Genomic DNA, 54,869 nt, shown 5'->3' on the forward strand with positions numbered 1-54,869 from the left:
GCACCCGAGGAGCACCCCATGACCACCACCGCACAGCCCACCCCCGGCCGGGCCCACGTCTACGACTACGCCGTGCGAGTGACCGAGATCGCCACGGAGACACTGCGACTGAGCCCCGAAGCGGCCGCCGCCGCGTTCGCTGACCCCGAACACCCCACCCCTGCCGAGATCGAGGTAGCGCGCGGTGCGGCCGCCGATGCCGGGGTCGATCTCAACCGCCGATGGCACGACGTCGAGAGCGAGCGCGTCAGTCCTGAGCTGATCGAAGTCACCACCGGCTGACCCACCCCCCCTAGTGCGCCCCGTGCGGAGACCGGACACCCGGCCACCACACGGGGCGCACTCACGCGCGCGGGCGGGCGGCGAAAACTTTCTTGGGCCACATGTTGCGCGTGTAGCAATGTGTGTGTAATGTAGTTGTTGTTAGCGGGGCACACGGCCCCGGACACCGAACCCCCAGGAGGGACACCATGAGCACCACCTACACGATCGCCTGCGCGGAGCTGCACAACCTGATCGCCAAGATGAAGCCTGCGACTGCCAAGCCCAGCGCATACCTGCCGGTGCTGGAGCGGGTGCGCCTGAGCGTGGACGCGGACACGCTTACCGCCATGGCCACGGACCGCTACCGGCTGTTCATGGACAGCGCGGCGCTGGTCAGCGAGGAGGTGACCGAGGACGGGGAAGACCTGGCGCGGGTGTTCACGCTCCCGGCCACGGCCGCCGATGACTTCAAGCGGCTCGGCTTCGCCAAGGCTGAGCACGAGCACGCCAAGGTGGAGGTCACCGCCGCTGAGGTGACGGTGTCCACGGGCACCGCGCGGCTGACGTACCCGGCCCTGAATGCGGATTACCCGCAGGTGGGCCCCCTGCTGGCCGGAGCGCTGGAGAAGGTGGCCGATGGACAGGGCGTAGACTTCACGACCGCGTATAACGCCGACTACCTGGCCGACTTCGCCAAGGTGCGCCGGGCCGGGGGGATCGATAAGAACGCTCCGCTCCGGGTCCACCAGGTGCCCGCTGGGGCCTCGAACGCGCAGATGGTGGTCACGTTCGAGGGCACCGACTTCTGGGCCCTGCTGATGTCCGTGCGCGTGCCCCAGACGGGCACCCAGACCGCTGAGGAGGCCGTGAGCCGCGCCGCCGAGACGGCCCGGGCCTCCCAGGCACTCGCCACTGCCTGAGTCCACCACCACCGCCCCGGGCCGGCCCCACCGGACCCACCCGGGGCTCAGCTCTCACTGCTCCTACCCAAGGGGCCATGCCGTTAGACAGCCTCTTCGCTTCTGAGGACGACTACTCCTTGACGTAACAATCAGTATCTTTGGTGTTGGATGTTCTCTAAAATTCGTATCTTGATACGATTACATCTGTAATATAACATATTTTTAATTTTGTTACTAGAAATTCCATGATAAGTGAGGACTTTTATGAAGCGTACTTTTTTATCCCTTATTTTTGCGGTTACAATGGTAGTTACTTTGATAAACCCCGCATCCGCAGCGCCCTCAAGCCCTGAGGATGGCCAATTGTACGTATTTTACGGGAACACTGTAACTAAGCCCGACGGAACGATTGACTTGAACGCGAGCCAAATATCCAAAAAGCAAGAGGTCACAGGTCAATCTCTTAACTTAACCAAGGATCCCCAGAACAGCATGATGGCTGCGGCCGTGCCGAAAGACAAGGAAATTCTATATAGATGGGATGAATGGCGAAAGTGGGGTATTGTTGTTCGCCGGACTGCCGGGGAAAAAATTGGGCCGCTTCACAACGTGAGCATAAAATCAGTGAAAGCTACTACTCTATGGCCAGCGACCACGGAACGTGACCCAAACGCCGACAACACCACGTGGATCTATAGGAGCCCAGTAGAGCTTGTCAAGTGTTCGACTATGATCACATGCAAGGTCCTCGAAAAGCGAACTGTCCGCGTAGTACACAATTACCGAAAACTGGATTATTTGGACAAAGAATCTATGGGTCTTATAACAGCTTACTGTGAAGGTTACACTAAATGCCCCGACTGGGTGAATGAGGCCGCAGAAAAAAACATCTCTAAAATTTGAGGGGTAGGCCCCCATGGGCAATCCGGTGATGGATTACGCAGGAGCTATTAAAAGCTACGCATATAATATTGCACATGGTGAAAACATTGTGGCATTTGAATTTATTCACCAAAACCAAGCTAACCTTACCTACGGGCACTTGCCGAATTCATATCGAAACAGCTGGTCCGGTTTTGTTTTGGATCTTGCCATGGGAATATCGGTTCTCTCTGATTTGTACCCCGGAATTCGAGTGGCATCTTCGCATTTTAAAAACAATAAAGGATTTTTTAGTCTTGCCCAAGGCGACTTCCGAAGAAACTACTACTGCATACTGACTGCGATATCCGGAATCGTCTCGCCCGCTGCAGATACACTGGACACAGACGAGGGCAGCTGTTACTGGGGTTATGATTACCCGCGGGGTTTTATGGATGAAATTAGGGGAAATTTTCTTGAAGGAAAACCTTACGGAAAAGATGTCCACCTTTTATAGAATCTCGCACGGTTAAATTCCAAAGAATTACTCTAGATTCAGTTTGGCTATCTAGATAGAACAAGGCGGCGTCGAAATTGACCCGCCTTGTTTTATTTTTTAGATACCCACGTGCCGAAAAATCCGCCCTACGGCAAGTACCCAACAAGCACGTCATCGTCATACGCGGCCATGAAGCAGTTTATCCACACTGCAAAGGCGAGCGGATGCAAGAGGATGCCTATGCCATGAACTCAATAAGTCGGGTCAAGTATTGCTCCATATTGCGCGTTTTATAGTGTGCGTGTAATGTTGTTTTTGTTAGCGGGGCAGATGGCCCCGGACGCCGCACCCAAGGAGATCACCATGGAGACCACCACCTACACGACCAACCAGGAAGCGCAGCTGGCGAAGGTGCTGGCAACCCACCGCGCCCACGCCACGAGCAATGACGGGTGGGTCGGCGCGGGCCACGTAGACGCCCCCGACCGGGAATGGCCGGAGGTCGTGACCCTGCACCACCAGGACACCACAGGCTCCGCCCGGGCTGAGTTCCCGAGAATGACGCGCGAAACCCTCTACGCCGGGCTCACGGCCGCGGGCTACTTCCGGGCAAACCTCGGCGGGGTCGATGTCTACGGCAGAGCAGACCTCCCGTCCTAGCCCCCGACCCCGGGGCGGGCCGGGCCCCCAGGGCCCGGCCCGGCGCTCGCAGTGCGCCGCCCGCGAGCGCCGGTGTTGCGCTTTTATAAATGCGGGTGTAGTGTTGTTCTTGTTAGCGGGGCAGATGGCCCCACCCACCGACTCAGAGGAGGCCACCATGGGCCCCATAGCCACCCACATCACCGGCGCCACCCGCCTCGCCCTGGACACGCGCGAGATCCACGAGACCACCACCAAGGAGGGCGCCCGCCACTTGGAGGCCACCATCCGCCTGCGCCCCAACCTCGACATGGGCGAACTGGGCACCCCGCACGACATGACCCTGGCCATCACCGAGGAAGACGCGTGGCTGGACGTGCAGGTGACCTACTCCAGCGAGAACGGGGTGGAAATGATGCACGAGCACTTCTACGGCGTGCACCCCGCCGACCTCGACACCCGTCTGGAATCGCTCAGCCATGCCCCGCGCTTCAACTGAACCTCCGCCCGCCGGGGCCCCACACGGGGCCCCGGCGCTCGCGGTGAGTCCTTGAAATCACCCGGAGTAGATAGAGGGGGCGGAGCCAGCCGGCTCCGCCCCCTCTGCATTCACGGCCCCGCGCGGGGAGCTGTGTTCGGTGCGGGGTCTAAGACGTTGCGCCTGATGTGGCCGCACGGTAAGCGTCACGGATCTCGTGGGGGATGCGGCCGCGGTCCCCGAGCTCGTAACCGTTTTCCTGGGCCCACGTGCGGATCTTGGCGATCTCCGGGTCACGCTGGGACGCTGCTGCCTGTGCCTTATGCCCGGCGCCCTTGCGCCCGCCCGTGGCCCGGCGCGCCGCGGCGCGGAACGGACTCAGCGCCTCGCGCAGCTGCTCGGCGTGCTCGGCGTTGAGGTCGATTTCGTAGTGGTGTCCATCCACCCCGAAACGCACGGTTTCCGAGGCCTCTCCCCCGTCAAGATCGTCGGTCATAATAATCTGCACCTTTTGCGCCACGGTGGCCCTCCTGGATTTAGTGATCGACGCGCAGTACGTCACGCATTCATGTATTCCACCAACAAACCCCGCCATTAGCCTAAAGTCAAAGACGCGGCACGCCCGCGCTATTACCCCTCCCGCATTACCGGAGTCCCGGCACACCCTGCCCGGCACCCCACCGCGCTCGCGGCGAGCGCGCACACCCCCGTGCTTGCATGGCATATAACTTGCGTGTAGTGTTGTGCGTGTTAGCGGGGCAGCAGGCCCCGGAGATCGAGGCCCGAGGAGGGCACACCATGGCACCTAACGCTCAGATCATCGTCACGGCGGAGAAGACCGCTGCACCGACCACAGGGGGCTCGCCCCGCTACCGGATCGCCCACTCGTTCCCGAACCCTGACCCGGCAGATTTGATCGCGCGCACCGCGCAGCTGATCAACCATCTGCGGCGCGTCCAGGGGTTGACCGGGGACATGGGATTGCTGGCCCGTGAGGCCATGGCCGCGTTCTCCTACCGCGGGGACACCGAGCACTTGATCGGGATGTCCGAGCACGAGGACGTCTCGGTCGTCTTCGCCGGGGACGTGGAGGACTGCGAGCTGGCCGTGCTGGTGGAGATTACATCGCACTGGTTCCGGTTCGGCTTCCTGACTTCCCTGGACACCGGCGAGGAGATCACCGACGTGTGCCGGGTCCACGAGTTCTGGCTGCGTAGCGGCATCCCGGCTTCCCACATGGCCACGGTGGCCGAGGCCTACCGCACGCTGATGGCCGCTGAGTGCGAGGACCACGCGCTGGTGGATGACGACAGCATCGCCGAAGTCCTCACCCCCACCCCCGAGAGCTCGCATCTGGTCACCTACACCCCGGGCCCGGCCTGGGGCCCGACCCACACCCGCCCCTGAGACCGCACCCACCCCGCCCCGGCCACACCCGGGGCGGGGTAACCCTGTGTTGCGCGTGTATTAGTTTGCGTGTAATGTTGTTCTTGTAAGCGGGGCACACAGCCCCCACCGCTGACAAGGAGGACACATGGCACGACTGCCCAAGGAGATCGCCAAGGCCGCGAAAATCGCCGAAGCCGCAGGGTGGCGCGTCGATATCCGCCAAGGCAAGGCACTGTTCTTCCCGGCAGACAAAACCCAGGGCCCCGTCACGGTCCACTTCACCGAATCGGATTGGAGAGCACACCGAAACTTCATCGCCCACCTGCGCCGGGCCGGACTGAAAATCTGACCCCCTCACCTACCGGCCCCCACCGGGGCCGGTAGGCCCCAGGGGGGGGGCGAAGCCGGCCCCCTTCCGCAGCCCCGGCGCTCGCCGACAGCTGCGGGCACACACCCCCAGGAGCAGCACATGCACACCCCCACCGTGGCCGTGCTCGACCACACCGGACACCTCACCCTCACCCGCCTACGCCCCGCCCCACCAGGACGTCCCTGGCACCACGAGCTGAGACTCGCCCGCGCAGGAGCCGGCGCCCAGTTCTGGACCCGACCCACCCCCGGGCCCCTCAACTTCCCCGCCACGACCCTCGCCGACGCCATCGGCGCCGGACGCCTCACCGGACTACTCACCGGCACCGTGCTGATCTGCGGCAGCGCAGGTGACGACACCGCCCCCGAGACCGTCCCGCCCCTAGTACTAGCCATGCACCAAGAAAACCAGCCCTTGAAAGACTTATAACGCCAATGTAGTATTTCTATTGTCAGCGGGGCAGCAGCCCCACCACCCGACACCGAAAGAGACCACCATGCGAGCACTCCTGATCCCCGCCAACCCCACCCGCCGGGTCACCACCATCGCCCTGGACCCCCGCCACCCCGAGACAGCGCTTACCGCCCACCTCGGGGGCTCCCTCACCAGCCTGTGCCAGCGCACCGGCGCCTCCCACCTCCAGATCTGGGCCGGGGCCGACACCACCACTCCCAACGTCCGCGCCAACACCGTTCTCGACGCGCTCGCGGGCGCCGCGAACGCTCCGGCGACGCTGACCGGCGACGCCATCGTGACCGGCTACACCGCCGACTTCGACACCGCCGGCCTCAGCTGCGCCGAGGCCCGGGCGCTGCGCAAGGCCACCGGCGTCCATCCCCACCCGGACGCGGCCGAAGCCCCCGCCACCACGCGCTAAGACACCCCCGAGAGGAAGACCCGCACCCATGGACGCCGCCATCCTCGCCGCCATCACCGCCCGCCTCGGATTCCGCCCGCAGGACGTCGCCGACGAGCTCGACATGGACCCGCGCCGCTTCCGGCGCATCCGCACCGGCAAGTACCCCGTCCCCGAATGGCTCGCGGACACCGTGCGCGGATGGGCCCAGGAGGCCGACACCGACGCCGCGAGCGCCGCCGCCCAACACCGAGCCGACTACCGTCAGAACCCCGCCCCCATCACGCTCACCCGCTACCCGGCCAAGCGGGTCCTGGCCCACCATGAGACCGGGATCAAGGCCCGCTCCGTGGAGACCTGGGACGCCTACCTCGCCCTGGTCATGCTCGACCTCGACGCCCACGACATCCCCTACCACCTCACCACCCGCCCCTGACCCCCTCCGCGCACGGAAGCACCCCGCGAGCCAGCAGCGCTCGCGGGGTGCTTCCGCGCGCACCGGGCGTCACGGCCTTGTGCGCCCCTCCCCCGGCCCACCCGCCTCCGAGTGGCCGTGAGGTCGGGGCGGGAACGCCGGAGCGGCTAGGAGGAACCTCCGGGCCACCTGGCACACGTGGTAGTGCGCCGCGGCCGCCGTGGTGGCGTGCTCCGCCTCCATCCGCGCCACAGTGGCGCTCGCCTCGCGCAGCACGATCCGCAGGTGATCCTCCAGCCCGCTCATGGCTTAGTCCTCGACCGTGGCGATCTCGTAGGGCACGCCGGCCTTCTCCAGCGCTCGGAGGATGAGCCCGAGGTGGTAGTCCCAGGACTGGAGGGAAGACGCCTGTGCGCCGATCTTGTGCGGCAGCTGGTCGTGGTGGGCGTAGCGGGTCAGCTGCGCCGGTTGCCCATGGGCCTCCCACGCCGTGACGGCTTCCTCAACGGTGTTGTCCACCGCGGTGATGGTTTCCTCCCACCACGCACTGACCACCTCCCCGACGTGCTCGGGCACCGGGGCACGGCCATGGAGGACGTCTAGGGCGGCGCCGTCCAGCTCCTCGAAGATGATGTTCAGCGAGGTGGGCGAGAAGCCCAGCAGACCGGTTTTCAGGCGGAACTCGGAGTTGTTCACTTGGCACCGTCCCGTCCGGTGGCCGCGACGTGCCACTGCGCGAGCGTGTCCTTACTCCAGGCGTGGGCGGCAGGTGAAACCACCAGCGCTTCCGGGGGCAGCGGGGAAGAGCGCATGAGCTTGGCGAACTCTGCGCGAGTGACCCCCAGCAGCTTGGGTGCCTCGTCCTCTGAGTAGTACGTCATCGCCTTGGGCTTGCGGCGTTTGATCGGCACGTCCCCGTCGGTTGCCCAGGCATCGAGGTGCTTGCCCGTCCACGCCAGCTCCGGGGCGGTGTCGAGGGTGACCAGATCCGCCTGCATTGGCCGCTCGTTCAGCATCTTCTCGAACGCGGTGCGGGTGATGTTCATGAGCGCGGCGGCGTCGGCGGGCGCGTAGACCGCCAGAGAGCGCGGCTTGCGCGGTTCCGAGACCATCGCCCGCACTTCCTTGTGCCACTCGTCCAGGCTCTCGGCAGTCCAGACCGGCTGGGGCTCCCCCGTGGCTGATCGCATCACGTGAGCGTCAGCGGGGATGTCCTGCTTCGTACGCCGGTGCATGTTGAACGTGGGCGCGGGGATGCCCAGGTACTTGATGGCTGCGTTCGTCGTGTAGTAGACGGTCGGCTCGCCCGGGTCAGCCTTCCCCCAGTGCTCCAGGGTCTCGGCTGTCCACACGGGTTGATCCGGGCGGTTTTTGCTGGTGGCCGCCAGCAGCGCATCGGGTGCCTGCTGGCCATCTGCCACGCGCTGATTGAGCAGCACACGATGCAAACCGAGCTTGGTGGCGGCGGCACCGATGGAGTAGAAGACGGGCTTCTCGGTCATGTCGATCCTTCCAACGATCATCTGTTGCCAACAACATTACACGCGATATATTGTGCTGTCTACGAGCAGAGCGGTTATCGCTTGTGATGTTGTGGCGCTCGGTTCTGCTCACCCGTGAGACGGCCGGCCCCACCGAAGCCCACCGCATGCATGCTTGCAAGCAAGCCTGCTGACATGCAGACGCCTGACACGGAAGGAGTGCAGGATGCACGATCTCGTGACGTCCCTGCTGCCTGACACTTGGACAGCCCCCGCGGAACAGCTCCCTACGGGGGTGTGGTATCCATCTCTGTTCCTGATGTGCGTGATCTCCGCGGTCCCGCTGATCGTGGCTGTATGGATCTGGTGGCGCATACACCGCCGATGGACGCTCTACCTCGGGGCAGCAACCTTCCTTAGCGACTGTGGGGTGTCCTTCTCCATCCGGCCTGTCTTCGCCTCAATCTGGCTGAAACTCTCGTCAGCAGCAGCTACCCTGCCTTCCGCCGAGCAGCTGGGCACCGATGCCATGACCACCATTGCGGGATGGGTCTCAGGAGGAGCCGGCGCCCTGCTCGTCGTGTTCTTCCTGTGGGCAGTCATGGACGACTCGAAGTAGAGGTAGACCCCCTTCATCCTGTGGCACCTGGGTTCGTCCACAGATCCACCGGAACCACCCCGGTTACTACAAGGGATCTATCTAGAGGAAAAAATCTATAGGGGAACCCTCAAAAACACGGTCTGACCTGGGCAAACGTGGTCATCCCCGTCACCTAATGACCGCGCAGAGCGTCACCTAATGACCGTGGATAACTTCGGCCCGGAGACACCTCAACTCCCCCCTATACCCATTCTGACTAGGGCAAACGGGCTCAAAGCGTCACCTAATGACCGCGCGGACGGGGCGTCACCTAATGACCGTGGATAACTTCGGCCGTCCACAGGCGGAGAAGGGGTAGCATGATGTATTAGTGAGTTCATGGGCTGGTAAAGAGTCACCCATACAATGAAGAAACCCCCGGCGAGTTGTCGGACTCGCCGGGGGTCAGAACCTAGAAAGGTGCTTGCATGCCTAGCGTACCGAACGAGGATGACGACCGCACCCCCTCGGCGTCCCCGAAAGAGTCCCCTGCGACCCGCACGCTGCGAAAGGTGCTGCCCCACATGGATCGCGCCAATGAGCTGGTGGAGCAGGGGCGCATCCGAGCCGGCAGCTACATTCCGGTCGAGTTGGCGCAGCTGTGCCTCCCCTACCGCGACCCCAAGGATCTGCACTTCTGGGAGCGGACGAACGGCAACAAGAAGCTGCTGATTGAGCCCGCCTTGCTTCCCAGCAGGGATGGGTCGATCCGCAGAGGTTTCCCGTTCGGGTCTGTGCCCCGGCTGTTCCTGATCTGGCTGACTACGGAGATCAAGATGCAGGGGAGGACAGACGGACAACCCATACGGGTTGAGCTTGGCGAGAGCTTGCAGGACTTCATGCGGCAGATCGGACTCACGACGGGTGGGGGCACACAGCGACGACGCGTGATGGATCAGCTGAACCGCCTCGTGAGGGCGCGCATCACGATCCTCGATCTGTCGGCGGAGGGAGGGGCCGAGGGGTCTTGGCGAGACCAGGGGCGGCAGCTCAGTGTTGCATCGAGTTGGAGCCTCTGGCATGCCGGGGATGACGACGATGGAGAGGCGCCACTGATGGGGAGCTACATCGAAGTCTCCCCGGAGTTCGCCCGTTCGATCGACGGGGCTGTGCCTCTCGCGACTGATGTGCTGCGGGAGCTGCAAACCCACCCCATGCGCTTGGACATCTACTGCTGGCTTGTCCACCGTATGTACAGGATGCGGAAGAGGGAGTCTCGGGTCACGTGGCACCAGCTGGAAGAGCAGTTCGGCGGCAACTACAGCCAGACCAGGCAGTTCAGAGCGGCCTTCAAGACGAACCTTCTTGCGGTGCGTATGTACTACCCTCGCGCGCGAATCTCGGTCACCAAGGATGGGTTACTTCTGCGGCCGTCACCTAAGCACATCCCTCAGCGGGGAGATCTGGAGCAGCGCGGCGACAAGTACGACATCGCTCGCGACATCCGAGAGGCCAACAAGTAGCTTGCTTGTCTGCATGCATGCAGACAAGCCGGAAAGGGGGACTGCTGCACGAATAGGTGACAGTGGTTAGGCAGCCAAATCGACTGCTGTGGTCATGATGGTTTCGAACTCGATGGGCGTCAATCTTCCGAGCCGGTCCTGCCGCCGCCGACGGTGATACGTCCGCTCAATCCAGGTGACGATCGCGATCCTCAGCGCTTCTCGTGTCGACCAGGGCCGACGGTCGAGGACGTTCTTCTGAAGTAACGCGAAGAAGCTTTCCATCGCCGCGTTGTCGCCAGCCGCGCCCACGCGTCCCATCGACCCGGCCAGGCCGTGACGGTTGATCACGTGCACGAACTTCCGGCTCCTGAATTGCGATCCGCGGTCCGTGTGCACGATGCACCCGGCGACATCCACGCCGTCAGCCCGGCGCCTGGCGATGGCCGAATCGAGTGCGGCAACAGCCACACTCGACTTCATCCGGTCACTGATCGAGTAGCCGACGATCCTGCCCGAGTACACGTCCTTGACGGCGCACAGGTAGAGCTTTCCCTCGTTTGTCCAATGCTCAGTTATGTCGCTCGGCCAGACCTGATTCGGGTGATCGGCGGCGAACTCGTGCCGTGTGACGCCGTGCTCGTCAGTCGTGGCGAGGCGGTCGTCGTGCACGGGTGGGCCGGGCTTCTTACCGTTCTTGCCGCGCTTCTTGCCGAAACTCGACCACCACGCGTTCGTCGAGCACAGTTTCCACGCCGTTCTGGCCGACATGCTCACGCCCTTGTCGGCCACCTCTTCGTGCAGGTAGCGGTAACCGAATTCCGGGTCGTCACGGTGCGCGTCGAACAGGGCGTTCGCGCGGTGGGCTTGGTCCCACTCGGCTTGGGTGATCGGTTCGGCGAGCCATCGGTAGTACTGCTGGCGGCACAGCTTCAGGACCCGGCACGTGAGCGCCACCGCGATGCCTTCGGTGGCCAGCTGTGTCACGAGCGGGAAGAGCCTTTTCCCGGCAAGTTCGCCTGACTCAAGTAAGCGGCCGCGCGCCGTAGAACTTCGTTCTCTTGCTCGAGGAGCCGATTTCGGCGGCGTAGTTCACGCAATTCAGCGTTGTCGCCGCGGGAGACGCCGGGGCGGTTGCCATCGTCGATGTCGGCTTGGCGCATCCACTTGTTCAACGTCATCTCGTGGACGCCAAAGTCTTTCGCGATCTGGGCGAGGGTGACGCCCGCTTCGCGGGCGCGTGCGACGCGCACGACGTCGTCGCGGAACTCTTGGGGGTAGGGCTTGGGCACGGTGCTCATCCTTCCAGGCCGACCCGCGTAGGTCAGCCAGGTTCGATGTCACCTGTTCGTGCAGCAGTCCCCCCCGACTCCGAAGTGCATCGTGCTACTGCCTTCGGATCCGGGGGAAGACCTCACCGCGCTCATCCACAGCTGCGGATTCGACCTTGTCTACCAAGAGATGGGCCAGCGTGGATCGAAGTTTGTTCGTAAGCCTGTCTCTTAAGAGATGCGATACGGAACACCTAGTCCCGGTGATCAGGAGCCGTCGCCGTAGACATACTCACGGAAGCGGGACGGCAGGTGCGTTCGCTGCCACTCGAGTTCCCGAGCTAGATTCTCGCCAGCGAGGGCCTTGGACGTGTAGCGCGCTATTTCACGGCTGTGGCCAGCCATGTGAGCAGCAGCCACGGCCTGGCCACAAGCGCGTGCGACGGCCGCCGCGGCTGCACTCGACGCATCGCGGGCTGCGGCGTGACAGCCGAAGGCTAGCTTCCGCATCGGACCAACGTTCAGCCGTCCTGCCGAGAACTGGCGTGCGCCATCAAGAGCGTCGTTGAGCCGGGTGTCTTCAGGACGTTCAGCGGCAAACACAGGCAGCAGTCGCTCGACACATGCGACTGCCCAGTAAACCAGCTCTTGCCGGTCTCCCTCCGCCAGTGTCAGATTGTTCAGGTCCTGTTCCATGACCTAAGCATCGCAGGCGGTCACGGACAATAATCCGCGCCAAGAGCCTCAATCTTCGAGCGTTCGCCTTTCGAGCGCCGTCGACAGGCGGGCAAACATCATATGTCTCGTATCTCAAGGGATGCGAGACGTCTCGTCCGGAAAATTTGCGCCCGCGAGTTGTGAACCGCATCGATAAGTGGCGGTGTTCTGACGGAGCTAAATGGCGGCATCGAGGTCTTGCGTCCCGATCGGAGTCGTCGGGCCGGCCGAGCTCGAGGTGATCGACGTGTTGATCGCTCTCGGGCGACTGTCCCACTTCCTTGGTAGTGGGACGGCCCGCGTGGGGATCCTTGCCCGATGTGCACGATCGGCGATTCCTGTACCAGAACTTGGACCAAAAGTGCTGAACCATTTAGGTCGTACGGAACCGACTTCCGGTACGCTGGGCGCATGGAATTGGGCTACGCGCGGGTCTCGACGGCCAAACAGGACCTCGACCGGCAGATCGATGCCCTCCGGCAGGTCGGGATCGCCGCCGAGCGGATCTATGTGGACAAGAAGTCCGGGGCCACCACGGAGCGTCCCGGGCTGACCGCGGCGCTGGCCTACGCCCGGGAGGGTGATGTGATCGTGGTGCACACCCTGGACCGGCTCGGGCGCACGGTGCGCGACACCTTGAACCTGATCCATGACCTCGCCGAGCGGGGGGTGGGGGTGCGCAACCTGGCGGACCCGATCAAGGTGGACTCCACCAATCCGAGTGATCCGATGGCGCAGTTGGCGGTGGTGCTGCTGGCGTTGTTCGGGCAGATGGAGCGCACCTACACCCTCGAGCGGGCTGCTCATGCCCGGTCGGTGGCCGCGGCGAAGGGCCGGCGGATCGGGCGGCCTACGGTGGTGGATCCGGACAAGCTGGCCTACGCGGCGCATCTGCGCGAGAGCGGGCACACGATGGCGGAGATCGTGGCCAAGACCGGGATCACGCGCACCAGTCTCTACCGTCACCTCCCGCCGCGGTCCCCGGAGCCGGTGACGGCCGGACCGGTCACCGCCGCCGAGCCCGAGCCCGGTCCGGCGGACTGACCCAGGTGGGGTGATGGTGGTGGTGCAGCTGGGTCCGCAGGAGAGAGCGGCATTGTTGCGCCAGCACCTCGACGAGGGGGTGCCGCTGACCCGGCTCGCCGCCCACGCCCAGGTCTCGGTCCGCACCCTGCAGCGCTGGGCCGCCGAATACCGGGCGGACTCCTCCGCGGCCGGCTTGCAGCGCAAGGCCCGCAGCGACCGCGGCCAACGCCGGCTGCCTGCGGAGCTGATCGCGGTGATCGAGGCCCTGGCGCTGCGCCGCCCGGCGCCGACGACCAGGTTCATCCACCGCCGGGTGTGCGATCTGGCCCCGGAGCGCGGCTGGGCACCCCCGAGCTACTCGAGCGTGCGCAGCGTGATCGCCGCGATCGACCCCGGGCTGCGCACCCTGGCCCTGGAGGGAGACACCGCCTACCGGGACCGATACGAGCTGGTGCACCGCCGGTCGGCGGTGAGGCCCAATGAGCAGTGGCAGGCCGACCACACCCTGCTCGACGTGGCGATCCTCGACAACCGGGGGCGCCCGGTGCGGCCGTGGCTGAGCGTGATCCTCGACGACTACTCCCGCGCGGTCGCCGGCTACACCGTCTTCACCGGCGCCCCGAATGCCGAGCAGACCGCCCTGGCCCTGCACCAGGCCGTGCGAGCCAAGCCCGACCCGCGGTGGCCGGTCCAGGGGTTGCCCGAGGTGCTCTACAGCGACCACGGGGCCGACTTCACCAGCACCCGGCTGGACCGGGTCTGCCTGGACACCCACATCCGGCTCATCCACTCCCGCGTCGGGGTCCCGCAGGGGAGGGGCAAGATCGAACGCTTCTACGGCACGATCACCACCGAGGTGCTCCCGCACCTGCCCGGGCACATCCCGCACGGCACCGGCGGCACCCCCACCTCACCACCTGCCCTGAGCCTGGAGCAGCTCGACGCAGTGGTCCAGCGCTACCTGATCGAGGACTACCACGCCCGGGTGCACTCCGAGACCGGACAGGCCCCCGCCGCCCGCTGGATCGGGGCCGGGTGGATCCCGCGCACCCCGGCCCGGGGCGAGGATCTCGACCTGCTGCTGCTCACCGCTGCGACCACCCGCATCGTCCAGCGCGACGGCATCCGCTTTCAAGGCACCCGCTACATCTGCCCGGTGCTGGCCGCCTACGTCAGTGAGACCGTGACCATCCGCTACGACCCCCGCGACGCCGGCGAGGTGCGCGTCTACCACCAGGACACCTACCTGTGCCGGGCGATCGCCCCCGAACTGGCCGCTGAGACCATCACCCTCCAACAGCTGCAGCAGGCCCGGGGCGCCCGACGCGCCGCGCTCAAGCAGCAGCTGCGCGCCCGGCGCAGCCTCGCCGACGCCCTGCCCGCCGACGACCGCTGGGCACCACCACCCGCCCCGGCGCCGGGCCCGACGGCAGACCCGCCGGCGGAGCCGGCGCCCCGACACCGGTTGCGGACCTATGCCACCGACTGAGCCCGACTCCTCCCGGAGCCTGCTGGGCAAGGACGACGACGGCCGGCGCTTCCTCTCCGGCACGTTCGGGGAAATCGCAGCCTTGGGCCCACCCCCGGACCCCGCATCACCCCTGCTCCTTCCCACCCGGGAGCACCGCCGTTTCACCGAGTTCGCCGACACCGTCCGCGCCCACCGCTACATCGGCCTGTGCTGGGGCCCACCCGGGGTCGGCAAGACCCTCTCGGCCCGCCACTACGCCGGGGCCCCGCAATGGGAGCAGTGGCAAAGAGACCTGGGCGAGGACCGCGAGCCCGGCCCCATCCCTGAGCAGGTCCTGCAGGCCCGCACCGCGCTGTGGACCCCGACCGTCACCGCCAGCCCCCGACAGGTCGACCAAGCCCTCCCGCGGGCCTGCCAACAGATCTCCTACGCCATCGACTACCACCACCACGGCCGCGTCGACCCGTTCGTGCACCCCGACTCGCGTTCCTCCGGGCTCACCGAGCTGCTCATCATCGACGAGGCCGACCGGCTCAAGACCACCGGCCTGGAACAGGTCCGCGACTACTACGACCGCCACACCCTCGGGGTGATCCTCATCGGAATGCCCGGCATCGACAAACGCCTGGCCCGTTACCCCCAGCTCTACAGCCGTGTGGGCTTCGCCCACGAATACCGCCCCCTCACCCCCGAAGAGCTCACCGCCGTCCTGAACCGCCGCTGGCACACCGACGGACTCGCCGGCGAGGACGACGAGTTCACCCAGGCGGTCGCGATCGCCACCATCGCCCGGATCACCGGCGGCAACTTCCGTCTCGTCGACCGCCTCCTCACCCAGATCCAACGCATCCTCACGATCAACCAGTTGGCCACCGTCACCCCCGAAGTGGTCGAAGCCGCCCGCGAGTCACTCCTGATCGGTCACTGAGCACACGGGCCGGCCACCAGCTCCTGAGATCCACCGGCCAGGCAATCGCCTCTGGCAGCGACTCCTCGAAAGGGCCCCCGGGTCTGGGGCACATACGGTCGTGCACATGACATTGCCGCGGTGACGTCTTGACCTTCCTCTTCAGGGGAAGGTGCAGGCTGGGCACAGCACAGCACCGCACACAGACGGCCCGTCGGGGCCTTCATCACGGACTTACGGAGGCCGGTCATGCCTGAGACGGGAACGCACGAAGTGGACCTGGCGATCATCGGTTCCGGCGGTGGTGCGTTCGCCGCCGCGATCCGGGCCACCAATCTCGGCAAATCAGTGGTGATGATCGAGCGTGCCACGGTCGGGGGCACCTGCGTGAACACCGGGTGCGTGCCGTCGAAGGCGCTGCTGGCCGCCGCCGAGGCCCGCCACGTGGCGCTGGACGCCACAGGACGGTTCCCCGGTCTGAGCACGTCGGCCGCCGGGGTGGACATGCCCGGGCTAATCGTCGGCAAGGACGCGCTGGTGGAGGGAATGCGCTCGGACAAGTACCTGGATCTGATCGCCGACTACGGCTGGGAACTGGCCACCGGCGAAGCGGTGTTCACCGGCACCGCCGAGGATCCGGCGCTGGAGGTCACCGGAGCCGACGGTTCCTGCCGCCGGGTGCGGGCGGCCCACTATCTGGTGGCCACCGGCTCCACCCCGATCGTCCCGGAGATCGAGGGTCTGGATCAGGTGGAGTATCTGACGTCGACCACGGCCATGGAGTTGGACGAGGTGCCGGAATCGCTGCTGATCATCGGTGGCGGGTACGTGGGCCTGGAGCAGGCTCAACTCTTCGCCCGCCTGGGCTCGATGGTCACCATGGTCGTGCGGTCCCGGCTGGCCTCCCATGAGGAACCCGAGGTCTCCCGGACCCTGAGGGGCGTGTTCGCCGAGGAGGGCATCCGGGTGATCCCCCGGGCCACCGTCTCCTCCGTGACGCCCGACCGGGACACCGGGGAGGTGGTGGCCACCGTCACGGGCCCGGGCGGGCAGGACACCCTGCGGGCGGGCCGGCTCATGGTCGCGGTCGGGCGCCGTCCGGTCACCGAGAACCTGGGCCTCGGCTCGGTCGGGGTGGACACCGGGGCGCGCGGGGAGATCCTCGTCGACGCCCGGATGGCGACCTCGAATCCGAAGGTGTGGGCGGCCGGGGATGTGACCGGGCACCCCCAGTACGTCTACGTGGCCTCGGCCCACGGGGTCACCGCGGTGGAGAACGCCTTCCACCACACCGGCCAGCAGATCGACTACACCCACCTGCCGCGGGTCACTTTCACCTCCCCGGCCATCGCGGCGGTGGGCATGACCGACCAGCAGGCCCGGGAAGCCGGCCTCCGGTGTGAATGCCGGGTGCTGCCCCTGGAGTACGTGCCCAGGGCGCTGGTCAACCGTGACACCCGCGGGTTCGTGAAGATCGTCGCCGAGGCCGAGACTGGGCGGATCGTGGGTATCACCGCGGTGGCCAAGGACGCCGGGGAGCTTGCCGCGGCCGGGGTCTACATCTTGTCCGCGGGCATGACGGCGGATCAGGTCTCCACCCTGTGGTGCCCGTACCTGACGATGGCCGAAGGCCTCAAGATCGCCGCCCAGTCCTTCCGCACCGACGTCTCCAAACTCTCCTGCTGCGCCGCGTGAGGATCGGTCGGCCTCGAGCATCGAGCACAGCCGGGAGCTGACGACTCAGCAGGCACTGTAACGGAAGGGGAAGTCATGGCCCAGAGGTTGATCGTCATCGGTGGGGACGCCGCGGGGATGAGCGCGGCCTCCGCCGCCCGCCGCCAGCTGCCCCAGGACCAGTTGGAGATCGTGGCCTTCGAGCGGGGCCACTACACCTCGTATTCGGCCTGCGGGATCCCGTACTTCATCGGCAAGGACGTCGCCGACACCACGGAGCTGATCGCCCGTACCCCGCAACAGTTCCGCGACCACCACGCCATCGACGCCCGCACCGGTCACGAGGTCCTGGAGATCGACCTGCACCGCCGCGCCGTGCTCGTGCGCGACCTGACCGCCGGCCGGGAGGCCTGGGAGGGTTTCGATCAGCTCATGGTCGCCACCGGGGCCACCCCGGCCCGCCCGCCACTGCCCGGGATCGATGCGGCCGGTATCCACGGGGTGCAGACCCTCGACGACGGCCTGGCCCTGCGGGCGGTGCTGGAGCGGGACCGGCCGGGCCGGGCGGTGGTCGTCGGGGCCGGCTACATCGGCCTGGAACTGGCCGAGGCCCTGTCCGCCTGGGGCGTGGACATCACCGTGATCGGACGCCCCCCGGCCCCACTGCCGGGCCTGGACCCGGACATGGGCGCGCTCATCGCCACCGCGATGGAAGGGTACGGGATGGAGGTGCGGATGGAGGAGACCGTCACCGGCTTCGAGACCCACACCGGGAAGGTCACCGCCGTGGTCACCGATCAGGCCACCATCCCCACCGAGCTGGTGATCCTCGGCCTGGGGGTGACCCCGAACACCACCCTGGCCGCCGACGCCGGGATCCCCCTGGGCGAGACGGGGGCGATCGCCGTGGACCGCCGGCTGCGCACCGGCATCGAGGGGGTGTGGGCCGGCGGGGACTGCGTGGAGAAGTTCCACCGCGTCTCCCGCCGCCACGTGGCCCTGCCGCTGGGTACCCACGCGAACAAGGAGGGCCGCACCGCCGGGATCAACCTCGGCGGCGGCTACGCCACCTTCCCCGGGGTGCTCGGCACCGCCGTGACCAAGATCTGCGACATCGAAGTCGGACGCACCGGCCTCGGCGAGGTCGAAGCGCAGGCGGCCGGCTTCGACCCCGTCACCGCCGTGGTCGACTCCACCACCCGGGCCGGCTACTACCCCGGGGCCAAACCCATCCGCACCAAACTCATCGCCGAACGCGGCACCGGACGGCTGCTCGGCGCCCAGATCGTCGGGGAAGAAGGCGCGGCCAAGCGCATCGACGTGCTCTCCGTGGCGCTGTGGCACGAGACCCCGGTGGAAGAGCTGCTCAACATCGACCTCTCCTACGCCCCGCCGTTCTCCCCGGTGTGGGACCCGGTGCTCATCGCCGCGCGCAAGACCTGGCAGGCCGTCGAGACCGACCGCGCCCGCACCGAACCCGGATGACCACCGGCCCCTCCAGGGGCAGGCAGTGCCCTGCCCCCGGAGCCTTCCTCTACCGTGGAAGGCCACAGACCAGTCCAGGATCGAGGTGCGCACCGTGCGGATCGGTGAAGCGGCCGCAGCCGCCGGCATGACCACCAAAGCCCTACGGTTCTACGAACAGCACGGGCTGCTGCCCCCGGTGCACCGCGGCCCCAACGGGTACCGCGACTACCCACCCGAGGCCCTCGCCCGCCTGCAGTTCATCCGCCGAAGCAAGGCCGCCGGACTCAGCCTGGCCGAGATCCGGAACATCCTGCAGATCCGCGACGCCGGGCAGGCCCCCTGCGCCCACGTAGCCGCACAGCTCGCCCAGCAACTCACCGACCTCGACCAGCACATCGCTGAGCTCACCGCCCTGCGGGCCTCCGCGGCCGAGCACTACCAGGCCGCCTCCCAAGGCGACCCCACCCAGTGCGATCCCGCCCAAATCTGCAGCTACCTCTGAGCCCACAGCCGCACCACGGCCGCCAAATACCTCTGTCAGAACACCGCCATTCACCGTCGACAGTCACACCCGCGAGTTCCTGCGGTTCGGCATGTCTCGCATCCTTGTGCTTTATCCACACCCCTAGAATCGGATACTCAACGTCAGTTGCGAGACAGATGAGGTGGACATGGGGAAGATGATCGGGTACGCCAGGGTGTCGACACGGCAACAGAATGCGAATCGTCAAGTGTCTGACCTGTTGAATGCCGGCGTGCGGCGCGATGACGTCTATGTGGACAGTGGAGTGTCTGGAGGGCGTGCATCGCGTCCGAAATTTGACAAGGCCGTGGCCGCGCTCGAGGAGGGCGACACGCTGGTGATCACCACGTTGGACCGGTTGGGGCGATCGACGCAGAACATGCTGGCCTTCGCCGAAGCACTAAGGGTCAGAGGTACCGGATTGCGCGTGCTGAACCTGGGTGGGGGAGACGTGGACACCGCCACCCCGATGGGCTCGATGGTCTTTACCGTCATGGCCGCTCTGGCGCAGATGGAGCTGGAGATCAAGCGGGAGCGGATCACCGACTCGGTGGCCAAACGCCGGGCTGCGGGCAAAGACCTCGGCGGGCGCCGTCAGACCTTCACCGACTCCCAGATCCGCAATGCCGTGCGCCTGATCGACGGTGGGGAGCCGGCCACCCAGGTGGCTCGGGATCTCGGCATGTCGCGGGCCACCCTCTACCGGCGGATCCGGGAGCTGCCGCAAGCGACGAGCATTTGATCCCGTCGTTGCTTGTGAACGTCGTGATGCACATGCCGTACCTCAGTGGGCTTTTCATCGCGCGGGGTAAACGGGCATGACAACGCCTCGCGATTGCTTACCGAGCGAACGGGCGTGCAACGGCCCGGTTGAGGCCGGCTTGTGCTCAGATCGAGGCGACAGATCAAACACCTCAATCAACATCAGAGGCTCTTACTGCGCTGCCGCTCGCATGGAAGTGCTGGTTGCGCTGAGCGAGGGAAACTTCACGATGCTGACCACGCACGTGCCAGAAAATCCCTTGGCAGGCCCCTTATGCGGCGACGGGACGGTAGGCGCTAGTGCAGTGTTCGCACGTGTGTGACACCTACCATGGCCGAATTCCTGCAATGATAAATTTGTGGTTGTTGCGTAAAAATTGATTGCAGGAAGCTCACTTTGAGCGAAACCGATAATAAGGAGACGTTTTGACACAGGACTGGGCTGAACGATTTGCGGCTGCTTTCCCGAACTATCAACATTTTATGGGTGGCGATGCAAACTCTTTCGACTTTGCAATCGATCGTATTAATCTAATTGGTGGTCAATCGATTCCGCTGGAGCGCGCTGGTGTAACTGCCATTGTTGGCGCGAATAACGCTGGTAAGTCGACAGTGCTCCGTGAAGTTTGGGAAAAACTTTCCCACAGTCCCGGTTATGTCGAACAACCGCGCATCGCTGTGGAGTCGCTCGAGTTATATGGCCCTGGAAGTCAAGCAGATGTGATTTCGTGGCTTGGTCAAAACGCAAGTTTTGTAGTTCAGGGTACGGACGCCGGATTCCAAAGATCCCAAATGGGTGTGCAACACCCAGGCGTACTGCTCCAAAGCTGGCAGAACCCACCCGATGAACTGGGCGCGCTTGCGAATTCACTCGTCTTTTATGGCAATGCCCAAGGAAGATTTGGAATTGGTGGCGCCGCCGAGATGCGTGAATCAGCAGGGGATCCACCACAGCACCCGATTCACTATTTACAGGACTCGAAACGTCTCCTCGACGAAGTGAGTGATGTTTCCCGTGATATATTCGGGCAGCCGTTGACTCTTGACGCACTCGGGCGCACCGTTCGCCTTCGCGTTGGCGAGATGGACATGGAGCCGCCCCGAATTGACAACATTCCAGCCGAGTATCGTGAGCAAATGGCTAATTTGCGCCCGCTCGACGATCAGGGTGACGGCATGCGAAGTTTGATGGGTCAGTTGCTTCCGATCGTGACTGCTGCGTACAAGGTCGTCATTATTGATGAACCCGAGGCATTTTTGCACCCGCCGCAGGCTCACGCACTCGGCGCGGAACTGGGGCGCCTGGCAGTGAAAACGGGTCTTCAGATACTGGTTGCGACACACGATCGAAGCTTCTTGACGGGGCTTCTTAACTCAGGTGTAAACATTTCTGTTGCCCGTCTCACCAGGGGAGACGGGCCGAATAAGGCAAGCCGGCTTGACTCGACACAGCTAAAGGCGCTTTGGACTGACCCCGTGCTCAAATACACCAATGTGTTAGATGGATTATTCCACCGCCTTGTGGTCGTGGCGGAGGCGGAAGGCGACTGTGCCTACCTTTCAGCTGCAATTGACTGTGAGGGGCGAGAGGAAGATCCTCTGCCCAGGAATGAAATTTTATTTGTTCCAACCGGTGGAAAAGATGGCATGGCTAAAGTATCTTCCGCACTTAGTGCCGTTGATGTTCCGGTTGTGGCTGCCCCCGATCTCGACATGCTTTCTGACCAAAGAAAGCTTCAGGATTTGGTCAAATCTGTAGGCGGAGTTTGGACCGATGAGATGGCAAAGCTCTGGAAATTGGCAACAGTGGACCTGAATGCACCACGAGAACCTGCCAAAGTCGGCCATGTGCTGGATGCTATCGTATCCGCTCTTGAGGGTAAAAGAAACAATCAGTTTTCGGCTGGGGATAAAGAACTTGTGCTCGCTCAACTCCGCACTCAGGGCTCACCGTGGGCGTCCGTGAAGGACCATGGTATGTCGGCATTCAAAGGCTCTGCTCGTAGGGCAGCAAGGAAGCTCCTCACCTTGTTGGATGAGGCAGGTGTTGTTCTAGTTGAGGAGGGAGAGCTGGAGCGTCTTGCGCCTGAGATCGGGGTGCGAAAAGGCCCTGGGTGGTTACAGGTTGCACTATCGGAAGGGGAGCAATGCAATCAGATGACTCAATCCCATATCGACCGTATCCTGCGAGCTGGAGGTTCAAAGATCGGTCATTAACTAACTGTGTCGATATAAGCACGGCGTTGAGTAAGCCAATGCAGTGACCCCATGTTTCTGACCCAATCCGCAAGAGTTCGCGTGATTCGTTAACTGCACATTTTACTCGGAACTATCATGTCCATTGAAGGGTCGGTAACTGTGTATGTCGCACAAAGGCCTCTAATTGGGGTCGCTTGAGAACGTACACCACATAGCCAGCGGCTTGTGGGACTGCCCTGAGTTCCCTGACTCCTTGGCCTGCCGCGTTGCAGCAAGGGTTCCTCAATGCTGCGTCATGAGGTGGGTGACGACGCCATGAATCGGCCGAGGTTCTCTGCCGCTACTTTGTGGGTGCGGGCTCTCGGGTGAGGGCCTCGTAGTGGAGCGACTCGAACTCTACCGGGGTGATCAGCCCCAGAGAGCCGTGGAGGCGTCGATTGTTGTACCAGTCGACCCAGCCGGCGGTGGCGAACTCGACGTCCGCGAGCATCCGGAAGGGTCCGGGGTGGAAGACCGTGGTGCGGATGCACTCGGTCTTGAACAGGCCGTTGACCGTCTCCATGAGGGCGTTGTCCAAGGCGTCGCCGACGGTCCCGATCGAGGGGGCGATGCCCTCGAGGTCGAGGTGCTCGGTGTACCGGATCGAGGTGTACTGCGATCCCGCATCGCTGTGATGGATTAAATCCCCTGGTGAGACTGGGTTTCCGTCGCGGTCGCGCTGCCACAGCGCGATCCGTAGCGGCGTCATGACGAGGTTGGTGCGCATGCTCCAGGACGCGTGCCAGCCCACGATCCGCTGGGCGAGAACGTCCAGGACGGACGCGACGTAGACGAACCCCGCCCAGGTGCGGACGTAAGTGAAATCTGTGACCCAGACTCTGTTCGGGGCGGGCGCGGTGAAGTCGCGATTGAGCAGGTCACCGGCGCGTTTCCCGTCCGGATTCGGGATGGTGGTGCGCAGCTTCTTGACCCGGGGGATGCCCTCGAGACCGAGGGTGCGCATCGCGCGGTCCACCGCCCCGCGGGAGGCGCCCGCGAGACCGGCCTGGCGGCGGAGCAGAGCAACCTACTTACGCCGTCCGTAGAGGCCTTCTGGTGTCATCTGGACCAGCCCGGTGACGGGGTTGACGGTCCAGGCGAGGTCCCTGATCTTGTCCTCGACCAGAGCATCTGTGACGGTGCGGGCCGCGATCCGGGCCGGCCTCTTCCAGGCTCGGTAGGTCCGTGCAGCGATCACAAGGCCCTGCTGGCGCAGGACGGCAAGGATCGGCTCGACTGCATAGCCTTCGGCGCGCATCTCGTCGATGAAGGCGAGGATCAGCGGTTGCGGGGGTCGAGCTTCCCCGCGAAGAAAATCGAGGCCCGACGCAGGATCTCATTGTCCTGCCTCAGCCGCTTGACCTCGGACTTCAGGCGCTTGATCTCGGCTGACTCTTCACTGGTGAGGCCGGGGCGGGTCCCGTCGTCGACCTCGGCCTGCGCCAGCCAGCGCCGCACGCACCTCGCGCGAGACGCCCTCCTGACGGGCCACCGCAGTCGTCGCCGCGGTCAAGGTGGGGTACTCCTGGGCGTGCTCGCACACCAGCCACACGCACCTCGCGCGCAGCTGGGCATCGATCTTCTTCGGCATGCTGTCCATCCTCTCGGACTCAAACAGCAGCGGCATCAAACCCGGGCCGATTCATAGCCCTACCAAAGTGAACCTGCTTGGTTGCGTTGAGGGCTCGTTAGGCTCTTGATCATGACCACCTCCAAGCAGAACTGGGTCGATGAACCCATCCATTCCAAAGATAAGGACACTCTTCAGCGAGGACATCTGGCAAAGCAAGCCGCTCTACTGATGGCCAACTCCCACTCCTGGGAGGCCAGTGTGGTGTTCGGGTTGACCGGACCGTGGGGCAGCGGGAAGACGTCGATGGTCGAGCTCATCACCGAAGAACTTAGAGAGACATCCCCGGAGTGGCGGGTGGCCCGCTTTACCCCATGGGCTACGAGTGACGCAGTCTCCCTAATGGCGGAGTTCTTCGCAGCTCTCACGGCCGCACTGCCAGAAGACAAAGGAGACAGTGTTCGTAGGGTGCTGGGGGTCTGCGCTACGGTCGCTGCTCCATGGCTGAGCCTTGTGCCCGTCGTCGGATCAGCCCTCCAAGGAAACGCCGAACATCTCGCCGATGCGGCCAATCGGCAGAAGCCTTGGGACGAGGCGTTCACAGAGGCCTCCACATTGCTAAGGGAGCTCAATACTCCTGTGCTTGTGGTCGCTGATGACATCGACCGGCTCCAGGCCAATGAGCTCGTGGCACTCCTCAAAGTCGTTCGCCTCCTTGGACGCTTTCCCGGAGTGCACTACCTGCTGGCCTACGACGAGCAAACGCTGTTAGAAAACCTCCAAGACGCCGGCGTCGGCGTAGCTGACGCGGACCGGGCCCGGTTGTTCATGGAAAAAATCGTTCAGTATCCGTTGACCGTTCCCCCATTGCTGACTCATCAAATGCGCTGGCGCCTGGAAGATGGACTCAACGCCCTGTTTGAGGATTTGCGGCGTTCGTGGGACGAAAATGATGATCGAATTAGTGATGTGCTACAGGCCTTCGAATCTCAACTTAATACTCCCCGGTCAATCGATCGGCTCCTGGCTCAGCTACGTCACTATTTGCCTCTGCAGAATGAGAAGGAAATCAATGATGTAGATCTCATTCTTTTGACATTCCTGCACCTGCAGTTTCCTGATTTGTACAGTGCCTTGCCCCGGTGGAAGACCGTCCTCACAGGAGTCCAGCAAGAACTGGACAGGATTTCGGGACGGCGAGGGGACATCCAACCGCAATGGGATGAGTTGCTGGGTCTTGTCCCTGATGGAGATAAGCGTCAAGACGCCCGTAAGGTCCTGGAATCACTTTTCCCCGTGTTGCACCCCCATTCCAGGGGCAACAGGTCAGCACCTAGAGTGTGTGCACCAGATTACTTCAACCGATATTTCGCCCACACCATCCCCCAGGCTGATATCGCCGACACCGAAATCCACTCCGCCCTCGAGCAGGCAGCCGCGCCAGGGTCGGATGGGCAACTCTTGGTCGCCTTGCTCACAGAGAACCCTTACCCCGGACGCATCGACCTAGTCCTCAAAAAGCTCCGAACCCTCTATGCGCCAGAGGTCCCGGCTCACGGCGCACCCGCAGTCACTGTGAACTTGATCCGGGTAGTCGCTAGCCAACTCGGCACTATGGATCACAACACGCGGATGTTCAGCAGTCCGCGGGAGCTGGTTCGATACTTGCTGGCTGACCTTCTGGAACGCCTTCCACCTACTAGCCCTGAAGACCTTGAGGAAGCTCTAGCCGCCTGTCCTGACTGGTCAGAGCGGGCGCAGGTCCTCCGCCTCGCTCTGAGCAGCAAGCGTGCCTCCGCGTCACCGCCGTCTCTGGAGACTTTAGAAGCCACCGCCGCATCCCTCGGTGAGGAAATCGGCGGACGACTGTTGGAGCATCTAGGTCAGCATGATGAAGCCGAAGTTGGCTCCTCGCCCTTTACCGGGTTCATGTTCATTTGGCTGTTCGGGAATCCTGGTGCTCTGCGAGAAAGAATTTTGACTCGCCTCAGTCAAGGACGCTTCACTGTCGAGGACCTGGCCGCCCGCTTCGTGACGACCAGGCACCTTATCGGGCCCAGCAATCCTGCCCCTGAGATCGGCGACTTTGACCAAAGCCTCTTCGCCGCCTACGCGCCAGCGCAAGACTTGCTGTACTCACGGTCCCCGGAGGATATAGATATGTCAGATACTTCATGGGCCAATCGCCGCGCTTACACGCGCGGCCGCGCCCACGCGCCCACGAAACCGCCCCAAACAAGCGTGAGCTGAGCCCAAACGGTCTCGGGCAGTTCAAAAAGACCTCCATGCTATGGGTTGGTCCTTTGACGCTGGACCGGGCCGATCATTGTCAATCCCCGGTTTTGGTGGAGGGTTGGTTATCTGGCGTTGAGGGTCTCGGGGGTCGGTTCGGTAGCAGTGGTGACGGAGGGCTGGTGGGCCTCGCGGAAGGCCTGCGGGGTGAGGCCGCCGAGCGAGAGATGGGGCCGGAAGGTGTTGAACCAGTGGACCCATTCCGCGGTCGCGATCTCGACGTCGTCGATGCCCTTCCGGGGGCCGAGGTTCCGGATGACCTCCGCTTTGAACAGCGAGTTCAGAGCCTCGGCCAGTGCATTGTCATAGGAATCGCCGCGCGAGCCGATCGAGGCGACCGCGTCCTGCTCGGCCAGCGCCTGCCCGTAGCGGATCGCTCGATACTGGACTCCTCTATCGGAGTGATGCACGAGCCCGCTGAGGTCGGCTCCCTCGCGTCTGCGCAGGTAGATTGCCATGTTCAGGGCATCGAGAGCGAGATCGGTGTGCAGCGAGCGAGACGCTCGCCAGCCCACGATCTCCCGGTTGAACACGTCGGTGACGAACGCGACGTAGACCCATCCGGAGAACGTGTGGACGTAGGTGATGTCCGCGACCCACAGCTGGTTCGGCGCGAACGCGCTGAAATGCCGGTCCACCAGATCTGACGGGCAGTCCTCCCTCGGCGCGGATCTCGTCGTGTTCGGCGACTTCTTCCGGCGGATCCCGTGGAGACCGAGGTCGCGCATGAGCCGCTCGATCGTGCAGCGCGCGACGTGCCCGCGCCCGAGGCGGTCTTCCTCGCGGTTGAGCACGATGTGCATCTTCCGAGCGCCGAACACGCGGAGGTTGTCGTGGTGGACCTGCGCGATCTCCTCTCGGAGGATCTCGTCCCGGCGTGCCCGGGCGGAGGGCTCGCGCTGCTGGCGGGCGTAGTAGGTGCTCGGAGCGATCTGGATTCCTGCTTCGCGCAGGGTCGTACAGATCGGCTCGACTCCGAACTCGTCCTTGTGCTCGTCGATGAACGAGCAGGTCATCTTGAGGGGCGGTCGAGCTCCGCCGCGAAGAAAGCCGACGCGGATTTCAAGATTGCGTTCGCGCGCCGCAACTCGCGGACTTCCCTCTCGAGCTCGATGATCTTCTGCGCATCGTCGGTGGTGGTCCCCGGGCGGGTGCCGGCATCGATCTGGGTCTGACGGACCCAGCCGCGCAGGGTCTCGGGGTTCACGCCGAGCTGGTCACCGACTCGACGGAACACTCCCCGCTGGGAGCCGGGATCGTCCTCGAGGAGGTCCAGGACCATCCGGGTCGCTCGTTCTCGGAGCTCGTCGGGATACTTGCGGGGTGCGGCCATGAGGGTGAAGTCCTTTCCGTGGCTTCAGTCCCTCCATCATCCCCGGGGCGAATCACATGGCGTCCAAGATTTTTAGCCCAATCCCAGGTCCCTCAATCGACCGGCATCTTGTCCGGTGTTTTTGCGTGCCTTAGGACCTCGTTCGGTGGACCGCACTGCCTCGAGCGGGTTCGTACCCTGGTCCCGGTCGGCGGCCAGGCGGGCTTGGATGCCGTCTCGGCCTTCTTCGGTGTCGCCGAGGGCGGCCATGAGCTTATCTGCCAGCCGTGCTCGGCGGTCTCCGGAGTCCCAGAGCTTTTCGGCATCGGCGGCCGCGTTGCGGGCGTCCGTGTCGTTGTACAGGTCGCCTTGTGCGGCCACAGCGGCATTGCGGGCGGCTTCGGCGTGGTCACGCTGCGCGTCGACAGTCTCGCGGGCGGCCAGTTCGTGTTCCGGCGTCTCGGTGCGCTGCTGTTCCCGTGCGTGGTCGGTCAGGTAGTCCTCCACGGACAGTCCGTGGCGGTCCTTCACCTCCGACTCGATCCGCGCTCGGGCGATCTGGGCGACCTTGTCGTGGTGCTCTCATTGCCGGGCCAGTCCGTAGTGGCCGGCGATGTCCGCAACTTTCGCGGTCTTCCAGAACAGGTCCTGGTCCACCGGCGCCAGCTCGGTGCGCATCACAGCACGTTCGGCCTCGAAGCGGTCCTCGAGCTCGCGCCGCCGGTGCTGCTGTTCCATGACACGTTGGCGGAGTCGCTCGGCGCGTTGCCGGGCCATCATCTCGCCCCAGCGCCCGGCCACGGCCATCGCCGCTTGGAGGTCCCGGGAGAGCAGGTCGTTCACACCGTCGGGTTGGGTGCTCATCTCTATAGCTCCATTCCGTGCTCGTCTCGGGTGTGGTCCATGTAGGGGCGCGCCACGGTCGTGGGGCCCTGGGTCTCGCGCAGCGTCCCGCGGTCCCGGGCGGGGCCGGCGTGGGAGGCCGAGCGCGCCGGCGCGGAGGTCTCCACCTCGGGCAGGGGTGCGGCGACGGCGGCCAGGTGGTGTTCGAAGGCGTCGTTGATCAGCTGGGTCTCGCGCAGGTCCTTGTTGGCCTGGTGCATCTCGTAGAACGCCTGGGTCATCCGCAACATCTGATTCATGATCAAGGCTTGGGCCATCGGGGACGGCGCCCGGGTGGCCGCCAACAAGAAGGCCGTGGTGCCACTGGTGCGCAACGGCGCCTGAAGCGGGGCAGTGATCTTCACCCCGGACCGGTGCGCGGAGCGGGCCAGCACCCGGGCCGTGCGCCCCAGCGGTCCTTGGCCGTCCTCGATGGCGTGTGACCATGCCGCGAACACCCCGGAAGTCTCCCGGGCCGCGTGCGCCCACGACTGGTGATCGTCCGGGGCGATCTTCACCAGCCGCCGGCGCACCTCTTTCAACTCCCCGGCCAGCCGCCGGGCGGTGACCTCGTCCAGCACCGCACCGGGGGCGTCCACGACGCCCGGACAGCACTGCCCCTGTGCAAGCCGGTACGGTCTACGTCCTTGACGCTGGCGCTTTCACACGTCAGCCGCCCTACCTGGCTCCCGAGATCGGTGGCGTCATCACCGAGTGTCAGTGGATCAGTACCGCCCCGGTGGACGTCGTGGACGTGGTACCGGTCACCACGGCCGACCTGCCCAACCCGGTTCCCACCCACGACCCCGTCCGCGTTCGAGCCCGCATGGCTCAGAACCCTGCCGCGTTCCCATGGGGCGCGCCAGACAACCTGACTGGCCTGGGGTGGGAGTGAAAAGTCAACGGGTGGCGGGTCATGTGGACGCGTCCGTGTAAATACGGTCGTTTGAGCTACACCTGTCGGACGGCTTCGATGATGATGACGCAGGCAAGAACGGCGTAGACCGTGGCCGCAAGGTAGTTCAACGCGGCGCTAGCTCGCGGACTGCTAGTGAATCGCTCATGAAAAGTGCCCGCGAGAGCACCGATGGTGCCGTAGAGCACGAACTCGGTGCACACGTTGACTGTGCCGAGCAGGGCCATCTGCGCTGTCGTGTTGGTGGCGTGGCCGGCGAAGCGCGGGAGGACGGCGAGGAAGAACAGGATGATCTTGGGGTTCGTCAGGCTGACCGACAGACCCCGCAGGTACCACCGCCCGGCGGCGACGTCGCCGATCGCGGAGATCTCGCGAGCATGGCGCACGGTAGTCACCGACAGCCAGAGCAGATAGGCAGCCCCAAGCAGCTTCAGGCCGGTCAGCAAATCAGGGTGACTTTTGGCGACTTCACCCAGGCCAACAACGACTGCGGCGGCGTAGACGCTCATTCCGGTAGCGATTCCAAGGATCGCTTTGAGCGCGGCTCTCCGCCCTCCCTCGAGTCCGACCGCGAGCATGTACGCCATGTCTGGGCCGGGTGGGATGAGGAACACCAGAATGACACCGAGGAAGCCCGGTAGTACGGACAGGTCGACCACGAGCGTCCTCTCTCTCCGCCGGCGACGCCCTCGTGGCGCCGCCCTCACGCTACGACACCTTCTACCTAGGACAGGTGCGCTGGTTCCTGCCCCCCGCGAAAACGTTCGTTTGAGCTACTGCTTGTCGGCGCATGAAAGAGAACCTTCCCAGCGCGTCTCTCCGTCGACAACGACACCGGTCGGCGACATCGCGAGGTGTGTAGCGACGCGTTGCGAGGCAACATGCTCGGGGTGAATGTGCGCGACGACGTCTACGACGCCCATGCGTCGAAGTTCGTCCGCCAGGAGTTCCGCAGCGGTACGCGCGTACCCGCGTCCCTGCCACAGTTCACCGATGACCCACGCGATCTCTGTCGGCCCTGAAGATTGCGGGATGGTGGCTTGCACGTACCCAATCGCCTGCCCGCCAGGTTCGAGCGCAACGATGAGGTTGAGCCATCTCTGTGAACCATCGGTGGAGCACCCACGGGTCTGGACGGCATAGCGGCGTCGAAGCTCCGCTTCGTCTGGCGGTTCACCGCCAGTGAAGACGTACAGTCGCGGGCTGCTGAGGACGTTGGCCATCTCTGGGGCATCCGAAACGGCCAGGGGGCGAAGACTGACTACATCGTTCATGGCTGGAGCCAACCCCACGCCTCCGCCAGATGCAATCGAAATAGCGGTCCGAGTCCAGCTGTGCATAAGCAGTCGTTTGAGCTCCAGTCGGCTCAGGGCGTGGTGGGGGTGCGTCCCGGACGCGTAGGTCGTGTGCCCGGCCAGGTGCGACAACGCGGCATGAGCGTAGACGGGGAGAAGGGCCCCAGGTGACGAGTCATCTGAGGCCCTTCTCAAGTCTGCGCGTAAGCGACTAGCTCACAGCCAGAGCGGTAGGGACTGCCGCACGATCAGGTGACAGTTGGGGTGTCAGGCCGCGAGGCTCACGGCCGGGTTCATGATGGTCTCGTATTCGATGGGGGTCAATCGGCCCAGGCGGGCCTGTCGGCGGCGTCGATGATAGGTGCGCTCGATCCAGGTGGTGATCCCGATGCGCAGCTCCGTGGAGTCTTCACGGGTCTCCCCGGGACGGTTGCCGTCGTCGATGTCTGCTGGGCGGATCCATTTGCGCAGCGTCATCTCGTGGACGCCGAAGTCCTTGACGATCTAAGCGAGGGTGACGGCCGCTTCACGGGACCGGGCCACACGCACGACGTCGTCACGGAACTCTTGAGCGTAGGGATTGGGCACGGTGATCATCCTTCCAGGCCGACCCGCGTCGGCCTGCCAGGTTCGGTGTCACCTATCCGTACAGCAGTCCCAGGCCCCTAAGAATCTTGGTGGGTTGACAACTTAGTGAGTTCATAGTTTCCTAGGATTCAAGAAACCTAGGAAACTAGAGGACTAGAGGAAGGGTCACGACATGGCTCCCTGCACCATCGCGTTCGGCAATCTCAAAGGCGGGGTGGGCAAGACGTCCATCGTGTTGGCCTGCGCGGAAAGCCTCGCCCGCAGTGGAAAGCGTGTTCTGGTCTGCGACCTGGACCCGCAGGGCAGCGCGTCCATCGTGCTCGGCGCGGAGATCACCGACGAGCAGATCACGATGTACGACCTCCTCAAAGCCAACACCCCTGGAAGCATCGGCGATGCGATTGCCCCTACCGAGTGGGGGGAGGCCATCGACGTTGTGCCCGCTGACTCCACCCTCGCGGTGTTCGCCGACGAGAGCCTCACCGCGGCCGAGCATCGGTTGAAGGTGGCCATGATGGGATCTGAGGATCTGGACAGCTACGACTACGTGCTGCTGGACATGCCGCCCTCGCTGGGGCGGCTCACCCTGAACGGCCTGGTAGCCGCCGACTCGGCGGTGGCCGTCACCGTCCCCGAGGCCCTGGCCATCAACGGGGTCAACGAGTACCTGACGACCATCGAAGAAGCACGGCACCCCGTGCTCAACCCCCACCTGATGCTCGCGGGTGTCGTGACCAACATGGTCGATTCCCGTCTGGGGGAGCACCGCTACCAGCTCGACCAGATGCGTGAGGCGTGGGGCGATGATCTGCTCGCCCCCGTGATCCCCGCCCGCTCAGCCGTCAAGGACATGGCCTCCACCCGCACGCCGCTGACCAAGACCGGCAACCGGGGCGCGAAGGCCGTCTCCGAGATGTTCGACCAGCTCACCGCCCACATCGTGAAGGAGAAGTAGCCCATGCCCGCCGCCCCGCGCCGTTCGACCGCTCAGCCTGCCCCCAAGATCCAGAAGCAGCGTCCGCAGTCCTACATCGAGAAGACCACCGCTCCGGCAGAGCCCCCGAAGCCTCCGGCCAGCTCCACGGGGCGCCGCAAGCGGAGAGTGCCCCGTGAGCCGCTCTCCACCCGTGTGCCTGTGGCGCTGCGCGAGCGCATGTACGACTACGAGGAGAGCACGGGGGTGGGGGTGCAGGCCATGGTCGAAGAAGCCCTCACGGAGTACCTGAAGAAGCGGGGCTTCGGTGAGACCTCCTAGCACCCCCGCGGGCAGAGAACACAGTGATCCAGTGAAGGCGGCAAGGAGAAGACAACGTGGCTGAACGGCGTGAAGCAGAGAAGCGGTGGGCGCGGGTGGAGGACGAAATCGACCGGGACACCGAAATGGTCGCCCTGAACGTGGAGATTCCCAAGAGTCTCAAGCGTGAAATCGCCATCGAGAAGGCCCGAACGGGGGAGAAGTACAAGGACCTCACCGTGAGGGTCTGGCGCGAGTACCTGCGCCGCCAGTACACCTCCGCCGAGAAGGAGTAACCCCATGCGCCCGATTCCCTGGAAAGTCGAACCGCTGCCGACGCTGTGGATGAACCCCGCCACCGGCTACGCCGTGGACACCAACGGCCGGAAAATCTCCCCCGTGATCCGCGGACGTCGCAAGCGCCCGATCCTCGAAGACATCCTCAACACTGCCCAGGTCACCGGGATCAAGCGCATCGTCCTCGTCGGTAGCATCCCCGGCCGCGAGCGCAACGGGGACCACTGGTTCCAGCAGATTGATAGCCCGGATTGGGTGCAGGGGCGGCACTGGCTGGGGTCTAGCTCGTCCCCGGTGGGCCGGTACTTCCACAAGACGCAGAACCGGGAGAACCCGCGGGAGAAGCCGTTTGAGGTGTCTCTGGCGTCTGCGTGGTTCGGGGATGTGCGGTTGAGTCATGAGCAGGCGCGGGAGGCGTGGGAGCTGACGCAGAACGCGGTGGTGCGGGCTGAGGAGTCGTTGCAGGGGTTGATGAAGTCCCCGGCGACAACCGGGCTCCAGCTGTGGGCGCAGTCGTTGCCGCGGAACTTGGAGCCGGCGATCTTGGAGGACGACATCGCCGAGGAGATCCACGCGACCTCGGGCCAGCACCACATGGAGCATCTGGTGGCCGGTCCTGGGTATGTGGAGCATGAGCTGTGCGTGCCGCTGATGCACCAGGTGCGTGGGGAGGCGATGCCGGAGTTCTCCTACATCGACGGCCGGTTCATGTACGCGGCGTGCGGGTACAACCTGGGTGTGGGCCCGGCGCAGCGGATGCGGGGGAAGGACGCGGAGGATCTGTGGCTGTCCGAAGATCACCGCTTCCGCCGCGTGGGGCAGTTCGTGCCGGCGCGGTACTTGGTACGGGTGCGGGTGCCGGAGGACTGGCGTTCTCTGGGCATCCTGCCGATCAAGCACACCCTGGAGAACGGGGCGTTGACGTGGGTGTACCCCAACCGTCCGGGGGCCGTCTTCGACGCGTGGGCTGGCAACGAGGAGCTGCGGGTGGCGGAGGAGTTCGGGTGGCGCATCGAGCGCTTCCACGAGGCCATCGTGTTCCAGGACAAGCGCCCGGCGCTGCGCGGGGAGGCTCGTGCTGTGGAGGCCCGTCCGCTGGACACCTTCTGCAAGCGCCTGGTCAACGCCCGGGATGCGGTGTCGAGCCTGGGGGAGAACCAGGGCTACGCGCCCGCGGTGGTGGATGCGGCCTCTGGTGCCATCCGGCAGATCATGCTCCAGGCCATCGGCGCATTCAACTCCCGCGGCAACGTCTCCACCATCACCGTGGACTCCGCCTGGGATGTGCCGGAGCAGTACGCGCACAGCATGCGCCAGGTGGGCGACAAATTCGTCTACGAGGAGCCGGCGCCGTTGCGTGATCGTCAGCGGCCTTTCTACCACCCGGAGCTCTCCTCGCAGGTGTGGTCCCGGGCCCGTGCCCGAGTGCTGCACGGCCCGATGGCCCGGGGGCGGAAGCGCGGTGCGCTGCATGTGGACCCGTCCACCCTGATCGGGATCAACGGTGACGCGCTCTACACGACGGCGTTGCCCGCCTGGTGCCTGCCGGTGGAGAAGGGAGGGCTGGACGACGGCGCCGTGGGCCGGCTGCGGTTGAAGGGCTACCTGCCCGCTGGTTCACCCGAGATGGCCTTGCCCACCACCGTGGAGGCGCGGCTGCGCCTGGCGCGTCGCGCTGAGGCTCACGGGGTGGACGTGGCGGCCGCGCCGGAGGCGCTGGAGGTGTCCCATGGCTAGGAACGCGAAAGAGCTGATCGAGCTGCTGGTGGAGCGCGGTATGAGCCAGACCGAGATCGCCGAGGAGTTGCAACGTGACCAGTCGTTGATCTCCCAGGTGCGTCGCGGGAAGAAACCTGGGGCGAACCTCGTCACGACCCTGGAAGAGATCGCCACCACCGGGCGGGCCACTACCAGGCCCCAGCGGCGGCAGACCTCGCACGGGGTTGCGCGCATCCGCGGGAAGAAGGGCCAGGAGGCCGTGATGCCCCCGGATGTGCCGCAGCAGACCGGCACACGCCGGAAGGTCCGCCGGCGCGTGGAGGTGCCCCCGCGGGGCTCGTACCGTAAGGACACCGTCTACGGGCGCGGGGTGCGCACGGTGCGCATCGACTTCCCCCGCACCAAAGGTTCCAAGGGCAAGGAGCGCGCCTGGCAGGAAGCCAGCAAGAGCCTGACCTCGATCGCCCGGAAGAAATGGGGGCGCAAGGAGCTACCCGAGAGGCGGGTCTACATCACCGCCACCTACGAGGACGGATCAAAGGTGGACTTCGGGTCCAAGGGCGGCTACCAGCCCCACACGGTGCTCGGGGGCCTCGGGGAGAACGACGGCGACGTGGAGAAGTGGCTGAAAACCCAGGGACTTCAAGGCCGCTACGCCGACCTTGACCCGGACGCGCGCATGGTCTCGCTAGAGATCAACGGGTACGTGCGCTGAGCGCAGCTCCTCGCGCACCGCGGACATCTCCAGCGCCGGCCCATGCCCAGGAGCCAGCACCTCCGCCTGCACCTCGCACAGCCGCTGCGCCGCCTGCGTCGTGGCCTCGTAGTCGTCCTGGAACGCGGCATCGAGCAACTGGGCTCGCCCTTCCACGGGGGAGGTGGGGTGGGCGGTGACCACGGCATCACCGCCTACCAGCACCGGGCCTACCTGGAAGCTGGTGTGCCCCGGGGTGTGCCCGGTTGAAGGGATCACCACGGGGTGCCCCGGAAGATCCAGGACGTTCCCAGCGCGCGCGGCGAAGGAGCGCAGCTGAGCCGGCCGCAACCGCTGCGATTCGAGGCCCCCGGCCGCCACTGCGTGATGAACCCAGGCCCCCCACAGCGGCGATGCGGCAGCCTTGGCATAGGCCGTCTCCGGGGCGATCTGGCTGGGTGTTTCCCCGGTCGCATTGCCCAGCTCCGCGGCCGCGCACCACACCGGAACCCCGTCAGCGGCCAGCCGGCGGGCAGCGCCCACATGGTCCACGTGGGCGTGGGTGAGCAGCACCGCCTCGGGAAGCCCCCGAACGCCCGCGGCCCGTGCTGAGGCCATGACCCGGTCCATGTCCCCGGGATACCCACCATCCACCAGCAACCAGGAGTCACCGGTACCGACGACGACCCAGTTCGAGGCTGGGCCTGTCACCAGTGCGAGACCGGAGTCAAGTACATGGACGTTGTCGTGCGTATCCCAGGAAGTCATGCATCGACCCTAGTCAAGAGCTTTTTTGAGGTTCTGGAAAGACTCAGCCACAGCGCGTGCATTCAGCAGCCACCGATCCTGGTACGCGGTCACGAACTCCCGGGTCTGCAAGGAGGAAAGAATCTCGGAGACGCGGCTGATCGGAAGGGAAGTCGCCTCCGACAGTTCGGAGGCAGAGGCCCAGCAGCAGTCAGACATCGAGCGCAAGATCGCCAGAGTTTCCGAGCAGGCCAACAAGGACAGGACAGGGGCGGGGTCACGAAAACGGGTCGTAGACACAGTGAGCTACCTCCAGGTCAGTGGGTACAGAAGTACCCACGTTCGGGACAGCAGCTCGGGCATCCGCCCTGCACGGCTTCTAGCGGAAAACGATAACGAGGGCCGCTTTTCCATGCAACCAGCAAGTAACATGAACCCTCCCAAGAGAGAGGACGTGATGACGCATCACTGGGTGATCGTGGACACCGACCCCGAGCACAGCACCATTCGGTTGCTTCAAGTCGGAGATACGCGATACCCGGGAAAATCCGTGCGCAAGAACCTCCCGAAGCACCTCAGGTACGCCCTGCACCAACACCTGGAAAACGCAGCCTTCAAGGGGCAAGGCTTCGATGATGTGGAGGTGATCGAGGGGACGCGGCAACGGGTCTACGTCGAGCCCGTGTGCTCTCCCTACTCAGGGGTGCCGGTCGGGGCCTACGGCACCGTTGTGCCCGTTGAAGAACGACTGCCGGCCAAGCCCCACGTTGGCGCCTTGGAATGGCGCATCAGCGACCACCGCGAGATCTACTGGGACGAATCCCTCGTGGCGCTCTACAGCATGCACGAAGCGCACATGGAGCGCGTGCCGGGTACTAACAGGGCCGTCTACCGGCCCTCCCCAGAGTGGCTGATCGGGTTCGTGGACGCGGCAGACCAGGACAAGCTCCAACGGCTGATCGACGCCGCTGCCCAAGGGCCATTCCGGGGGATTGTCACGGTCAGCTACACCATCCACCCCTCTGGGCTGCCCTCCCGGGTGGTGGAGCTGACCGCGCGCAACACCCGCGGCACTGATGGGACGACCGTCTTCCTCGGGATGGTGCGTGAGGTACCCGAGCAGTTCGCCCCCATCATTCCCGAAGCCCTGCCGACACCAGCCGATCAAGCCACGGCCTTGATCGAGCTGATGCCCGATGTGCCGCTGACGCAGATCCGCGCCGACACGGGCGAGCTCGTGCAGTCCTTCCCCAGCTGGGAGGATGCCGGTCTGCCCAGTCTGCATGAGCACGATGTGCGCGACCTCATAGACCCTTCCCGCCATGGCGAGCTGGACCAGATCCTTGGCAGCGCCGAGACAGAACGCCCGGTCACCGTGATGCACGACGTGCCCCTGCGCTGCGCTGCCGGGGAGCAGATCACCGTTGACCTGTGGCTCAAACGTCTGGGCGGGCAGTACGTGATGATCCGGGTGGCTCGGGTCTAGTCCTCGTTGAAGATGTAGGCCTCTGGGGCAGACATCAGTGAACGCAGCGCCTTCTCGCTGACTGAATACCGAATGGTGCGCCCGCGCCTGCGCTCCACGGGGAGGTCTGCTTCTACGACACCGATGCGCTCCAGCTCGGCCAGATGATTGCCCAGCGTCGGATTGGCGATCCCCGTGGCTTCTGCGATGTCCACCCGCAGTGACGGGCCGTTTTTCTCTAGAAAACGCACCACCGACATCCGCGCCCTGTTGCCGAAGACAGCGATGAAGTGTTCGAGCTGTTCGGGCTGATCCGCGGGGCGCACAAGTTTCGGCATGGGTCCCATTTTGACCACTTTCCTTCCGGTTTGCGAGTGGAGACGACTCCATGAACATCCGTCCGGCTTCCATGGACTCGCTTATTGATGAGATAGTATCTCTATATTAGACTATCGACTGTAAACGAAGCCCCTCCCATCACCAGGGAGCACACGAAGGAGACCCCATGTTTTCTGGACAGAGCGTTGCCGACTGGCTGCGCGAGAACATCATCATCGTGGAGATCATCATCCTGTCGATCTCCCTGTTCTGGGCCGCGAACTCGGGCAAGACCCGCGATTTCATGCTGAAGCTCGGCCTGGGACTCTTCGCCATGGCGTTCCTGGCAATCGCCCTGAACTACGAGGCCGTGGGCGAGTGGATCCGCGGCATCCTGGGCGCCTGAGTCCATGAGGGTCTACACCGACGACGATCTACGCAGGATCGACCGCACCTGGCTGGGGCCACCCAACAAGCGGCTGCCCTGGGTGGCCACCTACCGCCAGTACGTGACCATCATCGTGGTGGGCCTCACCCTGTTCGCGGTGATGCTTTTCCTCGGCTTCCCCATGACCGAGCTGGCCTTCCAGTTCGTGTGGTTCCTGCTGACCTACTTCTCGGTGAAGGCCTTCAACGCGTACTACCGCGACGACGTCGGCATCCTCGTCAACGGCATCACCGCCTACCAAGAGTTGTCCGTGCCCCGCGAGGATGCCGACGCCGGCTACTCCCACGTGCTGACCCTGCACACCACCCGCTACTCGCCCGACCAATGCCGTCAGCTTGATCGCACCGGCCGAGCAATCGTCGCCCAGCGCGTGAGTGCCTCACGCGTTCGCGGCTTCATCGATCGGAGACGCCAACGATGACCCTCACCGACACCCGCGCCACAGAGACGGACGAGAGCACCCCCAGTGCGGAGGAAGGCTCGTCCGCAGCGCCCGAGAAGAAGAGCCCGCGCGAGCGCTTCAAGAACTTCGGCGACCCCAACGCCGTCGCCCGCTTCGCGGGGCGCGCGGTGGCTCTGATCCACGGCGGGGGAAAGAGCGACCCGGACAAGGACGCCGCGCAGCGCAACGCCAAGCGCGCAGCCCGCCGGCGCAAGGACACCCCCGACCGGGACGAGCTGACGCTGGAGCTACGCTCCACCATCGGCAACGTCACCCTCACCGGCAGTGAGGTCACGGTCTGGTACGTGATGGGGCAGCGCTCGAACTCCTTCATGCCCGTCTCCCATGTCAACCGGCTGATCTCCGCCGACGCCCTGGCCTACTCCAAGCTCGTGGGCCGGCGCTGCCAGATCCGCATCAGCACCCGCCCTCACTCGGTCTACGAGTGGGCCGAGCGCACCTGGGACGACGCGCGTCGCAACGGCAACCCCATCGAGAACGGTCAGGACCAGGAAGCCTCCTGCTCCGGGATGCTCATGCGCGACCAGCAGCACCTGCGCCGGGCGAACTTCTCCGACAAGTGGGTGTACTTCGGGGTGCGCGTGGCCACCGCCCGCCGGTTCCCCAAAGACCCCCAGCGGGAGGTGGACGAGCTGGCCAGCGAGATCGCGGAGCTGAACTACGTGCTCGCCGGCTCCTCTCTGGCTGCCACAGCGGCTACCACCGAGGACATGGAGTGGCTGCTGCGCCGCTCCGTGTCCCTGGGCCTGCCGTGCGCGGCCATCGGGATAGCCCAGGACTACGAGCCCAAGACTGTCGAGCTGCTGCAGAACCGCGCTCGCATGACTGGAGAGCCCTACGAGGGGTACGTGAAGGTCACCGGCACCGTGGAAGGCGAGGAGCGCCCGGTCACCCGCTACGTCTCCGTGCTGACCCTGGCCCGGCTGTCGGATCAGAACATCCCGGAGAACATCGACTCCGGGTGGATGCAGCGCACCGATGCGGTCTCCTACCCCGTGGAGTGGTCCGCGATCTTCGATGTCCAAAGCCCGACGAAGACGAACAAGTTCATCATCGACCAGATGAACAAGATCCGGGACCAGATGGAGCACTACGTCTCCGACCACAAGCAAGATCCCCCGGAAATGCTCAAGCGACAGAACACCCTCGGCAAGCAGATCCAGGGCGAGATCCAGGGCGACCACGGCGGCCTGGAGGTCCGCACCGAAGGCTGGTACCGCGTGGCCGTCAGCGCCCCGACCCTCGACGCCCTGGACCGTCGCGTGGCAGAGATCCGCAACCTCTACGGCTCCAAGGCAGACCTGGAGCGCACCGCAGCACAGTGGCACGTCGGCCGCGAGTTCATCCCCGGTGAAGGCCTCCAGAACTCCGGCTTCTCCCGCACCATGTCCGTCAAGACCCTGGCCGCTGCTATCCCCCAGGGCACCGCCAACATCGGGGACAAGGACGGCGCCGCGCTGGGCTACACCGCCGGCTCCGCGCTGCGCGGCTTCTCCTGGAACATGCACCGGGACATGGAATCCCGCGACCGCTCCGGGCTGACCGTCATCGCCGCAGGCCTGGGCGGCGGCAAGTCCTACGTGCTCGGCTCGATCGTCTACCGCGCCGTGATGCAGGGCACCCGCTTCAACGTCCTGGACCCCTCCGACCGCCTCGGGCGACTGTGCGACCTGCCCGAGTTGAAAAACCGCTCACGCTACATCAACCTCATGCGCGGCCGCAGCGGCGAGCTGGGCCCCTACCGCGTGGTGGCCGACCCCAAGCGCGAGCACTACGACACCGACACCGAGTACCAGCGCGAGCTCTCCGCCGCCCGCGGTACCCGCCGCTCGCTGATGCGCGACATCCTGGAGTCCTTCATCAGCCCCAAGCTGCTCAACGACGCCGGGGGCGTGACCGCCTCCGTCATCACCCGCGCCTTGAAGCAGGTGGAGCCGGTGCGAACCTCCACTGCCACCGACGTGCTGGTGGCCCTGGAGAAGATCGAGGCCGGGGAGCTGGAGACTCAGCTGACCGAGGAGCACCGCATCCGTGCCGGGGACGTGCTGGAAGATCTGCGCCAAGCCGCAGAGACCCCCATCGGGCGCCTGATCTTCCCGCCCGAAGGGGAACCGGCCCCCACCGACGACGACCTGGACGTGGACGACAACTCCATGCTCAACGTCTACACGCTCAACGGCATCCGCATCCCGAAGGAGTCTTCGATCACCGCCGGTGACACCACCATCACCGAGCGGCTGTCCATGGCCGTGGTGCAGCTGGCTGCGTGGCTGGTGCAGTCGCGGATGTACGAAGGCGACCGCGCCGAGCGCAAGGGCCTGGCGATTGACGAGGGCAAGACGCTTTCGGCCATCAGCGCCGGCAAGACCCTCATCACCAAATCCGCCACCGACTCCCGCAAGTTCAACGCCCGCGTGCTGCTCTCCTCCCAGGACGTCACCCACTTCGAGGTGGGCACCGGCAGCCCCGACGCGCTGGACAACCTCGTGGGCACCGTGTTCATCGGCCACACCGAGGGCGAACGTGCCCAGCAGGCTGCCTTGCAGCTGATGGGAGTGCCGCTGAACCAGGGGTACGAGACGCTGCTGGGCCAGCTGCGCCCGGCCACCGACCGGCGCCGGGAGAAGTCGGATGCGGAGAAGGAGCAGATGACCGAGGAGGAGCGCGTAGCCGAGGCCATCGCCGACCGCCGGCACTTCATCTTCTTCGACGGCAGCGGGCACGAGCGGGTGGTCATCGACACCGACGCCCACCCGCACGTGAAGAAGGCGCTGAACTCGCGCCCCAAATCGGACCTGGAAGCCGAAGCCGAGGCGGCTGCCGCCACCACGAGCACCACCGAGTAAATGGCAGGGGAGACCATGACCGCCACACTGACCACCACGACCCAGACCTGGGCTCTGCGGCTGCTGAACGCCGCGCGGGACAGGGCCTACCTCCTGGCCGTGGCCGCGCTCGTCGGGGTGCTGCTCGCGGTCATCCTGCCCGATGCGGCCTACGCCAAGTGCCAACCCGAAGGGGTGCCCGATGCCGCCGGCTCAGGTGTGACCGGGTTGCTCGATCACCGCAGCGCCACGATGAAGGGAGACTCCCTCTACGGCGACTACGGCTACTCCGGGCTGACCTGGCACGCCTGCGACCTGGGCGGGCCCATCGCAGGCAACGAGTGGGCTGGTGACCCCGACGCGATGATGGACACCAAGATCGGCAACGCGGGCCTGGGGCTGGCGAAATGGCTAGCCGCAGCCGCCACCGGCCTGCACTCGTGGAACACGAACACCGGCACGGTGCTGCAACCGCTGGACGACATGATCGTGAAGCTCTCCGAGCTCACCCGCACGCTGGTAGTGGATCAATGGTTCATCATGTTCATCCTCCTGGCCGCGGTCATGCTCTTCGCCTGGTCCTTCACCAAGGAGGTCCGCAAGTCCATGATGACCGCCGGGGCATTCCTGGCCTCGGTGGGCTTCCTGGCCGTGGTGGGCACCGCTCCGCTGACAGTGGCCCACGCCATCGACGACGTCGGGCACAACGTCACCTCCACGGCGGACCAGAAGGCCCTGGAAGCAGCCGGCATCACGGCTGAGCCCGACGAAGCCATGGGCGCGATCATGAACGACCAAATCCTCTATCCCCTGTGGGCCAAGGGCGCGCTGGGCTCCGACGACCAGACCGCAGCCGGAGCGGACACCTGGGCCACCAAGCTCTACAAGGCCTCGGCCACCACCTACGACGAGACCGACGTGGACCCCAAGGACAAGAAGAAGGACTACGAGGACATCTACAACAAGCTCGGCAAGGGCGAGGACAAGCAGCTCCAGCAGTTCATGAAGGGCCAGGGCTACAACCGGGCCGGAGTGGGACTCGCCGCGCTGATCCAGTCCGGGCTGGTCTCCGCCGTGCGCATCGCCTCCGAAGCGCTGATCTTCGCGTCCAAGCTCATCTTCCGGTTCATCCCCATCATCGGCCCGATCTTCGCGGTGCTTGGGGTGTGGCACGTCACCCGCGGAGTCGCCAAGGAGGGCCTGAACATGGTGGGCGCTGCCGCGATCAACGTCATCGTGTTCGGAGTGCTGGCAGCTCTGCATACCACCCTGATCGCGTTCATGGCCAAGAACTTGGACTTCGCCCCCATGCTGTTCTTCTCCGCGATCGTCACCTACATCTTCTGGAAGTTCACCAAGCCCTTCCGCAGTCTCACCGAGATGGTCAGCCCCTCCTCGGTCAAGCAGTCCATGCACGGGGCCTCCAACCTCAACCCCATGGGCATGGCGATGGGGGCGTGGGCGCTGCTCAACGGCAACCGGCCCGGCAAGCAGTCGGCCCCGGACAGCACCCGGGATGCGAACGCCGAGGACGACACCGAGCAGCAGAACGAGGAGCAGAGCCCCCGGCGCCGGCAGCACACCACCCACACGGGTCCCGACTACGCCCCGGCGCTCACTGGCACTCCGGCCACCACGGCGCCGGCACTGGACCCGGCACCGGTCCCAGCGTCCACCCCCGTGCCCGTGGCCCATCCGGAGGCGGCGTACCCCGACGAGGCCCCCACTGCGCCTCGCCCCGCCCCGGCGGCCGAGCCGCGAGCGGAACTGTCCGCGGAGCCGCAAGCCCAGCGGGAGGACCGCGGCGGCAGTCACGCCGTGGACACCGCCGATGCCGAAGCGGCCAACCAGCGCCGGGACGATCACGGCGAGCGGATCATGGGTGACCGCATCGTGGCGGCTATCGACCGGGCTGCCTCCACGCACCAGGCTGCTCAGGCGCAGCAGGGTGCTCCTACCCCTGGGGTGCAGCGCGGGGAGGTGCTGGACGAGAACCAGGAGATCCCTACCGACATCGTGCGCATGGATCGGGACGCGAACTCGGGGGTCTACTTCAACCCGCGGGTGGACGCCACCACGAACACCGCCTTCAACCAGCACATCTTCGTGCCGGGCTCGCAGACCTACTACGAGCGCAACGACACCGAGTCCGAGACCGTCACCCGAGAGACGCAGGAGCGGTAAGCCATGAGCTACTTCAACGACAGCATCAAGCCGCTGGGCATCCTCCTCTTTCGGTACACGCGCAAACGCGCCGGGGCTGGTTTGCGCTGGGCGATGCGTAGCCCGATGCGCCTGGCCGCGACGGCCGCGGTGATCGTAGCCCTGGCGTTCGGGGTCCACATGCTCAGCAAGGCCGGCAACGACAAGCCCAACGCTCACCCGGTGGCCTCCGCCTCCGCTACTGATGATGGGCTCACCTGGCGGCAGGTCAAAGCCGGGCCCCTGGGTGCGGACGGTCAGCCCACCTCCGATGCGTCCCCGAAGGCCTCTGACTCGGCTTCCGAGAAGCCGTCTCCGGCCTTGTCGGTGCCCGCCCCGTCCAAGCCCAAGGCGAACCGCGCCAAAGCAGACTCCACCGCCGGAGCCTTCCTGCGCTCCTACCTCTCCCGCCGCGAGGGTGATGACCAGTGGAAGCAGTGGAGCGCTGAGCTGACGAACGAGCAGCTCGCAGATCAGCTCGCGGACGCGCAGACGGCCCTTGACGGTCGCGGCGACTCCACCGTGACCGCGGTGAGCGTGGGCAAGGCCCCGTTCACCGGGGCCCCGAAGGACACCAAGATCCGGTGGTCCCGTCCGGTGACGGCCACCGTCACCACCGAGACCGGCCAGCCCATCAAGATCACCTACGAGGTGACCGCGATGAAGGGCGACAAGGGGTGGATCATCACCGATGCCGTGGAGCGCGGCTGGACCGCGGCGAGGTGACCCATGCAGCTGCTCAAACTCAAAGGCCGGCTGATCGCCGCGGCGGTGTTCCTGGTCATCGGGCTGCTCCTGGCCGTGGTGATGGGCGCGGGCATCCTGGTGTCCATCCTCGGCGGCAACGAGAAGCAGAACCAGCTCAACCTGGAGCTGGCCGGCTGCACCGACAGCGTCAACTCCGGGGGCTCCACATCCAAGGGCGATCCCAAGCCCCCGGCCGATGTCGCCAAGGAGCAGGAAGACATCGTGCGCACCATCGAGAAGGTCGTCAAGGAGGAGGGCGTGGACGGGCGCGCGGTGCGAGTCATCACCATCGTCGGCTACGGCGAGTCCACCTTGACGAACCTCAACCGCGGAGACCAGGACACCGGCACCCGCAACCCGGACGGCTCCCTGGCCACCAGCTACGGCTTCCTCCAGCAGCAGACCTCGATGGGCTGGGGCACCAAGGAAGAGGTCATGGACCCCGCCCACGCCACCAAGTCATTTCTCAACGGGGCCGGCGGCAACAAGGGACTGCTGGACTTCCCCGGCTGGCAGGACATGGAGCCAACCGAAGCCGCCAACAAGGTCCAGAAGAACCAAGACCCCTCGCACTACGTGCAGTACTACAGCTACGCCGATGCGGTCATCAAACAGGCTGGAGTGGACACCTCGTTCTCGGGGAAAACAACCAAGGACGGCAAAGAAGCCAAGTCCAACGGCAGCGGCGGATCGGGCACGGGAGGCACGCTCAACGCCCTGGCCTGCAAGAAGGCCGACAAGTGGAACGGTGACCTCGGCTCTGGGGAGTGGACCACTCCCTGCCCCGGCTGCCAGAAGGCATCGGACTACGGCCCCCGCTCCATCAACGGCGTGGACGCAGGAAACGGCGGCATGCACTACGGCGTGGATCTCTCCTCCCCCGGAGCGGGCTACGGGGACGGAACCCAGATCATCACCCCCGTGGATATGAAGGTCACCGAGCTGTACGAACCGGACGGCTGTGTTTTCGCCGTTGCCAACACCGAACCGAAATTCGGATTCGGTTTCTGCCACCTGAACAAGATCGACGTGCACGCCGGCCAAACCCTCAAACGCGGAGACATCATCGGCACCGAGGGAAACAAAGGCGACAGCGTCGGTTCACTGTTCATCACACACCTGCATTTCGAGATCTACAAGCCCGGGGCAAACATGAAGGCTTGGTACGAGCACAAGGACAACATAGACCCCACCTCCATCCTCAAAAAGAAGGGCGCGTGGCCCGACAAGGCCAGCAAATAGACCCCCGCAACCGGAAGGACACACCATGCGTAAGACCACGAAAACCCTGATGAGCGTCACCGCCGCGTCCCTGGCCCTGACCCTGAGTGCATGCGGGGGAGGAAGCGCGCTGAAGGCCTCTGAAAGCGCCACACCCGAGGCGGCCAACCCGGTGCTTTCCGTTCCGGAGACCACCGAGGACAAGGCCATCGGTTTCAAGCTCAACCCCGGCAACGCACCCGCGGGCCAGAAGTACCACGTCGGGGTCTACACCGCCGGGTCCGATGGAAACCCCACGGACTGCTCAGAGGAAATCAGTAGCACCGACGGACAGTTCGGAGACGGGGAAACCTCCGGCGCGGTGCAGGTGAAGAAGCCTGGGAAATATCAGCTGGTGTTGAGCACCGAGGGCCACGCCTCAGCCTGTGACGACCCCAACGGAGCCACCACCGTCAAGACCAAACCGCAGGTGTTCTTGGATGGAAACCTCAACGCTGACGGGGAGCAAACGCTGACCACCTCGCCGGGAAAACCGTTTGACGTTGCGGTGATTCTCAAAGGCGATTTCCCCAAAGACACCAAGCAGCCGGTACGCCTGACCGTCCACGGGCCCTACAGCACCGAACCCGAGCTGCGCGCTGCCGGATGCGACGACGACAAGGTTGCCGCCTCCCAGAGCGTGGACTGGACGGGTAAGGAACTGAACCGGGCGAACAACCGCTACACCTCGGTCCCCATGACCATCGAGGGCACCAAGGGCCTGTACCTCGTGACGGCTGAAAACCAGGAGACGAAGGAAGCCGCCTCGGCCACCACAGAGTGCGGGAACTACCAATCCGTGCTGAAGGTCTCCACCAAGGGTGCCAAGCAGGAAATCCCCAACGACAACCCCACGAGCACCGGGGGTACGAACGGGCTGACCGACAAGAACAAGAAGGGGAAGTGAGTACCCGATGATATCCAGGACAGCACTTCAAGGGCAGGGGACCGGCAGCGGTTTTCTCGTGCCCGCCAGCATGCGGCATGCATGCAAGTCTGCTGGCAAGCGCGGGATGAATGCATGCAAGCAAGAAAGCCTGCGCAATCTAGAATCCCCCGGAAACAGTGAGGCAAACTGGCACTCTTTATATTCTCTGCTTCGCCTGCGGCGGCGGGCCACCTTGCCAGAAGCAAATATAGGTGCCAGTTTAGCACACGGTGTCAAGGGGGGTGGGGTCAAATGAGTGCCGAATCTGCCACCCCGGGCCGCTCCGAGGAGTCCCTGGGACAACGGGCGATGCGCACCGTCACCGGGGTCATCGGTGTGGTCGTGATCCTCTCGGTGGCCGTGCTGCTCAATCCCTCGTGGGGTGCGTGGACACGCTTGGCCGTTGTTCCCCTGGTCATCTTCTCGGTGCTGGCGGTGCTGGTCACCGTCGCGCGGATCATACTGCGGCTGCGCGGGTCGCGGACCTCGCGCCTGGTGGCCGGCCTGGCACCGCTGCTCGGACCGTCCTGGGACGCCAAGCGAGACCTGCGCGCCTCCCGCTTCTCCAGGGGGCGCCCGCGCCGGGTGAAGATCGACTACCCCGACTCAATCTCCGACCGCGACCCGGAGTGGCGGCGTCGTGTGGAGGAGATGGTGCGCCAGCGCATCGAGGCCGAGAAAGTCACGAGCACCTGGGACACTCGCCGTGGCCGCGTCGTCATCGACGCCTGGTCGGCGACCACCGAGAACGACCGCGAAGAACTCCAGCGGGAGGCGGCGCAAAAGCGCGCCCACGACATCCTGCGACCGATGTTCGGCACCGAGATCACCGTGACGGTCACGGACTGGGACGAAACCGAGAAGGAGAACGCAGCATGAGCACCACCAAGGAAGCACTGCCGATGCCCCGCCGGATCGAGGTCAGCTACGGGGCGATGACCAAGGACTCGAACCCCATGTTCCACCGCCGGGTCGAGAGCACCCTGAACCGCAAGATGGGAGGACGGTGGCGCAGCGTTTTCGAGCCGGAACGCGACGTGGCGATCTTCGAGCAACGCCCCGTCATGCCCTCCCTGCTGCGCCACCCCGGAGCAGAGCTGTACCGCAACCCCAAGACCAAGAAGCCCACGCTGTACTACGGCAAGGACGAGAACGGAAAGCTGGTCGGGTGGGAGCTGAACGCCCAAACCGTTCACACCCTCGTCATCGGCCCCACAGGCGGCGGGAAAACGACCGTGCTGCGCTCGCTGGTGACCGGCGCCGTCTGCCACGGCATCCCGGTCTACGCCTGTGACCCGAAGCGTGTGGAGCTGCGCCCGTTCGAGGGATTCCCCGGGGTCGGCGGCATCGCCTCCAGCCCTGAGCAGATGGCGGACATGATCGAGCGGATGCACGCGCTGATGATGCGCCGCTACTCCGCAGTGGAGCATCGCAAGGTCCAGCGCGATGACCTGGGCGAGATCCTGTTCATCCTCGACGAGTACGCGATCCTCAACCGCGTGCTGACGACCCTGTGGAAGAACTCCTACGACGAGGAGGAGGACGCCAACGGCAACGTGAAGCGCAAGAAGCGCACCGGCACCCCGATGTGGCTGGAACAGATCTCCGACATCCTGGCCCTGGCACGCACCGCGCGCATCCACGTGGTCATCGGAACGCAGCGACCCGACGCCAAGATGTTCGAGGGCGGGGCACGTGACAACCTGCGCCACCGGATCTCGCTCTCCCGCCTCTCGGGCCAGGGCGCCAAGATGCTGTGGGACAACTACTGGACCGGCACCGACACCCCCCTGGTGTCTGGGCGCGCGATCGCGTCCCCGGACGGCTCGAACCCTATTGAGGTGCAGACTTTCTGGGTCGATGACCCGTGGGAGGCGAAGGCTGGCAGCGAGGACCGACGCATCCTGGACGAGATCGCGGATCTCGCCTCGGAGAAGTTCGTCGGCTACGACTGGCCGATCTCTCGTGAGGACTTCGAGCTGTTCTCCCACGAGGACACCGCCGCGACCACGGCGCAGGCGGAAGCCGACGATCACGACGAGACGGACGAACCTCCGCAGACCCCGGCTGCACCCGAGGAGGAAACAGACGAGGACGAGGAGGAGACCAAGTTCGCCACCACGGGCGAAGTCACCGAACACGCCGGCGGCGGGGAGGACTTCGAGACCGAGGGAGTCATGGCCGAGTCGCTGTGCGTCGGAGACCAAGTGCTGCTGGACTCGGGCAACCTCGCGACGGTGACCGAGATCGAGGACACCGACGACGAGCGCGTGGTGCTGACCCTGGACGAGTACGGCGACGTCTCCAGCCTGGACATCGAGGCCAGCGACCGCATGGAGCGCCGCGTGGACTACGGAGAGGACGAGGAATGAGCACCGTTACCGAGCACGGATTCGAGATCGAGACGGACACCGCCACCTACCGAGTGGTACGGATCGTCAGTTGCCCCGACGCCTGGGCCGTGACCACCTGCGGCTACCAGAGCGCGGCCATCGGCGGCTTCACCTGCACGAGCGAGGACCGGGACGTGCTCGAAGCCGAAGCCCTGGAGGTGATCCACGAAGCCGTGGACCACGACCAGCTCTAGATCAGCGCAGGCAAAAGGCGGGCCACCCCCCTCGGGGGAAGCCCGCCTTCTGCCTGCGCGCGGTGGTCTCAGGTGCCTGGGGGGGACGTCGTACCCTGGAACGCTTCCGCGATCAGCCGATCCGCCCGCGCCAAGGCCCCCTCGGTGTCAGTGAGCCCCGCCAGCCACCGAGCACGAGCAGTAGGGGTGTCTGGGCAGGGTCCGAGCCACTGGTGGAAGGCCACGGCGTCGAAGTCGTGCAGCACGGCAGGGAGCTGGAGAACGCGCAGCCGGGCATACGCCTGGGCAATGAGGTGTTCGTGGGCCTTCCACGGGATCGCGGGCCCATAGGTGGCGATGAAGTCCAGCTCGTCGGGAAAGCGCAGCAAATGGACACGTTGGCCGGCGCGCGCTGTGCTCTCCAGCAGCTCCAGCTTGGAGTGCTGCCACTGAAGGGTGGTGTCCAGCAGGTCGATGACGGCCCGGGGTGGGGCCCCGGTGGGGGTACCCCAGCGGTCGATCTCGGCTGCGGGCACACGGAGGCGACCGGCCCAGAACTCGGTGTCCAGGCCGGTCGCATCACAGAGCGCGCAGAACTCCGCGGACATGGGGCTATGCCACGTCCTCAGTCTCCACCGCGTCCTCGGTCTCCGCGGCCGCCGCGGGAGCATCGGTGCCGCGGCTGGTGGCCTCTGTGATGGTCTTGCTCGACAGACGCAGCCGCGAGGCGATGTCACGCACGGGCCACCCGGTCTCCTTCAACTCCACGGCCGCGCGGAGGAGATTCTCACGCGCCTGGCGGCTTGCGGCCTCGGCCTCCTGCTGGTGCTCGCCAGCCTGGTCCACGAGCAGCTGGACGTCATCGGGCAGCTCGGTGCTCACCGTCAGGTCGATGCCCTCCTGGGGGACGCCCAGGATGTCCCCGGCGATCTTCTTCAGCTGCGTCGTCACAGAGGTCAGGCTACGGGCCGTGGCAGGCGGTAGCTCGTGGCTGGTGGCGCGTGCGGTCCACCATCCGCCGGCCTGCTGCGCATCGGCGGTGATCGTGACGGTGTTTTCCTGGGTTTCCATGTCCGCTCCGGTGTGGTTTCGGGGATCGATTCGATGGGTCACGCGGTATCGCATGAGACTCAACCACTATATGATGAACTCAAACAATGATTCAATAAGGTGTGTAAATGATAAGGAGTCGTGATGCTGCCCACCCTGCTCATCGCCCTGGGAATCCTCCTCGCCGCGCTGACCATCCTGCAAGCAACCCTGCGCCGCACATGGGTCCGCGAGCGCGCGGAAGTTCCCGCCGTGCTCGCTGCTGCCCCCGACATCCTGGCGGCTGAACACCCTACGCAGCTGGCGACTCGACTGAACCGCGTGCGCCGCACCGAAGCTGTCCATGCCGGCTACCTGGAGCACGAGAAGATCCGCGAGCGTGACCGGGATTCCACCCTGATCCACCTGGCCCGTGCGCGGGAGGCTGCCGAGAAGATCCGCATGGCCATGGCCGCATCGGTGAAGCGCCGGGTGGACGCCGGGGTGGTTACCCCGTCCATGCCCGGCGCCGAGGTCGCTGTCCCCGCTGGGGGCGACCATGAGTAGGGTCATGCAGCGCCTCCGCAAGATCATCGTCACGGGTCTGCTGTCCCTCTCTTGGCTCAGCGGTCTCGCCCTGGCCATCACCGTCAGCTTCGCCGGATACATCGGCATGGGCGCCCTCGCTCTCGTCGCACTCGCACGCCTGGCAGTGCGCAGAGTCGTGCCCCGAGAGATCGCCGCTCACCGCCGCTTCCCCGGGATCGTCCTCTGGCTAACCCTCGACGCTGTGAGCCTCATAGGCGCAGCCATCGTCGGTTTTCTGGGACTCGGGATCATCGCCGCCGCGGCCGTGACGCCCCCCTGGTGGGCGGCCCTTCCCGGTATCCTCGCCCTCACCGCTGGCATCCTGGCGCTGATACCCCCCATCCGCTCCATCACCACCAACACCCGGCGCTCGCGGGCTAGTGCCCCGGCGTAGCGATGCGGAAGTGATGCGGAGTCTGGGGTGTGTTGGGTGTGCCCCGCTACGAAGGAGACCTGATGTTATTGACTCGATCGACTGATGCGCCCCCGTTCCTCTCGGATCACTTCGTGACGGGAGTCTGGGATGGGGGCGAGTGGGCGATGAACCTTGGCCTGGCCGTGCTGTGGCTGGTCATGCTCGGAGCGGTGGCTCCGATGGTGGTGGGGTGGGTCCGTGAGGCCTGGGATGAAATGGCGACCTGGCTACAGGTAGTGGTTGTCGTGGCCATGGTGGCGCTGATTGCGACGGCACTGTGGGCGTTCGGAGATCAAATCTTCGAGATCTTGAATCACCTTCCGGCCAACTCATTCCGTGGGAAGCTGTGGAAGGTGGTCGGTGTTGTTCTGGCGGCCGCTGCGGCGCAGGCGTGGGCATTGTGGCGCATTTGGTCCCGTTTGTTCGATGGGGGCACGGAGTCGCGTGTAGACCTTGTTCCCATTGCTCTGGGCGTGGCCACGCCCGCGATTGTGGGAGCGTGGGTCTTGCTCGCCACAATCCCTGTCGTGTTTGGTTTCACGGTTTTTGGTGTGCTGGCGGTGGCGGTGGTCGTGGCGGTTATCATGCTCGCCGACCAACGATAGGCGCATGCAGAGTTACAAAATAAAAAGCGCCCCTACCGTGAACATACGGTAGGGGCGCTTTGCTGAGGGGGCGGCTAAGCCCCCTGTGGCATCACCAGGTGTGCCAGGGCGCCCCGTTGTGCGAGGCAATCTGCTGGCGCAGCCTCGCGGCGGTGTTCTCGGGGCGAAGCTTGTCACAGATACCCCAGTCAACACCAATCACGCGGGACGGGTGACGCTCGTCCACAAGGGTCATGCCCAGTTCACGGGCGGCGAGCCCCAGCTCCTCGAAACCACCGGCAACCTTCTTGCCGTCAGCATCAAAGATGCCTTCATATGGGCGAATAACCCATTCCATGTTCTCGGCAATGATGCGCCCGGCCTCCGAATCACTACGACCGTCTTCCGGCGAGCCGTTGATGGTGGGCATGGACTGGATAACCGTTGAATCATTCATGTGTATCTCCCTTTCAAGAGGTGGTATTGCTTCTTACTTTTCACACAATGGACCATATTCCGTTTTTATGGAAATGGGTGCGTGAAACACCTGCTCTAATAGTGGCTGTTCCTGTGTGATTAGAGAGGCGAGAGGGGGATGCGCATGCAGCGGAGAGAGGGATTCCGCCCGGGTTCGTGGGCATAGCAGACCACAAGGATATGGGTGGGGCAGATAGTCGGGAAGGACTATCGTCGCCAGACGTTCACCGGACGCGAGCGCAGCAGTGGGGCGCCGGCCGCTGCCATTCAAGGGCTGGGGGGTGTACTTGGGATCGGTGCGAGCGTTCGGGACGCGCAGCGGTAGAGAGCCCATGAACCACCCCATTCTGGGCGCGGTCTTTGCGCCTACAGATCCCCGAGATCCCCGCGGCGAGCTACCTCACCACGCGCACGCAGGTAGAGATCTTGGAGGGCCATCCATCGCCCCGCTGCCCGCGCGCCGGACAGGGCCAGGACAACGGCCAGGTAAGGCGCGCTCCAGAGCCCCCGGGGTGCGCCGAGGAGCACCAGGGCCAGCGCGAGGATAGCCGCGGCGGTGAGGGGCACGAGGGCCATGTAGGCCTCCACACGACGTTGCCCCCGGAGGTGGCGAAGCATGCGGCGCTGCGTGCGCGGGGCGCAACGGGTGAACGCGTCATCGGCGCGCGCCGGACTCGCTGTGTAATGAGCTAGGCGCGCCCGCAGCAGGGGCGAGAGCCCGTTCTGTCCGCGGGGACGCGCCAAGATCGCCGCCCCTCGGCAAGCCAGAGGAACGGCGATCAGCACGGCGACCTGGAGCCCGTGAAAAGCCAGCGGAGTCACGAGGGACGTCAGGCGCGAGCGAGCATGGTGAGGCGGTCGGGGCGGAAGCCGGACCAGTGCTCGCCGGTGTCGGTGACGCACACGGGTGCCTGTGCGTACCCGAGGCCGCGGACGTAGTCCATGGCCTTGGAGTCGGTGGTGAGGTCCACGGTGCGGTAGGGCAGTCCTCGGCGGGTGAGGGCCTTGCGGGTGGCGTTGCAGTCGGTGCATCCGGGGGTGGTGTAGATGGTGAGCATGATGCGGTCCTTCCTGGGCGAGCGGGTCGATCTAAGTGCAACAAATAATTTTATGGACTAGATTAGCAAGTTCATAAGATGAACAAAAGGCCCCGCAAAAGAGGGTGCCCCGCGCGCTCGCGACCCGCCCCGATGACGCCCCGCGGGGTCACATCGACCGGGAACGCGAGTCGTAGGCGCGGGCGGGCATCGGCGCCCGTACTCTCATGCATATGTCACAAGATCAGCTCGGCCGCGCCGAGATCATCGCCAACCTGCAAGGCTTTGCGACCGGCTGGGGAGAGCGCATCGCCGGGTGGCGCTCCACGGGGGAGAGCTCGACGGAGACGAAGTACGCGCAGCAGTTCTGGTCAGCGCTGCTGCGGTGCTTCGGGATCATCCCCGAACGGATCGACCTGTTCGAGCGCGACGCCACCCGCGCCTCCACGGGCCGGCGTGGACGAATCGACTTCTTCATGGTCGGCGTGGCCATCGGCGAGGCCAAGAGCCTCGACGTGGATCTTGATGACGCGGTGGAGCAGATCAATGACTACCTGCGCGGCGGGATCGCCCAGACCGAGTGGCCCAAGTACGCGATCGCCACCAACCTCGAGCAGCTCCGCGTGCTGCGCCTGGACGGCACCGAACCCGAGGTGCGCTTCACCCTGTCGCAGCTGCCTCAGCACTACGACACCTTGAAGTTCCTCATCGGCCTGGAGGCGGTCACGCACCGGGAGCAAGAAGACGCTTCCATCGTCGCCGCCCGCCTGATGGCCGGGCTCTATACCTCTGTGCTCGGCGACGACGCAGACGAAACCGTGGGTGAGCAAGCCCCGCGCACCCGCGAGGAAGAAGACGAGCGCGCCGAACGCACCTCGATCCTGATGACCCGACTGCTGTTCATGCTCTACGGCGATGACGCCGGCCTGTGGCGCCGCGACCTGTTCTACCAGTGGGTGCTGGAGGAGACCACCGCCGACAGCCTCTCCACGCAGCTCGAAGCCCTCTTCCGGCACCTGAACACACCGCCCGCCCGGCGTTCCCCGCGCACCCCGGAGCTGATGGCCCAGTTCCCCTACGTCAACGGTGGGATCTTCGCTGATGCCACCGAGGTGGACTGGTTCACCCCGGAGACCCGTGAGGCGTTGCTGGCCGCGTGCCGGTTCCAGTGGTCACGGATCTCGGTGTCGGTGTTCGGGGCGATGTTCCAGCTCGTGAAGTCCCGGGAGGCCCGCCGCGCGGCGGGGGAGCACTACACCTCCGAGGAGAACATTCTCAAGACCATTGGCCCGCTGTTCCTGGATGACTACCGGGCGCGGGCGGACCGGCTGATTCGCAACAAGTCCACCAGCGCCCGCGAGTTCGACAGCTTCCTGGAGGAGATGGCGGCGAACATCTACGTGGACCCCGCCTGCGGTGGCGGCAACTTCCTCAATGTCGCCTACGCCCGGCTGCGCGAGATCGAAACCGATGTGCTCGCCGAGAAGCGCCGGCGCTCCAAGGACTACTCGGCCACCCAGGGCATGACCATGAGCCTGGACGCGACCCTGGACCAGAAGCTGACCATCGACCGGTTCTACGGCATCGAGATCAACTGGTGGCCGGCCAAGATCGCCGAGACCGCCATGTTCCTCGTGGACCACCAAGCCAACCTGCGCCTGGCCGCGGCCATCGGCCAG

At 65.1% G+C, this 54,869-nt stretch carries 61 protein-coding genes, 2 pseudogenes and 1 other annotated feature (1 of these 64 running past the window's edge); of the genes and pseudogenes, 42 read left to right on the forward strand and 21 right to left on the reverse strand.

Annotated features, from left to right (window positions below; genetic code table 11):
* From Q9R22_RS11460 to Q9R22_RS11485, 6 genes are all read left to right on the forward strand, one after another.
* On the forward strand, window positions 1-282 hold a 282-nt coding region (locus Q9R22_RS11460; protein WP_311254211.1), incomplete at its 5' end, for a hypothetical protein.
* A gap of 188 nt (window positions 283-470) precedes the next feature.
* Entirely contained in the window at window positions 471-1,184 is a 714-nt protein-coding gene (locus tag Q9R22_RS11465; RefSeq protein WP_311254212.1) for a hypothetical protein, read from the forward strand.
* 234 nt (window positions 1,185-1,418) lie between these two features.
* Entirely contained in the window at window positions 1,419-2,069 is a 651-nt protein-coding gene (locus tag Q9R22_RS11470) for a hypothetical protein (protein WP_311254213.1), read from the forward strand.
* Between the two features lie 13 nt (window positions 2,070-2,082).
* Window positions 2,083-2,544 (forward strand): hypothetical protein, encoded by a 462-nt coding sequence (locus Q9R22_RS11475; RefSeq protein WP_311254214.1) that lies wholly within the window; start codon window positions 2,083-2,085, stop codon window positions 2,542-2,544.
* A 288-nt stretch (window positions 2,545-2,832) separates the two neighbouring features.
* The gene (locus Q9R22_RS11480; protein ID WP_311254215.1) at window positions 2,833-3,186 is read left to right on the forward strand and encodes a hypothetical protein; all 354 of its coding nucleotides are present in this window, start codon (window positions 2,833-2,835) and stop codon (window positions 3,184-3,186) included.
* Window positions 3,187-3,343: 157 nt separating this feature from the next.
* Window positions 3,344-3,664 (forward strand): hypothetical protein, encoded by a 321-nt coding sequence (locus Q9R22_RS11485; RefSeq protein ID WP_311254216.1) that lies wholly within the window; start codon window positions 3,344-3,346, stop codon window positions 3,662-3,664.
* A gap of 148 nt (window positions 3,665-3,812) precedes the next feature.
* Here the strand turns inward: Q9R22_RS11485 and Q9R22_RS11490 are convergent, their stop codons facing one another.
* A complete protein-coding gene (locus Q9R22_RS11490) occupies window positions 3,813-4,205 on the reverse strand; it encodes an Lsr2 family protein (protein ID WP_396415672.1) in 393 nt (130 codons plus the stop codon).
* A gap of 236 nt (window positions 4,206-4,441) precedes the next feature.
* On the opposite strand from Q9R22_RS11490, the gene Q9R22_RS11495 reads away from it, so the two are divergent.
* The 5 genes from Q9R22_RS11495 to Q9R22_RS11515 all read left to right on the forward strand — a co-directional run bounded on the left by Q9R22_RS11495 (window position 4,442) and on the right by Q9R22_RS11515 (window position 6,694).
* Entirely contained in the window at window positions 4,442-5,050 is a 609-nt protein-coding gene (locus tag Q9R22_RS11495; RefSeq protein WP_311254218.1) for a hypothetical protein, read from the forward strand.
* Between the two features lie 127 nt (window positions 5,051-5,177).
* Complete coding sequence (locus Q9R22_RS11500) at window positions 5,178-5,381, forward strand: hypothetical protein (RefSeq protein WP_311254219.1); 204 nt, start codon at window positions 5,178-5,180, stop codon at window positions 5,379-5,381.
* 120 nt (window positions 5,382-5,501) lie between these two features.
* Window positions 5,502-5,831: a hypothetical protein gene (locus Q9R22_RS11505; protein ID WP_311254220.1), complete on the forward strand. Its 330-nt coding sequence runs from the start codon at window positions 5,502-5,504 to the stop codon at window positions 5,829-5,831.
* A 67-nt stretch (window positions 5,832-5,898) separates the two neighbouring features.
* The gene (locus tag Q9R22_RS11510; protein WP_311254221.1) at window positions 5,899-6,279 is read left to right on the forward strand and encodes a hypothetical protein; all 381 of its coding nucleotides are present in this window, start codon (window positions 5,899-5,901) and stop codon (window positions 6,277-6,279) included.
* Window positions 6,280-6,307: 28 nt separating this feature from the next.
* Complete coding sequence (locus Q9R22_RS11515) at window positions 6,308-6,694, forward strand: hypothetical protein (protein WP_311254222.1); 387 nt, start codon at window positions 6,308-6,310, stop codon at window positions 6,692-6,694.
* Between the two features lie 69 nt (window positions 6,695-6,763).
* Here Q9R22_RS11515 and Q9R22_RS11520 read toward each other — a convergent pair whose 3' ends face one another.
* From Q9R22_RS11520 to Q9R22_RS11530, 3 genes are read right to left on the reverse strand one after another with little or no spacing between them, the layout of a single operon-like run.
* A complete protein-coding gene (locus Q9R22_RS11520) occupies window positions 6,764-6,979 on the reverse strand; it encodes a hypothetical protein (protein WP_311254223.1) in 216 nt (71 codons plus the stop codon).
* A gap of 3 nt (window positions 6,980-6,982) precedes the next feature.
* Entirely contained in the window at window positions 6,983-7,369 is a 387-nt protein-coding gene (locus tag Q9R22_RS11525) for a hypothetical protein (protein WP_311254224.1), read from the reverse strand.
* Window positions 7,366-8,175, reverse strand: coding sequence for a hypothetical protein (locus Q9R22_RS11530; RefSeq protein WP_311254225.1), 810 nt, complete (start codon window positions 8,173-8,175; stop codon window positions 7,366-7,368). The genes Q9R22_RS11525 and Q9R22_RS11530 overlap by 4 nt, the downstream gene beginning before the upstream one ends.
* Window positions 8,176-8,380: 205 nt before the next feature.
* Between Q9R22_RS11530 and Q9R22_RS11535 the strand changes: the two genes are divergently transcribed.
* Both Q9R22_RS11535 and Q9R22_RS11540 read left to right on the forward strand, forming a co-directional pair.
* Entirely contained in the window at window positions 8,381-8,773 is a 393-nt protein-coding gene (locus tag Q9R22_RS11535; RefSeq protein WP_311254226.1) for a hypothetical protein, read from the forward strand.
* 449 nt (window positions 8,774-9,222) lie between these two features.
* Window positions 9,223-10,257 (forward strand): replication protein RepA, encoded by a 1,035-nt coding sequence (locus Q9R22_RS11540; RefSeq protein ID WP_311254227.1) that lies wholly within the window; start codon window positions 9,223-9,225, stop codon window positions 10,255-10,257.
* A gap of 66 nt (window positions 10,258-10,323) precedes the next feature.
* Here the strand turns inward: Q9R22_RS11540 and Q9R22_RS11545 are convergent.
* Window positions 10,324-11,528, reverse strand: a protein-coding gene (locus Q9R22_RS11545; protein WP_311254228.1) for an IS3 family transposase whose coding sequence is annotated in 2 segments (ribosomal slippage) — window positions 10,324-11,253 and window positions 11,256-11,528 — 1,203 coding nt in all. Because the reading frame shifts where the segments join, the coding sequence is not laid out codon by codon here.
* Window positions 11,529-11,774: 246 nt separating this feature from the next.
* Window positions 11,775-12,203 (reverse strand): putative immunity protein, encoded by a 429-nt coding sequence (locus Q9R22_RS11550; RefSeq protein WP_311254229.1) that lies wholly within the window; start codon window positions 12,201-12,203, stop codon window positions 11,775-11,777.
* Window positions 12,204-12,635: 432 nt separating this feature from the next.
* On the opposite strand from Q9R22_RS11550, the gene Q9R22_RS11555 reads away from it, so the two are divergent.
* The 8 genes from Q9R22_RS11555 (at window position 12,636) to Q9R22_RS11590 (ending at window position 22,271) form a co-directional block, all read left to right on the forward strand.
* Entirely contained in the window at window positions 12,636-13,268 is a 633-nt protein-coding gene (locus Q9R22_RS11555; RefSeq protein ID WP_016998066.1) for a recombinase family protein, read from the forward strand.
* Window positions 13,269-13,281: 13 nt separating this feature from the next.
* Window positions 13,282-14,739 carry a Mu transposase C-terminal domain-containing protein gene (locus tag Q9R22_RS11560; RefSeq protein ID WP_044658717.1) on the forward strand — a complete coding sequence of 486 codons (1,458 nt, stop codon included), beginning with the start codon at window positions 13,282-13,284 and terminating at the stop codon, window positions 14,737-14,739.
* Window positions 14,726-15,649 carry an AAA family ATPase gene (locus Q9R22_RS11565; RefSeq protein WP_081994409.1) on the forward strand — a complete coding sequence of 308 codons (924 nt, stop codon included), beginning with the start codon at window positions 14,726-14,728 and terminating at the stop codon, window positions 15,647-15,649. The genes Q9R22_RS11560 and Q9R22_RS11565 overlap by 14 nt, the downstream gene beginning before the upstream one ends.
* 228 nt (window positions 15,650-15,877) lie before the next feature.
* The gene (merA, locus tag Q9R22_RS11570) at window positions 15,878-17,323 is read left to right on the forward strand and encodes a mercury(II) reductase (protein WP_311254230.1); all 1,446 of its coding nucleotides are present in this window, start codon (window positions 15,878-15,880) and stop codon (window positions 17,321-17,323) included.
* Window positions 17,324-17,398: 75 nt separating this feature from the next.
* On the forward strand, window positions 17,399-18,787 hold the full coding sequence (locus tag Q9R22_RS11575; protein ID WP_044658719.1) for an FAD-dependent oxidoreductase: 1,389 nt from the start codon (window positions 17,399-17,401) through the stop codon (window positions 18,785-18,787).
* 85 nt (window positions 18,788-18,872) lie between these two features.
* Window positions 18,873-19,271 carry a heavy metal-responsive transcriptional regulator gene (locus Q9R22_RS11580; RefSeq protein WP_019311206.1) on the forward strand — a complete coding sequence of 133 codons (399 nt, stop codon included), beginning with the start codon at window positions 18,873-18,875 and terminating at the stop codon, window positions 19,269-19,271.
* Window positions 19,272-19,440: 169 nt separating this feature from the next.
* Complete coding sequence (locus tag Q9R22_RS11585; RefSeq protein ID WP_311254231.1) at window positions 19,441-20,034, forward strand: recombinase family protein; 594 nt, start codon at window positions 19,441-19,443, stop codon at window positions 20,032-20,034.
* A 446-nt stretch (window positions 20,035-20,480) separates the two neighbouring features.
* Window positions 20,481-22,271 (forward strand): AAA family ATPase, encoded by a 1,791-nt coding sequence (locus tag Q9R22_RS11590; RefSeq protein WP_311254232.1) that lies wholly within the window; start codon window positions 20,481-20,483, stop codon window positions 22,269-22,271.
* A 322-nt stretch (window positions 22,272-22,593) separates the two neighbouring features.
* Here the strand turns inward: Q9R22_RS11590 and Q9R22_RS11595 are convergent.
* A pseudogene (locus Q9R22_RS11595) lies at window positions 22,594-23,883 on the reverse strand (IS3 family transposase).
* Window positions 23,884-23,994: 111 nt separating this feature from the next.
* On the opposite strand from Q9R22_RS11595, the gene Q9R22_RS11600 reads away from it, so the two are divergent.
* The gene (locus Q9R22_RS11600) at window positions 23,995-26,112 is read left to right on the forward strand and encodes a KAP family NTPase (protein ID WP_311254233.1); all 2,118 of its coding nucleotides are present in this window, start codon (window positions 23,995-23,997) and stop codon (window positions 26,110-26,112) included.
* A 107-nt stretch (window positions 26,113-26,219) separates the two neighbouring features.
* Here Q9R22_RS11600 and Q9R22_RS11605 read toward each other — a convergent pair.
* From Q9R22_RS11605 to Q9R22_RS11635, 7 genes and pseudogenes are all read right to left on the reverse strand, one after another.
* Window positions 26,220-27,487, reverse strand: a protein-coding gene (locus Q9R22_RS11605; protein ID WP_396415673.1) for an IS3 family transposase whose coding sequence is annotated in 2 segments (ribosomal slippage) — window positions 26,220-27,205 and window positions 27,205-27,487 — 1,269 coding nt in all. Because the reading frame shifts where the segments join, the coding sequence is not laid out codon by codon here.
* Window positions 27,078-27,206 (reverse strand) — a sequence feature (AL1L pseudoknot). It overlaps the preceding gene by 129 nt.
* Window positions 27,488-27,559: 72 nt before the next feature.
* Complete coding sequence (locus Q9R22_RS11610; protein WP_311254234.1) at window positions 27,560-27,973, reverse strand: hypothetical protein; 414 nt, start codon at window positions 27,971-27,973, stop codon at window positions 27,560-27,562.
* A 75-nt stretch (window positions 27,974-28,048) separates the two neighbouring features.
* Window positions 28,049-28,330, reverse strand: a complete 282-nt coding sequence (locus Q9R22_RS11615) for a hypothetical protein (protein ID WP_311254235.1) — start codon at window positions 28,328-28,330, stop codon at window positions 28,049-28,051.
* Window positions 28,331-28,332: 2 nt separating this feature from the next.
* Complete coding sequence (locus Q9R22_RS11620) at window positions 28,333-28,947, reverse strand: hypothetical protein (protein WP_311254236.1); 615 nt, start codon at window positions 28,945-28,947, stop codon at window positions 28,333-28,335.
* A gap of 352 nt (window positions 28,948-29,299) precedes the next feature.
* Window positions 29,300-29,923, reverse strand: coding sequence for a LysE family translocator (locus Q9R22_RS11625; protein ID WP_311254237.1), 624 nt, complete (start codon window positions 29,921-29,923; stop codon window positions 29,300-29,302).
* Between the two features lie 114 nt (window positions 29,924-30,037).
* Window positions 30,038-30,538, reverse strand: a complete 501-nt coding sequence (locus tag Q9R22_RS11630) for a GNAT family N-acetyltransferase (protein ID WP_311254238.1) — start codon at window positions 30,536-30,538, stop codon at window positions 30,038-30,040.
* A 288-nt stretch (window positions 30,539-30,826) separates the two neighbouring features.
* Window positions 30,827-30,976 (reverse strand): annotated as a pseudogene (locus Q9R22_RS11635) (IS3 family transposase); the annotation flags it as partial.
* Window positions 30,977-31,319: 343 nt separating this feature from the next.
* On the opposite strand from Q9R22_RS11635, the gene Q9R22_RS11640 reads away from it, so the two are divergent.
* Genes Q9R22_RS11640 through Q9R22_RS11660 form a run of 5 tightly spaced genes read left to right on the forward strand, consistent with a single transcriptional unit; the run spans window position 31,320 to window position 35,112 of the window.
* Window positions 31,320-32,102: an AAA family ATPase gene (locus Q9R22_RS11640; RefSeq protein WP_311254239.1), complete on the forward strand. Its 783-nt coding sequence runs from the start codon at window positions 31,320-31,322 to the stop codon at window positions 32,100-32,102.
* 3 nt (window positions 32,103-32,105) lie between these two features.
* Complete coding sequence (locus tag Q9R22_RS11645; protein ID WP_311254240.1) at window positions 32,106-32,402, forward strand: hypothetical protein; 297 nt, start codon at window positions 32,106-32,108, stop codon at window positions 32,400-32,402.
* 56 nt (window positions 32,403-32,458) lie between these two features.
* On the forward strand, window positions 32,459-32,677 hold the full coding sequence (locus tag Q9R22_RS11650; protein WP_311254241.1) for a hypothetical protein: 219 nt from the start codon (window positions 32,459-32,461) through the stop codon (window positions 32,675-32,677).
* Between the two features lie 4 nt (window positions 32,678-32,681).
* Window positions 32,682-34,415 carry a hypothetical protein gene (locus tag Q9R22_RS11655; RefSeq protein ID WP_311254242.1) on the forward strand — a complete coding sequence of 578 codons (1,734 nt, stop codon included), beginning with the start codon at window positions 32,682-32,684 and terminating at the stop codon, window positions 34,413-34,415.
* A complete protein-coding gene (locus tag Q9R22_RS11660; protein ID WP_311254243.1) occupies window positions 34,408-35,112 on the forward strand; it encodes a hypothetical protein in 705 nt (234 codons plus the stop codon). The genes Q9R22_RS11655 and Q9R22_RS11660 overlap by 8 nt, the downstream gene beginning before the upstream one ends.
* Here the strand turns inward: Q9R22_RS11660 and Q9R22_RS11665 are convergent.
* A complete protein-coding gene (locus tag Q9R22_RS11665) occupies window positions 35,086-35,859 on the reverse strand; it encodes an MBL fold metallo-hydrolase (protein WP_311254244.1) in 774 nt (257 codons plus the stop codon). The genes Q9R22_RS11660 and Q9R22_RS11665 overlap by 27 nt on opposite strands.
* A 409-nt stretch (window positions 35,860-36,268) precedes the next feature.
* Between Q9R22_RS11665 and Q9R22_RS11670 the strand changes: the two genes are divergently transcribed.
* Window positions 36,269-37,324, forward strand: coding sequence for a hypothetical protein (locus Q9R22_RS11670; RefSeq protein WP_311254245.1), 1,056 nt, complete (start codon window positions 36,269-36,271; stop codon window positions 37,322-37,324).
* On the opposite strand, the gene Q9R22_RS11675 is transcribed toward Q9R22_RS11670, so the two are convergent.
* The gene (locus Q9R22_RS11675) at window positions 37,321-37,641 is read right to left on the reverse strand and encodes a winged helix-turn-helix domain-containing protein (RefSeq protein WP_311254246.1); all 321 of its coding nucleotides are present in this window, start codon (window positions 37,639-37,641) and stop codon (window positions 37,321-37,323) included. The genes Q9R22_RS11670 and Q9R22_RS11675 overlap by 4 nt on opposite strands.
* Window positions 37,642-37,808: 167 nt before the next feature.
* Between Q9R22_RS11675 and Q9R22_RS11680 the strand changes: the two genes are divergently transcribed.
* The 10 genes from Q9R22_RS11680 (at window position 37,809) to Q9R22_RS11725 (ending at window position 49,081) form a co-directional block, all read left to right on the forward strand.
* Window positions 37,809-38,027 carry a hypothetical protein gene (locus Q9R22_RS11680; protein ID WP_311254247.1) on the forward strand — a complete coding sequence of 73 codons (219 nt, stop codon included), beginning with the start codon at window positions 37,809-37,811 and terminating at the stop codon, window positions 38,025-38,027.
* Between the two features lie 4 nt (window positions 38,028-38,031).
* Window positions 38,032-38,490, forward strand: coding sequence for a hypothetical protein (locus Q9R22_RS11685; RefSeq protein ID WP_311254248.1), 459 nt, complete (start codon window positions 38,032-38,034; stop codon window positions 38,488-38,490).
* Window positions 38,487-41,378, forward strand: coding sequence for an ATP-binding protein (locus Q9R22_RS11690; RefSeq protein WP_311254249.1), 2,892 nt, complete (start codon window positions 38,487-38,489; stop codon window positions 41,376-41,378). Before Q9R22_RS11685 ends, Q9R22_RS11690 begins: the two co-directional genes overlap by 4 nt.
* 15 nt (window positions 41,379-41,393) lie before the next feature.
* Complete coding sequence (locus Q9R22_RS11695; protein ID WP_311254250.1) at window positions 41,394-43,541, forward strand: hypothetical protein; 2,148 nt, start codon at window positions 41,394-41,396, stop codon at window positions 43,539-43,541.
* A 3-nt stretch (window positions 43,542-43,544) separates the two neighbouring features.
* On the forward strand, window positions 43,545-44,285 hold the full coding sequence (locus Q9R22_RS11700; protein ID WP_311254251.1) for a hypothetical protein: 741 nt from the start codon (window positions 43,545-43,547) through the stop codon (window positions 44,283-44,285).
* Window positions 44,286-44,288: 3 nt separating this feature from the next.
* A complete protein-coding gene (locus tag Q9R22_RS11705; RefSeq protein WP_311254252.1) occupies window positions 44,289-45,548 on the forward strand; it encodes a M23 family metallopeptidase in 1,260 nt (419 codons plus the stop codon).
* Between the two features lie 25 nt (window positions 45,549-45,573).
* Window positions 45,574-46,473, forward strand: a complete 900-nt coding sequence (locus Q9R22_RS11710; protein WP_311254253.1) for a hypothetical protein — start codon at window positions 45,574-45,576, stop codon at window positions 46,471-46,473.
* A gap of 273 nt (window positions 46,474-46,746) precedes the next feature.
* Window positions 46,747-47,373 carry a hypothetical protein gene (locus Q9R22_RS11715; protein ID WP_311254254.1) on the forward strand — a complete coding sequence of 209 codons (627 nt, stop codon included), beginning with the start codon at window positions 46,747-46,749 and terminating at the stop codon, window positions 47,371-47,373.
* Window positions 47,370-48,866 carry an FtsK/SpoIIIE domain-containing protein gene (locus Q9R22_RS11720; RefSeq protein WP_311254255.1) on the forward strand — a complete coding sequence of 499 codons (1,497 nt, stop codon included), beginning with the start codon at window positions 47,370-47,372 and terminating at the stop codon, window positions 48,864-48,866. Before Q9R22_RS11715 ends, Q9R22_RS11720 begins: the two co-directional genes overlap by 4 nt.
* On the forward strand, window positions 48,863-49,081 hold the full coding sequence (locus Q9R22_RS11725) for a hypothetical protein (RefSeq protein WP_311254256.1): 219 nt from the start codon (window positions 48,863-48,865) through the stop codon (window positions 49,079-49,081). The genes Q9R22_RS11720 and Q9R22_RS11725 overlap by 4 nt, the downstream gene beginning before the upstream one ends.
* 68 nt (window positions 49,082-49,149) lie before the next feature.
* Here the strand turns inward: Q9R22_RS11725 and Q9R22_RS11730 are convergent, their stop codons facing one another.
* Both Q9R22_RS11730 and Q9R22_RS11735 read right to left on the reverse strand, forming a co-directional pair.
* Window positions 49,150-49,668 carry a hypothetical protein gene (locus Q9R22_RS11730; protein ID WP_311254257.1) on the reverse strand — a complete coding sequence of 173 codons (519 nt, stop codon included), beginning with the start codon at window positions 49,666-49,668 and terminating at the stop codon, window positions 49,150-49,152.
* A 4-nt stretch (window positions 49,669-49,672) separates the two neighbouring features.
* Window positions 49,673-50,131, reverse strand: a complete 459-nt coding sequence (locus Q9R22_RS11735; RefSeq protein ID WP_311254258.1) for a hypothetical protein — start codon at window positions 50,129-50,131, stop codon at window positions 49,673-49,675.
* A 120-nt stretch (window positions 50,132-50,251) separates the two neighbouring features.
* Between Q9R22_RS11735 and Q9R22_RS11740 the strand changes: the two genes are divergently transcribed.
* The 3 genes from Q9R22_RS11740 (at window position 50,252) to Q9R22_RS11750 (ending at window position 51,697) form a co-directional block, all read left to right on the forward strand.
* Window positions 50,252-50,656: a hypothetical protein gene (locus Q9R22_RS11740; protein ID WP_311254259.1), complete on the forward strand. Its 405-nt coding sequence runs from the start codon at window positions 50,252-50,254 to the stop codon at window positions 50,654-50,656.
* Between the two features lie 4 nt (window positions 50,657-50,660).
* Window positions 50,661-51,071: a hypothetical protein gene (locus Q9R22_RS11745; RefSeq protein WP_311254260.1), complete on the forward strand. Its 411-nt coding sequence runs from the start codon at window positions 50,661-50,663 to the stop codon at window positions 51,069-51,071.
* Between the two features lie 62 nt (window positions 51,072-51,133).
* Complete coding sequence (locus Q9R22_RS11750) at window positions 51,134-51,697, forward strand: hypothetical protein (protein WP_311254261.1); 564 nt, start codon at window positions 51,134-51,136, stop codon at window positions 51,695-51,697.
* A 91-nt stretch (window positions 51,698-51,788) separates the two neighbouring features.
* On the opposite strand, the gene Q9R22_RS11755 is transcribed toward Q9R22_RS11750, so the two are convergent.
* The 3 genes from Q9R22_RS11755 to Q9R22_RS11765 form a co-directional block, all read right to left on the reverse strand.
* Window positions 51,789-52,133 (reverse strand): hypothetical protein, encoded by a 345-nt coding sequence (locus Q9R22_RS11755; protein ID WP_311254262.1) that lies wholly within the window; start codon window positions 52,131-52,133, stop codon window positions 51,789-51,791.
* 386 nt (window positions 52,134-52,519) lie between these two features.
* On the reverse strand, window positions 52,520-52,771 hold the full coding sequence (locus tag Q9R22_RS11760; protein WP_311254263.1) for a hypothetical protein: 252 nt from the start codon (window positions 52,769-52,771) through the stop codon (window positions 52,520-52,522).
* A 212-nt stretch (window positions 52,772-52,983) separates the two neighbouring features.
* Entirely contained in the window at window positions 52,984-53,211 is a 228-nt protein-coding gene (locus Q9R22_RS11765; RefSeq protein ID WP_311254264.1) for a glutaredoxin domain-containing protein, read from the reverse strand.
* Window positions 53,212-53,423: 212 nt separating this feature from the next.
* Here Q9R22_RS11765 and Q9R22_RS11770 point away from each other — a divergent pair, with 212 nt between their 5' ends.
* Window positions 53,424-54,869, forward strand: partial view of a DNA methyltransferase gene (locus Q9R22_RS11770; RefSeq protein ID WP_311254265.1) — the 5' portion only. The gene runs 1,395 nt beyond the window's last position; the window shows 1,446 of its 2,841 coding nt (coding positions 1-1,446); its start codon is at window positions 53,424-53,426; its stop codon lies beyond the right edge, outside the window.

This window comes from Kocuria sp. PD6 (assembly GCF_031844145.1).
Classification (GTDB): domain Bacteria; phylum Actinomycetota; class Actinomycetes; order Actinomycetales; family Micrococcaceae; genus Kocuria; species Kocuria marina.

What these genes read in the sequence shown, in the direction of transcription:
- Q9R22_RS11510 (WP_311254221.1), top strand. Translation starts at nt 5,899, where the DNA reads ATGCGAGCACTCCTGATCCCCGCCAACCCCACCCGCCGGGTCACCACC.
- Q9R22_RS11640 (WP_311254239.1), top strand. Translation starts at nt 31,320, where the DNA reads ATGGCTCCCTGCACCATCGCGTTCGGCAATCTCAAAGGCGGGGTGGGC.
- Q9R22_RS11505 (WP_311254220.1), top strand. Translation starts at nt 5,502, where the DNA reads ATGCACACCCCCACCGTGGCCGTGCTCGACCACACCGGACACCTCACC.
- Q9R22_RS11680 (WP_311254247.1), top strand. Translation starts at nt 37,809, where the DNA reads ATGTTTTCTGGACAGAGCGTTGCCGACTGGCTGCGCGAGAACATCATC.
- Q9R22_RS11720 (WP_311254255.1), top strand. Translation starts at nt 47,370, where the DNA reads ATGAGCACCACCAAGGAAGCACTGCCGATGCCCCGCCGGATCGAGGTC.
- Q9R22_RS11495 (WP_311254218.1), top strand. Translation starts at nt 4,442, where the DNA reads ATGGCACCTAACGCTCAGATCATCGTCACGGCGGAGAAGACCGCTGCA.
- Q9R22_RS11600 (WP_311254233.1), top strand. Translation starts at nt 23,995, where the DNA reads ATGACCACCTCCAAGCAGAACTGGGTCGATGAACCCATCCATTCCAAA.
- Q9R22_RS11670 (WP_311254245.1), top strand. Translation starts at nt 36,269, where the DNA reads ATGAACCCTCCCAAGAGAGAGGACGTGATGACGCATCACTGGGTGATC.
- Q9R22_RS11560 (WP_044658717.1), top strand. Translation starts at nt 13,282, where the DNA reads ATGGTGGTGGTGCAGCTGGGTCCGCAGGAGAGAGCGGCATTGTTGCGC.
- Q9R22_RS11660 (WP_311254243.1), top strand. Translation starts at nt 34,408, where the DNA reads ATGGCTAGGAACGCGAAAGAGCTGATCGAGCTGCTGGTGGAGCGCGGT.
- Q9R22_RS11645 (WP_311254240.1), top strand. Translation starts at nt 32,106, where the DNA reads ATGCCCGCCGCCCCGCGCCGTTCGACCGCTCAGCCTGCCCCCAAGATC.
- Q9R22_RS11540 (WP_311254227.1), top strand. Translation starts at nt 9,223, where the DNA reads ATGCCTAGCGTACCGAACGAGGATGACGACCGCACCCCCTCGGCGTCC.
- Q9R22_RS11515 (WP_311254222.1), top strand. Translation starts at nt 6,308, where the DNA reads ATGGACGCCGCCATCCTCGCCGCCATCACCGCCCGCCTCGGATTCCGC.
- Q9R22_RS11630 (WP_311254238.1), bottom strand. Translation starts at nt 30,538, where the DNA reads ATGAACGATGTAGTCAGTCTTCGCCCCCTGGCCGTTTCGGATGCCCCA.
- Q9R22_RS11565 (WP_081994409.1), top strand. Translation starts at nt 14,726, where the DNA reads ATGCCACCGACTGAGCCCGACTCCTCCCGGAGCCTGCTGGGCAAGGAC.
- Q9R22_RS11520 (WP_311254223.1), bottom strand. Translation starts at nt 6,979, where the DNA reads ATGAGCGGGCTGGAGGATCACCTGCGGATCGTGCTGCGCGAGGCGAGC.
- Q9R22_RS11665 (WP_311254244.1), bottom strand. Translation starts at nt 35,859, where the DNA reads ATGACTTCCTGGGATACGCACGACAACGTCCATGTACTTGACTCCGGT.
- Q9R22_RS11555 (WP_016998066.1), top strand. Translation starts at nt 12,636, where the DNA reads ATGGAATTGGGCTACGCGCGGGTCTCGACGGCCAAACAGGACCTCGAC.
- Q9R22_RS11750 (WP_311254261.1), top strand. Translation starts at nt 51,134, where the DNA reads ATGTTATTGACTCGATCGACTGATGCGCCCCCGTTCCTCTCGGATCAC.
- Q9R22_RS11550 (WP_311254229.1), bottom strand. Translation starts at nt 12,203, where the DNA reads ATGGAACAGGACCTGAACAATCTGACACTGGCGGAGGGAGACCGGCAA.
- Q9R22_RS11735 (WP_311254258.1), bottom strand. Translation starts at nt 50,131, where the DNA reads ATGGAAACCCAGGAAAACACCGTCACGATCACCGCCGATGCGCAGCAG.
- Q9R22_RS11690 (WP_311254249.1), top strand. Translation starts at nt 38,487, where the DNA reads ATGACCCTCACCGACACCCGCGCCACAGAGACGGACGAGAGCACCCCC.
- Q9R22_RS11475 (WP_311254214.1), top strand. Translation starts at nt 2,083, where the DNA reads ATGGGCAATCCGGTGATGGATTACGCAGGAGCTATTAAAAGCTACGCA.
- Q9R22_RS11710 (WP_311254253.1), top strand. Translation starts at nt 45,574, where the DNA reads ATGCGTAAGACCACGAAAACCCTGATGAGCGTCACCGCCGCGTCCCTG.
- Q9R22_RS11755 (WP_311254262.1), bottom strand. Translation starts at nt 52,133, where the DNA reads ATGAATGATTCAACGGTTATCCAGTCCATGCCCACCATCAACGGCTCG.
- Q9R22_RS11585 (WP_311254231.1), top strand. Translation starts at nt 19,441, where the DNA reads ATGGGGAAGATGATCGGGTACGCCAGGGTGTCGACACGGCAACAGAAT.
- Q9R22_RS11700 (WP_311254251.1), top strand. Translation starts at nt 43,545, where the DNA reads ATGAGCTACTTCAACGACAGCATCAAGCCGCTGGGCATCCTCCTCTTT.
- Q9R22_RS11675 (WP_311254246.1), bottom strand. Translation starts at nt 37,641, where the DNA reads ATGCCGAAACTTGTGCGCCCCGCGGATCAGCCCGAACAGCTCGAACAC.
- Q9R22_RS11725 (WP_311254256.1), top strand. Translation starts at nt 48,863, where the DNA reads ATGAGCACCGTTACCGAGCACGGATTCGAGATCGAGACGGACACCGCC.
- merA (WP_311254230.1), top strand. Translation starts at nt 15,878, where the DNA reads ATGCCTGAGACGGGAACGCACGAAGTGGACCTGGCGATCATCGGTTCC.
- Q9R22_RS11685 (WP_311254248.1), top strand. Translation starts at nt 38,032, where the DNA reads ATGAGGGTCTACACCGACGACGATCTACGCAGGATCGACCGCACCTGG.
- Q9R22_RS11745 (WP_311254260.1), top strand. Translation starts at nt 50,661, where the DNA reads ATGCAGCGCCTCCGCAAGATCATCGTCACGGGTCTGCTGTCCCTCTCT.
- Q9R22_RS11500 (WP_311254219.1), top strand. Translation starts at nt 5,178, where the DNA reads ATGGCACGACTGCCCAAGGAGATCGCCAAGGCCGCGAAAATCGCCGAA.
- Q9R22_RS11715 (WP_311254254.1), top strand. Translation starts at nt 46,747, where the DNA reads ATGAGTGCCGAATCTGCCACCCCGGGCCGCTCCGAGGAGTCCCTGGGA.
- Q9R22_RS11730 (WP_311254257.1), bottom strand. Translation starts at nt 49,668, where the DNA reads ATGTCCGCGGAGTTCTGCGCGCTCTGTGATGCGACCGGCCTGGACACC.
- Q9R22_RS11705 (WP_311254252.1), top strand. Translation starts at nt 44,289, where the DNA reads ATGCAGCTGCTCAAACTCAAAGGCCGGCTGATCGCCGCGGCGGTGTTC.
- Q9R22_RS11615 (WP_311254235.1), bottom strand. Translation starts at nt 28,330, where the DNA reads ATGAGCACCCAACCCGACGGTGTGAACGACCTGCTCTCCCGGGACCTC.
- Q9R22_RS11655 (WP_311254242.1), top strand. Translation starts at nt 32,682, where the DNA reads ATGCGCCCGATTCCCTGGAAAGTCGAACCGCTGCCGACGCTGTGGATG.
- Q9R22_RS11535 (WP_311254226.1), top strand. Translation starts at nt 8,381, where the DNA reads ATGCACGATCTCGTGACGTCCCTGCTGCCTGACACTTGGACAGCCCCC.
- Q9R22_RS11480 (WP_311254215.1), top strand. Translation starts at nt 2,833, where the DNA reads ATGTTGTTTTTGTTAGCGGGGCAGATGGCCCCGGACGCCGCACCCAAG.
- Q9R22_RS11575 (WP_044658719.1), top strand. Translation starts at nt 17,399, where the DNA reads ATGGCCCAGAGGTTGATCGTCATCGGTGGGGACGCCGCGGGGATGAGC.
- Q9R22_RS11530 (WP_311254225.1), bottom strand. Translation starts at nt 8,175, where the DNA reads ATGACCGAGAAGCCCGTCTTCTACTCCATCGGTGCCGCCGCCACCAAG.
- Q9R22_RS11765 (WP_311254264.1), bottom strand. Translation starts at nt 53,211, where the DNA reads ATGCTCACCATCTACACCACCCCCGGATGCACCGACTGCAACGCCACC.
- Q9R22_RS11465 (WP_311254212.1), top strand. Translation starts at nt 471, where the DNA reads ATGAGCACCACCTACACGATCGCCTGCGCGGAGCTGCACAACCTGATC.
- Q9R22_RS11695 (WP_311254250.1), top strand. Translation starts at nt 41,394, where the DNA reads ATGACCGCCACACTGACCACCACGACCCAGACCTGGGCTCTGCGGCTG.
- Q9R22_RS11485 (WP_311254216.1), top strand. Translation starts at nt 3,344, where the DNA reads ATGGGCCCCATAGCCACCCACATCACCGGCGCCACCCGCCTCGCCCTG.
- Q9R22_RS11760 (WP_311254263.1), bottom strand. Translation starts at nt 52,771, where the DNA reads ATGCTTCGCCACCTCCGGGGGCAACGTCGTGTGGAGGCCTACATGGCC.